Origin of the sequence: Streptomyces sp. NBC_00012, from assembly GCF_045040875.1 — a bacterium.
Lineage (GTDB): Bacteria > Actinomycetota > Actinomycetes > Streptomycetales > Streptomycetaceae > Streptomyces.
This window is the reverse complement of the sequence record NZ_CP108311.1, coordinates 112,511-170,181: the sequence shown is the minus strand read 5'-3', so window position 1 is coordinate 170,181 and position 57,671 is coordinate 112,511. Positions and strand designations below refer to the sequence as shown.

Annotated in this window: 40 protein-coding genes, 5 pseudogenes and 3 CRISPR repeat arrays (2 of these 48 running past the window's edge); of the genes and pseudogenes, 24 read left to right on the top strand and 21 right to left on the bottom strand. The window is 69.2% G+C overall.

What is annotated here, in order from left to right; translation table 11 throughout:
• A protein-coding gene (locus OHA19_RS45195) for a hypothetical protein (protein ID WP_331734624.1) crosses the window boundary here: on the top strand, positions 1-152 show its 3' portion. The gene continues 166 nt to the left of window position 1, outside the view; only the last 152 of its 318 coding nucleotides appear in the window; the start codon falls outside the window, past its left edge; it ends in the stop codon at positions 150-152.
• Positions 153-314: 162 nt separating this feature from the next.
• Here the strand turns inward: OHA19_RS45195 and OHA19_RS45190 are convergent, their stop codons facing one another.
• The 5 genes and pseudogenes from OHA19_RS45190 to OHA19_RS45170 form a co-directional block, all read right to left on the bottom strand.
• Positions 315-1,691, bottom strand: a complete 1,377-nt coding sequence (locus tag OHA19_RS45190) for an IS1380 family transposase (protein WP_331734622.1) — start codon at positions 1,689-1,691, stop codon at positions 315-317.
• Positions 1,692-1,917: 226 nt separating this feature from the next.
• Positions 1,918-6,168 carry a trypsin-like peptidase domain-containing protein gene (locus OHA19_RS45185; RefSeq protein WP_331734621.1) on the bottom strand — a complete coding sequence of 1,417 codons (4,251 nt, stop codon included), beginning with the start codon at positions 6,166-6,168 and terminating at the stop codon, positions 1,918-1,920.
• Between the two features lie 16 nt (positions 6,169-6,184).
• Positions 6,185-6,517: a CU044_2847 family protein gene (locus tag OHA19_RS45180; protein ID WP_405723086.1), complete on the bottom strand. Its 333-nt coding sequence runs from the start codon at positions 6,515-6,517 to the stop codon at positions 6,185-6,187.
• 298 nt (positions 6,518-6,815) lie between these two features.
• Positions 6,816-7,010: pseudogene (locus tag OHA19_RS45175) on the bottom strand (FKBP-type peptidyl-prolyl cis-trans isomerase); the annotation flags it as partial.
• A 1,056-nt stretch (positions 7,011-8,066) separates the two neighbouring features.
• The gene (locus OHA19_RS45170) at positions 8,067-9,419 is read right to left on the bottom strand and encodes an IS1380 family transposase (RefSeq protein WP_331734617.1); all 1,353 of its coding nucleotides are present in this window, start codon (positions 9,417-9,419) and stop codon (positions 8,067-8,069) included.
• 309 nt (positions 9,420-9,728) lie between these two features.
• Between OHA19_RS45170 and OHA19_RS45165 the strand changes: the two genes are divergently transcribed.
• The 16 genes from OHA19_RS45165 (at position 9,729) to OHA19_RS45090 (ending at position 25,593) form a co-directional block, all read left to right on the top strand.
• Entirely contained in the window at positions 9,729-10,064 is a 336-nt protein-coding gene (locus OHA19_RS45165; RefSeq protein ID WP_331734616.1) for a hypothetical protein, read from the top strand.
• Positions 10,061-10,558, top strand: a complete 498-nt coding sequence (locus OHA19_RS45160) for a hypothetical protein (protein WP_405723082.1) — start codon at positions 10,061-10,063, stop codon at positions 10,556-10,558. Before OHA19_RS45165 ends, OHA19_RS45160 begins: the two co-directional genes overlap by 4 nt.
• Positions 10,555-12,840 carry a hypothetical protein gene (locus OHA19_RS45155; protein ID WP_331734613.1) on the top strand — a complete coding sequence of 762 codons (2,286 nt, stop codon included), beginning with the start codon at positions 10,555-10,557 and terminating at the stop codon, positions 12,838-12,840. Before OHA19_RS45160 ends, OHA19_RS45155 begins: the two co-directional genes overlap by 4 nt.
• Complete coding sequence (locus tag OHA19_RS45150) at positions 12,840-13,790, top strand: replication-relaxation family protein (RefSeq protein ID WP_331734611.1); 951 nt, start codon at positions 12,840-12,842, stop codon at positions 13,788-13,790. The genes OHA19_RS45155 and OHA19_RS45150 overlap by 1 nt, the downstream gene beginning before the upstream one ends.
• Positions 13,791-14,158: 368 nt before the next feature.
• Positions 14,159-14,719, top strand: coding sequence for a hypothetical protein (locus OHA19_RS45145; RefSeq protein ID WP_331734610.1), 561 nt, complete (start codon positions 14,159-14,161; stop codon positions 14,717-14,719).
• A 263-nt stretch (positions 14,720-14,982) separates the two neighbouring features.
• On the top strand, positions 14,983-15,579 hold the full coding sequence (locus OHA19_RS45140; RefSeq protein WP_331734856.1) for an ATP/GTP-binding protein: 597 nt from the start codon (positions 14,983-14,985) through the stop codon (positions 15,577-15,579).
• Positions 15,580-15,634: 55 nt separating this feature from the next.
• Positions 15,635-16,327, top strand: coding sequence for an SAF domain-containing protein (locus OHA19_RS45135; RefSeq protein ID WP_331734607.1), 693 nt, complete (start codon positions 15,635-15,637; stop codon positions 16,325-16,327).
• 1 nt (position 16,328) lies between these two features.
• Positions 16,329-17,204, top strand: coding sequence for a hypothetical protein (locus OHA19_RS45130; RefSeq protein WP_331734606.1), 876 nt, complete (start codon positions 16,329-16,331; stop codon positions 17,202-17,204).
• Complete coding sequence (locus OHA19_RS45125) at positions 17,197-18,750, top strand: CpaF/VirB11 family protein (protein WP_331734605.1); 1,554 nt, start codon at positions 17,197-17,199, stop codon at positions 18,748-18,750. Before OHA19_RS45130 ends, OHA19_RS45125 begins: the two co-directional genes overlap by 8 nt.
• The gene (locus tag OHA19_RS45120) at positions 18,747-19,673 is read left to right on the top strand and encodes a type II secretion system F family protein (protein WP_331734603.1); all 927 of its coding nucleotides are present in this window, start codon (positions 18,747-18,749) and stop codon (positions 19,671-19,673) included. The genes OHA19_RS45125 and OHA19_RS45120 overlap by 4 nt, the downstream gene beginning before the upstream one ends.
• Positions 19,670-20,566, top strand: a complete 897-nt coding sequence (locus OHA19_RS45115) for a type II secretion system F family protein (RefSeq protein ID WP_331734602.1) — start codon at positions 19,670-19,672, stop codon at positions 20,564-20,566. The genes OHA19_RS45120 and OHA19_RS45115 overlap by 4 nt, the downstream gene beginning before the upstream one ends.
• Before the next feature lie 13 nt (positions 20,567-20,579).
• On the top strand, positions 20,580-20,768 hold the full coding sequence (locus OHA19_RS45110) for a hypothetical protein (RefSeq protein WP_329831429.1): 189 nt from the start codon (positions 20,580-20,582) through the stop codon (positions 20,766-20,768).
• Positions 20,769-20,957: 189 nt separating this feature from the next.
• Positions 20,958-21,302 carry a TadE family protein gene (locus OHA19_RS45105; protein ID WP_331734600.1) on the top strand — a complete coding sequence of 115 codons (345 nt, stop codon included), beginning with the start codon at positions 20,958-20,960 and terminating at the stop codon, positions 21,300-21,302.
• Complete coding sequence (locus OHA19_RS45100; protein WP_405723067.1) at positions 21,299-21,763, top strand: TadE/TadG family type IV pilus assembly protein; 465 nt, start codon at positions 21,299-21,301, stop codon at positions 21,761-21,763. Before OHA19_RS45105 ends, OHA19_RS45100 begins: the two co-directional genes overlap by 4 nt.
• Positions 21,760-22,218, top strand: a complete 459-nt coding sequence (locus OHA19_RS45095; RefSeq protein WP_331734599.1) for a pilus assembly protein TadG-related protein — start codon at positions 21,760-21,762, stop codon at positions 22,216-22,218. Before OHA19_RS45100 ends, OHA19_RS45095 begins: the two co-directional genes overlap by 4 nt.
• Before the next feature lie 6 nt (positions 22,219-22,224).
• Entirely contained in the window at positions 22,225-25,593 is a 3,369-nt protein-coding gene (locus OHA19_RS45090; protein WP_331734596.1) for a LysM peptidoglycan-binding domain-containing protein, read from the top strand.
• 263 nt (positions 25,594-25,856) lie between these two features.
• Here the strand turns inward: OHA19_RS45090 and OHA19_RS45085 are convergent, their stop codons facing one another.
• Together OHA19_RS45085 and OHA19_RS45080 are read right to left on the bottom strand one after the other, a co-directional pair.
• Positions 25,857-26,123 carry a hypothetical protein gene (locus OHA19_RS45085; protein WP_331734594.1) on the bottom strand — a complete coding sequence of 89 codons (267 nt, stop codon included), beginning with the start codon at positions 26,121-26,123 and terminating at the stop codon, positions 25,857-25,859.
• A 1,989-nt stretch (positions 26,124-28,112) separates the two neighbouring features.
• Positions 28,113-28,850: pseudogene (locus tag OHA19_RS45080) on the bottom strand (DUF2637 domain-containing protein); the annotation flags it as partial.
• Positions 28,851-29,930: 1,080 nt separating this feature from the next.
• On the opposite strand from OHA19_RS45080, the gene OHA19_RS45075 reads away from it, so the two are divergent.
• From OHA19_RS45075 to OHA19_RS45060, 4 genes are all read left to right on the top strand, one after another.
• Positions 29,931-31,223, top strand: coding sequence for an IS256 family transposase (locus OHA19_RS45075; protein ID WP_331734701.1), 1,293 nt, complete (start codon positions 29,931-29,933; stop codon positions 31,221-31,223).
• A gap of 838 nt (positions 31,224-32,061) precedes the next feature.
• Positions 32,062-32,511, top strand: a complete 450-nt coding sequence (locus OHA19_RS45070; protein WP_331734593.1) for a DUF3995 domain-containing protein — start codon at positions 32,062-32,064, stop codon at positions 32,509-32,511.
• Positions 32,495-33,016 (top strand): RNA polymerase sigma factor, encoded by a 522-nt coding sequence (locus OHA19_RS45065; protein ID WP_331734592.1) that lies wholly within the window; start codon positions 32,495-32,497, stop codon positions 33,014-33,016. Before OHA19_RS45070 ends, OHA19_RS45065 begins: the two co-directional genes overlap by 17 nt.
• Complete coding sequence (locus OHA19_RS45060) at positions 33,013-33,465, top strand: hypothetical protein (RefSeq protein ID WP_331734590.1); 453 nt, start codon at positions 33,013-33,015, stop codon at positions 33,463-33,465. The genes OHA19_RS45065 and OHA19_RS45060 overlap by 4 nt, the downstream gene beginning before the upstream one ends.
• Positions 33,466-33,692: 227 nt before the next feature.
• Here OHA19_RS45060 and OHA19_RS45055 read toward each other — a convergent pair whose 3' ends face one another.
• The 3 genes from OHA19_RS45055 to OHA19_RS45045 form a co-directional block, all read right to left on the bottom strand.
• Complete coding sequence (locus OHA19_RS45055; protein WP_331734588.1) at positions 33,693-34,217, bottom strand: hypothetical protein; 525 nt, start codon at positions 34,215-34,217, stop codon at positions 33,693-33,695.
• 373 nt (positions 34,218-34,590) lie between these two features.
• Complete coding sequence (locus tag OHA19_RS45050) at positions 34,591-35,655, bottom strand: ParB/RepB/Spo0J family partition protein (RefSeq protein WP_331734586.1); 1,065 nt, start codon at positions 35,653-35,655, stop codon at positions 34,591-34,593.
• Positions 35,652-36,794, bottom strand: a complete 1,143-nt coding sequence (locus OHA19_RS45045) for a ParA family protein (protein ID WP_331734585.1) — start codon at positions 36,792-36,794, stop codon at positions 35,652-35,654. The genes OHA19_RS45050 and OHA19_RS45045 overlap by 4 nt, the downstream gene beginning before the upstream one ends.
• Positions 36,795-37,459: 665 nt before the next feature.
• Here OHA19_RS45045 and OHA19_RS45040 point away from each other — a divergent pair.
• Positions 37,460-38,009 (top strand): annotated as a pseudogene (locus tag OHA19_RS45040) (GNAT family N-acetyltransferase).
• A 21-nt stretch (positions 38,010-38,030) separates the two neighbouring features.
• Here the strand turns inward: OHA19_RS45040 and OHA19_RS45035 are convergent.
• Positions 38,031-38,252, bottom strand: coding sequence for a hypothetical protein (locus OHA19_RS45035; RefSeq protein ID WP_331734584.1), 222 nt, complete (start codon positions 38,250-38,252; stop codon positions 38,031-38,033).
• Positions 38,253-38,472: 220 nt separating this feature from the next.
• On the opposite strand from OHA19_RS45035, the gene OHA19_RS45030 reads away from it, so the two are divergent.
• Entirely contained in the window at positions 38,473-38,598 is a 126-nt protein-coding gene (locus tag OHA19_RS45030; RefSeq protein ID WP_405723059.1) for a hypothetical protein, read from the top strand.
• Positions 38,599-38,881: 283 nt separating this feature from the next.
• Here OHA19_RS45030 and OHA19_RS45025 read toward each other — a convergent pair.
• The 10 genes and pseudogenes from OHA19_RS45025 to cas3 all read right to left on the bottom strand — a co-directional run.
• Positions 38,882-39,040 (bottom strand): annotated as a pseudogene (locus tag OHA19_RS45025) (DDE-type integrase/transposase/recombinase); the annotation flags it as partial.
• Between the two features lie 52 nt (positions 39,041-39,092).
• A pseudogene (locus tag OHA19_RS45020) lies at positions 39,093-39,960 on the bottom strand (IS3 family transposase); the annotation flags it as partial.
• Positions 39,961-40,553: 593 nt separating this feature from the next.
• Positions 40,554-40,865 (bottom strand): type I-E CRISPR-associated endoribonuclease Cas2e, encoded by a 312-nt coding sequence (cas2e, locus tag OHA19_RS45015; protein WP_331734580.1) that lies wholly within the window; start codon positions 40,863-40,865, stop codon positions 40,554-40,556.
• A 25-nt stretch (positions 40,866-40,890) separates the two neighbouring features.
• Positions 40,891-41,808, bottom strand: a complete 918-nt coding sequence (gene cas1e, locus OHA19_RS45010; protein ID WP_331734698.1) for a type I-E CRISPR-associated endonuclease Cas1e — start codon at positions 41,806-41,808, stop codon at positions 40,891-40,893.
• Positions 41,809-41,879: 71 nt separating this feature from the next.
• Complete coding sequence (gene cas6e / locus OHA19_RS45005) at positions 41,880-42,542, bottom strand: type I-E CRISPR-associated protein Cas6/Cse3/CasE (protein ID WP_266501468.1); 663 nt, start codon at positions 42,540-42,542, stop codon at positions 41,880-41,882.
• Positions 42,539-43,402, bottom strand: coding sequence for a type I-E CRISPR-associated protein Cas5/CasD (cas5e, locus tag OHA19_RS45000; RefSeq protein WP_331734579.1), 864 nt, complete (start codon positions 43,400-43,402; stop codon positions 42,539-42,541). The genes cas6e and cas5e overlap by 4 nt, the downstream gene beginning before the upstream one ends.
• Positions 43,399-44,583, bottom strand: a complete 1,185-nt coding sequence (gene cas7e, locus OHA19_RS44995; RefSeq protein WP_331734577.1) for a type I-E CRISPR-associated protein Cas7/Cse4/CasC — start codon at positions 44,581-44,583, stop codon at positions 43,399-43,401. The genes cas5e and cas7e overlap by 4 nt, the downstream gene beginning before the upstream one ends.
• A 73-nt stretch (positions 44,584-44,656) precedes the next feature.
• Positions 44,657-45,403, bottom strand: coding sequence for a type I-E CRISPR-associated protein Cse2/CasB (casB, locus tag OHA19_RS44990; RefSeq protein WP_266921306.1), 747 nt, complete (start codon positions 45,401-45,403; stop codon positions 44,657-44,659).
• Positions 45,400-47,010, bottom strand: a complete 1,611-nt coding sequence (casA, locus tag OHA19_RS44985; protein WP_331734575.1) for a type I-E CRISPR-associated protein Cse1/CasA — start codon at positions 47,008-47,010, stop codon at positions 45,400-45,402. The genes casB and casA overlap by 4 nt, the downstream gene beginning before the upstream one ends.
• Positions 47,011-47,211: 201 nt before the next feature.
• Positions 47,212-50,079, bottom strand: coding sequence for a CRISPR-associated helicase Cas3' (cas3, locus tag OHA19_RS44980; RefSeq protein ID WP_405723053.1), 2,868 nt, complete (start codon positions 50,077-50,079; stop codon positions 47,212-47,214).
• A 171-nt stretch (positions 50,080-50,250) separates the two neighbouring features.
• Positions 50,251-51,804: a CRISPR direct-repeat array (repeat unit 29 nt; unit sequence GTGCTCTCCGCGCGAGCGGAGGTGAGCCG).
• Between the two features lie 118 nt (positions 51,805-51,922).
• On the opposite strand from cas3, the gene OHA19_RS44975 reads away from it, so the two are divergent.
• A complete protein-coding gene (locus OHA19_RS44975; protein WP_266424814.1) occupies positions 51,923-52,774 on the top strand; it encodes an IS5 family transposase in 852 nt (283 codons plus the stop codon).
• 47 nt (positions 52,775-52,821) lie between these two features.
• Positions 52,822-56,757: a CRISPR direct-repeat array (repeat unit 29 nt; unit sequence GTGCTCTCCGCGCGAGCGGAGGTGAGCCG).
• A 93-nt stretch (positions 56,758-56,850) separates the two neighbouring features.
• A CRISPR array of direct repeats spans positions 56,851-57,671; the repeat unit is 29 nt; unit sequence GTGCTCTCCGCGCGAGCGGAGGTGAGCCG (it continues 1,958 nt past the right edge of the window).

Below are 57,671 nucleotides of genomic sequence, written 5' to 3'. Positions count from 1 at the left end.
TGTGGAAGCCCTGGTGGGGACACCTGCTTGAGTGGCTGATCCTCAAGCCTCTGCTGTGGCTGTCCGTCGCGCTCTCTGTGCTCGTCATAACTGATCTGACCTTCGCGCGAGGCATGATCACGTCGACCCTGACCAGTTGGTTGTATCCGTAGGCCTCGATCTTTCTTGAGGGTCCGCCGCCGGAGTCGGTGGACCCTTTTGCTTTCCGGGGCTGATGCCGGGCAGGTCGGTGGCCCGGCTGTCGCGTCGGGTGGGCGCCGGTTCCACTGCCCGGGGCGGGTGATCCTGTCATCGAGACGGTTGAGAGTTGCTGGTCAGCCGGGGTCGGGCAGGAGCGCGAGCCGTTCAAGGGCGGCGGTGATCTCGCAGGTCCAGGGCCAGTGCCGGGCGAGGCGGAGAATCCTGCGCCGGCCGGTGGTGACGAGCTGGCCGGCTGCGGAGAGCAGGCGGAACCGCAAGCGACGCGGTTCCCAGAGCCTCGCCCGGCCGGTCAGAGCGAGCATGGGCATCCAGGCCAGCAGGTCGAGCGCAATCTGGACGATCTCCAGCCAGACCCGGTTCTGGGCAGTGTCGTGCAGGGGCAGGTTGCGCAGGCCGGTGGCCCGGGCGGCCCGGATCCGGTCCTCGGCCCGTGCCCGGAGCCGGTGACGCAGTTCGAGCCCGGCGATCGGCCGGCCGGTGGTGTTAGTCGCGAAGCACGTGATCCGCATACCGTCCGCGTCCGTGATCCTCAACTGGGCGCCAGGATGAGGCCGTTCCTTGCGGACGATGAGCCGCATGCCCTTGGGCCAGCCCTCCAGGAGCTTGCCGGTGAGCTCGGCGACCCAGGCCCCGTCACGGGCCTCACCGTCAGCCTCGACGGCCGGGGTCCAGGCCGAGGCGGGGACCTTCAGCACGTGTTCGTGGATCGCTTCGGTGACCGTCATGCCGACCGAGTAGGACAGCCATCGGCCCCGCTTCGCGAGCCAGGACACGAAGCCGTGGGTGCCGCCGGCGGAGTCCGTGCGGATCAGCGTCTGCCGCCCGCGCCGGTATCGCTTGGGCAGTTGGGCCAGGGCGAGTTGGGCGGTGGTGATGTGGTCGGCGGCGGTGTTGGAGCCCGCGTTTCCCGGTCTGAGGAGGGTGGCGACGGGCTCTCCGGTTCCGCCCGGTCCGTGGTCGACGAAAGCCGTCAGCGGGTGATGGCCATAGGTCTTCTTCCAGGTCGCGGCCGCGTCCTGCTTGTCCGAGTGGGCGATCACGAGGACGCCGTCGAGGTCGACGGTGACCTGACCGTCGGCGTCCGGGGCGTTCTCGCCGGCCAACAACCAGGCACGATGACGGACTTCGGAGCGTGCCGACCGGACGGCCTGCAGGGCTTTCTCGCCGGATGCGGCGAGGGTGTCGATCAGGCGGGAGACGGTCGGGTCGGAGGCGACCGGGCCGAAGACGGCCGGCTCACACCGCAGCATGGCGACGTCCGCGAGGCAGTCCCCGCCCAGTGCGACCGCCATGGTGACGTCCAGGAGGATCTTGCCGGGATCGTGGACGGCCCGCGGTTTGCGCCACGGAGCGAGAGCTGCGGATATCGCCTGGTCAAGGCCCGTCTTGCGGACCGTCTCCAGCAGCAGGACCGCACCGGCCTGCGAGACCACCTGCCGACCGTCTCCCTGGACACGGACACGTGGGAACGACGAGATAGGCTCTCTCACCTGGGAAGTGCTCTTTTCCTTGCAGCCAACAGGACCGTCAGCAAGTCCTATCGTTGCAGGTCAAGGGCACTTTCCGTGTTTCTGATCAACTCTTGGACAGCCCACCTCGTGAAAGCGCGAGGTTAAACGGCAGGCCGGGCAGGAAGGTCACCTGTCTGATCGGCGGAACCGGTATACGACACCCGGTGGGCCGCACCATGCTCGACATCACCCGAGCCCGGGGGCATCACCCACTGGACCGGCACGCGTCGTTCATTTCGTCGGTGTCGCCGGCCCGTGCTCTTTCGGGCTTGGTCGGCCCCCGCTGGGCGAGTGCGCAGAGCCGCTCGATCGATTTGTCGGCGTCGAGTGGAACTGTGAAGGAGCGGGAGCCCTCGACTGCGGTGATCCGCTCGCCTGTGGAGTCCGGCGAGAGCGTCGCGCCGTAGTGCACCCAGTAGCGATACAGTATTTTCTTGTCTTTGGTGTTCCAGACCACTTGCTCGCCGGCTCGGGTGGTGGTGTGAACGATGTTGCCCTTCTCATCCAGGATGCGGCCCAGCATGTAGACGCCGTCGTCGGTGAGAGTGCCCTCCCAATTCTTGCGCCCGATGTCCCAGAGGCGGACGGTTCCGCTGGCGTAGTGCACGACGAGCCGCTTGCCGTCAGGAGAGACGAGAAGACTGCGGATGGTTTCGTCGTGCTCGTTCCGTTTGATCCACCGGGTGTACTCGCCCGTTTCGAAGTCCCATGTGCCGACGCCCTCGAGGGTCCGCACAACCGCCTTGTGGGAGCCTGGCAGGGCACCGCCCCAGGTACCTGCCGCCGCATTGGCCAGTGCCCGCTCTTCCTGCTCCGACGGCTGGTAGATCAGGCCGTCCTTCTCGCCCGTCTCGAGATTCCAGCGGGATATGTAGGAGAGTCCCGAGATCACGGCGTGCTTGTCGTCGGCGAACGTGGTGTTGATCCAGGACGGAGTGAGCCCGGTCAGCGGGTCGGGCCCCTGGGCGGTGAGACCGGGCGGGGACGGCAGGTCTAACTCGTGTTCTAAGGACAGAGTGTGCGTGGTGCCGGACCCGGATGCGCCTTTGGTCAGCCGCCAGACCAGAATGCTCCGCTGGTCCGCGGTGACGGTGAGGGCGCGGGACCCGTCAGGGCTGAAGGCGGTGTAGAAGCGGGCCAGGGGTTTGGGCGACTTGGCGAATCCCATCAGCTTGCGGGTCTTCAGGTCCCACATCTGCAGAGAATCGCCCTTGGCATCGACCACTGCGAGGCGCTCGTGTTCCCCGTCCGCGGTGCGGAAGCCGCCGAGTAGAACGTTGGAGTCGAAGGAGTCCGGGGGACGGACGCGCACGGTGACAATGCTGCCGCCGACCGCGATGGCGGCCCGCAGGCCGTTCGGAGGACCGGAGAGGGCCACCGCCGGAAAGGCGTTTCCGCCGGTGACGCTGACGTCTTCGAATGCTGTGGAGGGTACGTCGAAGGTGCCCGGCCATCCTTTTTCCAGGTCGACGACGAGAAACCGCATACGGCCGAGGTCGCCGCCCATCCGGCCCACGGGTTTGACGAGATAGCGGCCCGTTGCGTCGAGCCGCGGAACGTAGAGCGGGCAGACCTGCACCGCCGTGGTGTTGTAGGTGCGTGTGCGGCGCGGTTGACGGCCGAGTCGCCACACTTCGAGAGTGCCCTGCGCGGTGCAGGTCACCAGGGTCTGCCCGTCACCGCTCACGGTCGCGGAAGCGGCTGCCCGCTCGCCCCAGGGGCGGTTCGGTTCGCCTGTCGCCCTGTCCCAGGCCAGCAAGCGGCCTGACGCGTCGTCCCGGCGCGCGCCAGCGGGGACGATGCGGGCCACCACCGTGTCGTCCGTCCCGAACCACGCCTCGACCGCGTCCCAGCCCTTCGGCGGGGTGAGCGTCCGGCCGACGCGACTGCCGTCGTCGGTACGCCACACCAGCACTCCCTCCCGGCGAATCGTTGCGAGGACCCGATCCCCGCCGAGGTCGAACCGGAGGTCGCTCGCGGGGCGCGGATTCGTCTCCACGTCGTCTCCCTCTCGCAGCGGGACGTGTCGCACTTTTGCCTTGGGGTCGAACATTCCTTCGGGGGTGCGTATACCCAGGGAGATGACACCCCAGTCGGTCGAGCGCGCCATGACACGGCCGTTCGCTGAGACGGCGAAGCGCGCGTTGTCGTCCGTGCCCGTCCGCTGCCACGGCTGGGGCCGTTCGACGTCGGCCCTGCGCAGGTCGAGCTGGGTGACGTCGCCGTTGTCGAGCAGGGCGTACAACTGCTCACCGGATCCGGTCAAGGAGATGTCCTCGACGTCGGACCGGCCTTCCATCACGACGTTCTCGACGTCCTTCATCCGCAGGTACTGGGCCATCAGCGCTGAGCGGGCCGTCTGCCGGTCCTCGGTGTTGAAGGCCGCGACGGCGAACAGTGACGAGGCCGTGAGGGACACGCTGTCCAGCGCGGTAGCCTGCTGCGCAAGGCGGTCCGAGGTGAGTCGTCGCTGCTCTGCGACCATGGCGAGATACAGGAACGACCCCACGATCAGTGCCAGTGAGGAGACGACGGCGACGATCGCGGTGAGTTGCCGCACCCGACGGGCGCGGGTCGCGTTCCGCTCAGCCTCCTGGCGTCTGCGGTCGTGCAGTTCCGCACTGCACCAGATGAAGGTGTGGTCGTCCGCCGTGAGCTCGTCACCGCGCTCCGCGAGCCGCTTTTCGGCCAGGCCCAGGGCAGGGTCCTCCAGAAGATGGCCATCGGGCCTGCCCTCCTCCTGCCAGCGCTGCCTGTCGAAGCGGAGGGTGCCGAGCCATTCCAGGAAGGCGCGGTCCTCCCTGAGCGCCTGGGCCAGAGGACGCCACTGTTCGATGAGTGCCTCGTGCGCCAGCTCTACTGTCTCGTGCCCCGTCTCGTCCACGCCGAGTACGAGAATGCGCGACTCCGCCAGCGTGCGGGCGATGGCCCACCGCTCCTCGCCCGCATCGCGGCGGAGCAGCCGCGCTCGCAGTGCCGTCTTCGTCCCGGGCGGGATCCGTACCAGCGCACGCAACAGACTCTCCGCGGCCGGTGAGGGAGCTTCTCCCTGTGCGTCATGCCAGGCGGTGTCCGCGCGCTCGCCGAGCGCACGGCCGACGCCGCCCAGGCGTTCGTACGTGTCGAACCCAAGACGTCCGCCATGGCGCTGGTCCCACAGCGACTCCAGAAGGAACCCGAGCAGCGGCAACGCCCCGGGCTGCCCCACCGAGTCCTTGACGATCCGCGCCGCCAGGCCGGCGCTGTATTCGACGCTGGGTACTCCGTCCAGCGGCCGCGCGACCGCGTCGGCGAGTTGTTGCGCTGTCATGGGCCCCAGCTGGTGGGCCGGGGCCCCGCCGACGAGTCGGCCGAGCTCCGGATGGCTGAGCATCGCGTCCTGGAAATCGGAGCGAACCACCGTGAGCACCCTTGTGCCGGGGTGCGCTGCGGCTTCCAGGAGAAGGCAGACCGTCTCGTGCAGTTCATCGTCCGGCAGGGTGAGCAGGCCTTCGGCCTGGTCGACGGCCACGACCACACGCTGCTGCCCGGAGTCAGCCGGTGAGGTCCGGGCGGGGAGCCGTTGCCCGGACGTGGCGCGGAGCAGGACGACCTCGACGCCCTGTTCCTTGAGGCGCGGCATCACACCAGCCATGAGCACGGAGGACTTGCCGGACCCGGAGGGCCCGACCAGAGTGACGCAGCGTGTCGGCCCGCCGTGTGCCCCAAGCAGCTCGAGAACTGCCGCGACATCGGCGTCCCTGCCGAAGAAGTGCCGGCTGTCGTGTTCGGTGAATGCGTGCAGACCGGGGAAGGGGGACCTCGGAGCCAGCAGCCCGGCGAGTGCGGGGATCTGTTCGGTGACGGTGCGTGTGGGGATGCAGAAGCTCTGGCCATGCGCCTTGGCGGCGGTCGCAGTGACGATACCCACCACGCCTCCCGCCACCTTGTCCCACACGGCCGCGCCGCTGAAGCCTGGACGGATCGGATCCGACGCGCCGTCCGGGGACATCTGCAGCCAGCCGATGCCGGTGTGGCCGCGCAGCACGGCAGTGTGCCAGCCTCCTTCCGCCATGTTGTCCGGCAGTCCGAAGACAACGGCCCGGTGAGCGAAGGTCGAGCGCGGATCGGCCATGATGACCGGCCGTGCACGGGCCAGGACACCTGAGAGCTGGAGCACCGCGAGGTCGCCGCGGCCGTCCGGATGCTCGGGCACCCAGTGGCTTATCCGCGCTGTGACGGTCTCCGTGTGCCCAGGGGTGTGCAGCAGGCGGACGGCTAGCGTGGTCTGTGGCCGCTCGGCATGCCCGCGTGCCAGCCCGGCTGCGTCGGTCACGACGTGGGCGCAGGTCAGCACCAGTTGTGGGGCTATGAGTACGCCGACCCCCGCAACGCCGGCCGGACCAGTGATCCGAACCGTGGCCGCCGTGAGCGATTCCTCGGCGATCTCGTCCTGGGAGTGGGACCGTTTGGCCATGGCGCGGTGCTTCCCTTCAGCCGGACCGGCGCGAAGTACCGGACCAGCTCAGGGTTACCGTGAAGTTTGCCTCGGTCCCCGTCGTCGCGATGACGACATCGGCTCCCGCTGTGAGCGAGATGCCGAACTCCAGGCCGATGTCGTCCGGTGGGTTGTCCATCTGGGTGAACCGGGACACGAAGCTCTCCGCCACGGGGCGCACCGCGTCCAGCATCTGGTCGAGGGTGCGCGACGCCTGAACTGCGGCGCGTGCACCCCGTCCGACCCGGGTGACCGCATTTTCCGGCTCCCTGATTCGCACCAGGATCGGCTCCTCGCCCGGGCGCCCCGTCGGGACCTGCACCGTCACCTCGGCCATTGTGTGCCCCCCTGTCCTCGCCGGCCGTTCGTATGACATGAGCTGACAGCAACGGGAACGGGGGGTCAAGGCCAAAGAGCGCCAACTGGCGACTTTGGGTCCCTAGTTGAGAAGAAGGCAGGGGAGTGCTGTCAGGTGGATGGTCGCGGTCCTGTCGTAGCGGCCGGCAGGGCCGTGCCACTGCTCGAGCTCGTCGATGCAGCGCTCGACCGTTCGTCCGGCTCGTCGGGTCGGGGCCCCTTTGACGGTCTGTCGTCCAGCGCGCCGGACATGCTCAGGCCGGAGCTGGTCAAGCCAGGCATCGCTCCGGAGGGCCACCCGCGACCGAGAGCAGGTCCACGACGAAGATGAGCGTCGAGTTCGCCGGAACGGAGGCAGCGGGGGACTGCTTGCCGCAACCGAGGCGCGGAGGGTCAATGATCTGACGTCGGCCGCCGACCCTCATTTCCCTCACTCCACGGCCCAGGGACACGGCAAAGTTGTAAATGCCGGAGCAGTTACGTCGCCGATGCGGGCGGTTCGGTCAGTGAGGCGATGCAGGTAGTGAGCAGGCGCCGCATCTGATCTTGTTCGTTGGCATCCAGATTGGCCAGCATGTCTTGCTCGACGCGGCGAACCGCGGCGCTGGCCATCTCGAGCTGGCAGCGCCCGCGGGCAGTCAGCTCGGTGGGCAGGGCCCTGCCTACGGGTGCCCGCGCTGGGCGGATAACGAGTCCCTGGCGCTGAGTCGGCGGAGGCCGCCACCGCCCGCCGCGACTCCGCCCAGGCGGAGGAGCAGGCCGCCGAAGCGGAGCTCCGCACGGCGCAGTTGCGCGAGGAGGACGGCGCGGACCAAGGTCGAGGCGGCAAGACACGTCGACCAGATGCCCAAGGCGGTGGTGACGACACAGTCCTTGAGCGGCACTCAAGCGCCCGGCCGATGTTCTGCACGATCTCCACCTGGGAGCCGCGGGTGTCGGCGAAGCAGGGAATCCGACCCAGTTACGAAAGCTCGACTTCTGGTCGACCTGGTGCTCCTTGAGCGGAATCGCCGACATTTCCTTACCTCCCCGAGAAATGAATTCCTGTGGTTCTTCAGATGGCCGTGTGCGGAGGGCAGGTCGCCCGAAGTCGTTCCAGATCGACGCGCCGGCCTTGTGCCAGCCACCGGGCTCTCCACCCCTGAAGGGCAACTTGTCGTCCAGGTCGTAGTGACCGGCACCGAGCGTGCAGACCATGACGTCCCCCTCCGCGTGGTGCACAGGTCGCCGGCCTCGCCCAGCGCCTCCAGCACCCGGTGCCGCGCCGTGGTGTGCTGGTGGGTGAATGGAGCACCACCTGCAATAAGGAGAAGCGTCGTCGGGCGGAGTATGGATACGCTGCGCCCGGCCATGCGTCGTCTAGCGGCCTAGCCTCGAAGTTTCATGACGGTCCGCCGACGGAGTCGGTGGACCGTTTTCGTGCCGTGGGCAGGTTGAGGGCCCGAGTGTCGTCTCGGGGCAGCGCCGGGTTCCACTACTCCGGTGTCGGGCTGCTGTCGTAGGGGCGGGTAAGTTGCTGGTCAGCCGGGGTTTGGCAGGAGTGTGAGCTGGTCGAGGGCTGCGGTGATGTGGCTGGTCCAGGGCCAGTGCCGGGCCAGGCGGAGGATTCGCCGGCGGCTGGTGGTGACCAGTTGTCCGGCCGCGCTGAACAGGCGGAGCCGTAGTCGGCGGGGTGCCCAGAGTCTGGCCTTGCCGGTCAGCGCGAGCATGGGCATCCAGGCCAGCAGGTCGAGTGCGAGCTGCACGATCTCCAGCCAGATGCGGTTCTGGGCGGTGCGGTGCAGGGGCAGGTTGCGCAGGCCGGTGGCCCGGGCGGCCCGGATGCGGTCCTCGGCCCTCGCTCGCAGCCGGTGACGGAGCTCAAGCTCGGCGATCGGCCGGCCCGAGGTGTTGGTGGCGAAGCACGTCAACCGCATGCCGTCCGCATCCGTGATCCTCAACTGGGCACCGGGGTGCGGTCGTTCCTTCCTGACAATCAGCCGCATGCCCTTGGGCCAGCCGTCCAGGACATCGCCGGTGAGTTCTGCTACCCAGGCGCCGTCGCGGATCTCGCCGTCCGCCTCGGTGGCCGGCGTCCAGGCCGATGCGGGAACCTGCAGCACATGCTGGTGGATCGCTTCGGTGATCACCATGCCGACCGAGTAGGACAGCCACCGTCCCCGCTGGGCGAGCCAGGCGACGACCGTGCGGATCAGGGTCTGACGTCCGCGCCGGTACTTCTTCGGTAGCTGGGCCAAGGCCAGTTGGGCGGTGGTGATGTGGTCGGTGGCCGTGTTCGAGCCCGCGTTGCCGGGCCTGAGCAGGGCCGCCACCGGCTCTCCGGTGCCGCCCGGTCCGTGGTCGACGAACCCCATCAGTGGGTGGTGGCCGTAGGTCCGCTTCCAGGTCGGGGCCGCGTCCTCCTTGTCGGAGTGTGCGATCACCAGCACCCCGTCGAGATCGACGGTCACCGTCCCGCTCGCATCGGGCGCTTCCCGGTCGGCCAACCGCCAGACTCGTTCGCGTGCTTCGGCCCGCGCAGTCCGGATGGCCTGCAGAACTCGGTCGCCGGAAGAGGCGAGGGTATCGATCAGGCGTGAGACCGTCGGGGCGGAGGCGACCGGCCCGAACACGGCCGGCTCGGCCCGCAGCATGCCGACATCGGCGAGGCAGTCCCCGCCCAGCGCCACCGCCAGCGCGACGTCCAGCAGGATCTTCCCCGGATCATGGACGGCCCGCGGCTTCATCCACGGCGTCAGCGCCGCTGATATCGCGGTGTCCAAGCCTGCCTTGCGAACGGCCTCGATCAACAGCACGCCCCCGGCCTGTGAGACCACCGCCCGGCCGCCGCCCTCGATGCGGACACGCGGGTAGGACCCGATACGCTTCTTCACCTGGAGAGTGCTTCTCTCCGTGCAGCCAACAGGACCCTAGACAAGTCCCATCGTTGCAGGTCAGGAGCGCTCTCCGCTTATTTGATCAAGCCTCGGACACCCCGCCTCGTGAAAGCGCGAGGGTAGAGCCCGTGTCCCGTGCCGTGGCGGCATGCCGGCGCCAAGTGGCCAGTACGTCATGTTCCCCAACAGCCTGAACCGGCACAGGAATCTGAATTTTCCTCCCGTTCCCTGTCACGTTTTCGGCTGGCGGGTTCCTTGCGTAGGTGAGGACGGCATCGGGCCGTCCCTGCGGGAGGTGCGATGCGTATGGCACGGCACACTGCCCAGTTCCGCAGTACAGCGGGACGCAGTCGGCTGGACGCGGATGTTGAGTCGTTGGTCAGCCTGTGCGGGTGGCTGGTCGCGGTGGTGTTCGTGGTCGGGTTCGTGCGCGGGTGGTGGTGGGGCGGGGATCTGCACAACCTCCCCTGGGGGCTGGGAGGCCCGGCTGCGGAAGTAGCGCGGGAGCGGCGGGGATGGCCGCTGGTTCCGGTCCTGGCGGCGGCCTTGGGCGCGGTGTGCGCGCGCTGGGTGTGGCTGGCGCTGGCCGATCTGGTTCGTGGGATTGATCCCCGTGTCCGGCGGCGGGGGTGGCGGCTGTGACGGGGTTGCCCCCGGCCTTCGGCCGGCTCGATGCGAGTTGGTTGATCGGCGCGTTCTGGGATGCCCGGTGGTGGCTGATGAGCTCCGCCGTTGCTGCGATGTGTGTCTGGCTGTGGGCACGGCGGTGGTGGCTTCGGCGTGCTCGGACCGTGTTGCGGTACCGGGCGGTGGTGGCTCTGGTGCCGGCTGCGGGCTTTGACCCGTCGCTGGAGGAGATCGACCGGCACGCGGCGCGGCTCGCGCGGGTGCCGGCGGTCGTGGGGTGGGCACCGAAGCGGGCGGTGGGGGTGCGGATCCGGCTGTCCAGTGATGAGAGCCGGCTGTCGTACCGGCTGGAGGGTCCGGCTCGGGCGGCGGCGCTGCTGAGGCTGCGGTCCTTTCCCGATGTGGACGTCGTGGACCCCAGGGCCGGCAATGACGAGGTGCCCCGGATCCGGTTCGACGGCGTGCCCCCGCTCGAACCGGACGACCACGATGGAGATGAGGACGCGTGACGGTTCAGCTGGAGAAGGCGCTGTTCGACGAGACCGCCGGCGTGGACGTCCGTACGGACGGGGGCCGGTCGTATGTGGCGCGGGCTGAGTTGGTGCTGGCCCGGCCCGATCACCGTCAGCTGACGGCTGCCGGTCTGGATCCGGATCCGTTGCAGCTGATGGCCGCGGCGTGCGCGCACGCGGACAGCGAGCGCGGTGAGCGGGTGGAGCTGGTGGTGGACCTGGTGCCGGTGGCCGGGCGGCGGGTGGCTCGGTGGCGGCGCCGGCTGGTGCGGCGTGCGCAGCAGCGGGGCCCGTCCGCGTTCGGTGAGCAGCTGGGCGGCGAAGGGCGTGCGGGGGTGGGCGGGTCGCTGTGGTCTCAGGTTCTCGCGGGTCTGGACGGCGGCAGTTCCCGCGGTTCTGGCGGTCGTCGGGGGCAGGGGGCGGGGCGGGTTCCCCGGGCGTCGGATCTGGCTGAAGGGGTGGGCAAGTTTCTGCCGGGTGTGGATGCGCAGGTGTTCGCGGTGCAGGTGATGGTGCGGACGGTTGCCGGCCACCCGGTGAAGGCGCAGGCGTTGCTGCATCAGGTGATGGCGGTGATGGATGCCTGGTCGGGGGAGAACTGGTGGCGTCCGGTCGGGCCGCGGACGGGTATGTGGCGGCCGTACAGCAGCGTGTGGTGGCGGCGCCGGAACTTCGAGCGGCGTTTCGAGACGGGTGAGTTCGCGCCTTCGAAGCGGCAGTGGGTGACCTCGCGGGAGATCGCCGCGCTGCTCAAGCCGCCGTCGGTGCACTGCACGCCGACGAACGTGGTGCGGACGGGGGGTGTGGTGCCGGCGGCGCCGTCGCGGCTGCCGGAGTGGACCGGGCAGCAGGGTGTGGTGCCGCTGGGCATGGTGACCGGTGCGGACGGGCGTGCACGGCTGGGAGCTGTCCCGCAGCAGGACGTGCTGTTCGGGGCGAGCCTGGGGCGGTCGGGCTTCGGGAAGTCGGAGCTGGCCCTGCTCCAGGCGCTGACGCTGGGGTATGGCGGGTTCGGGGTGTGGTTCCTGGATCCGCACGGTGCGGCGGTCCAGCGGGCTCTGCCGTACCTGACGCATCCGGCGGTCGTCGACCGGGTGCAGCTGATCGATCTGAGCGTGAAGGATCCGGGGGCGCGGATCGCGTCGTGGAACCCGTTGTCGATGGAGGGGCGGGACCGGGCGCAGGTCCAGGACGTGGTGGGTGCTGTCGTCGGTGGTCTCGCCTCGGCGCAGGGGTGGGGCGACCGGGCGCCGCGGGCGCGGGCCATCCTGTCCCACGCGGTGCAGGTCCTGGCCCATCTGGCGTTGCTGATGTGTGAGCGGGGTCGTCCCGACCTGCAGCCGACGCTGTTCTCGATCACGCGGCTGCTGACGGATGAACGGTGGCGGATGCAGGTGCTGGAGCAGCTGCCGCGGCGGCTGTCCCGGTTCTGGCAGACGACGTTCCCGAAGTACGAGGGCAGCGCGGTGCCGGTCGTGACGCAGATGCTGGAGCAGCTGGAGACGTCGGATTCGCTGCGGGCGTTCCTCGGCCAGCCCCGCTCCAGCTACAACCTCCGGGAGGCGATGGACGGGAACAAGATCGTGCTGCTGCGGTGCTCGGGCACCGGGGGCGGTGACCAGATCATCACGTCGTTGCTGCTGTTCGATCTGTTCCTGGCCGGGCTGTCGCGCGAGGGCGTGCCTCCCGAGGACCTGGAAACGATGTTCGCGTTCGCGGACGAACTGACCGCGATCGACGGCGCTTCGCGCGGGTACGTGGCGGCGATCCTGGAGCAGCTGCGGAAGTACGAGGTGCGGCTGATGGGGCTCACGCAGATGGTGATGCGACTGTCCGAGGAGACCCGGCAAGCCCTGATGCAGAACCAGTCCCTTCTCTCCGCAGCCGGGGCGGACAGCGACGAGGCCGCGTTCATCTCCAGGCGCCTGGCCGGCGTCGCGTCCACGGTGCTGGAGCAACTCGCGAAGTACCAGTACGTCATGTCGACGATGCTGCACGGAGAGCGCAGCACCCCCTTCCGGGTACGGGGTGTCGCGGTGCACCAGGTGCTGGCCGACTACCACCGCCCCGACCTCCTGCCCGGCCTGGTCGACGCGATCGACCACAACCTCGGACGGCGGCCGGTCGGCGAAATCCTCAAAGCACTCGACGGGGACGACGAGCGGCTCCCGGGCCTGGACGACATGCTGCTCACCCATCTCACCGGCCACGCCCCGGCCACCGGGCCCACCGAGACAGCCGGGCCCGCCGAGGCAGCCGGCCGAAGCGAGGTGGGCTGATGTCCCTCACCGCTGCCGGGCCCCGGACTGCCCACCTGTCCCGCCTCGGGCAGAAGCTGCTGCCGATCCTGTACCAGCACCGCCTCGTCGCCACCAGCCAGCTTCACCGGATCCTGACCCCGCACACGAAGCGCCCGGTGTATCTGCTGCGCCACCTCGGGCACCTGCGCACCATGGGCCTCGCGGAGTCCACCGACCGGCTCACCGACCGGATGGGCCGCTGCGAACAGCTCTGGTACCTCACCGCGCTGGGCTGCGAGATCGTCGAAGCCGCCGGCGAGGTGACGACGCGTGCGTACCGCATGAGCCCGAAGGCCGCCGCCTCCCAGCTCCAGGAACACACCCTCGCCGTCGTCGACACCGGTACCGCGTTCACGCAATGGGCCGGCCGTCTCGGCGACGAGTGCGGGCCGCTGGACTGGGAGCCGGAACTCGCCCACCGTGTCCGTGAGGGCGACAGCCGGCTCGGCGACGACGCGTTCCTCGTCCCGGACGCGGTGCTGCGCTACACCCGCACGACCGGGAAGCGGCGTCAGCTCCTGACGCTCTTCCTGGAGATCGACCGCTCCACAATGCAGGTGGCCCGGCTGGGCCGGAAGCTCGACACGTACGCCCGCTACGCCTCCTACATCCCGCAGCCGCCGGGCCGCCGCCGGCAGGTGAGTACCCGGGAGGCATGGCGTGAGCGGTATCCCGTGTTCCCGCGACTTCTGATCGTCCTTTCGGGGGCATCTGAACGCGTGCTGCGGCGCCGTACCGAGGATCTGCGGGCGCTGGCCTCCGCCAACCCCCGCATCACGGAGGGAAACCGGCTCCGTGTGGGCGTCACCACGGCTGAACTCCTGGACAGGCATGGCCCTTTCGCTCCTATCGTGATGCCGGTACTCGGCGACGCAGAACGCACCGACGTGCTGCTGACGGCGCATTCCGAGCCCGGAACGATCACGTGAAACGGAATGCCGCACCAATGCCGATGAGTCGACAAAACCGGTTCCCGCATTCACGCCGTCCTGCGGCGCTGCCGCAATTCCATACGGACCCGGAACGCGCAATCCCGTACACCGGGATCCCGCTACGCGGGATTGTGCCGATTTATGGCGGATGCCATAGATCCGAACTGCAAGAACAGGCTGGGCTGTTGGTAAAAGTTTGCGTAGTGTATGAGAACAGACCGCACGGTCGGCTTTCAGGCCACGTCGCGCGCATGCTGCCTGTCGCAGCCCGCGCCGCAGGTCGGGGCGCCGTGGCATATGCATGGGGAGGCACAGTGACGCAGTCAGTGCGATCGGGGTACTCAGACGTTCGCAAACGAAATCGTGTGTGCTCGGCAACCCTGCTCGCCGCCGCTTGCGCAATCGCAACCGCCACCGGGTGCAGTTCCGGTAAAGCAGACGACCCGAAAGGGACCCCCACGCCGTCCGCTTCGGCGAAGCAAACGCCGAGCAAGCCCGCAGACCCGAACGAGACCGCCAAGAACGAGGCCATCGCCACGTACACCTCGTACTGGCAAGAGATGGAGCGCAGTTACGCGAAGGGCAGTTCCAAGGGGACTTCCCTTAAGGACTACGCGGCTGGTTCAGCTCTCGCCAGTGCGAACACCGGCATGGCGAACATGCTCAAGGCCGGACAAGCCACGGTCGGGCACGTCGTGGTCAGGACGCCCACCGCAACCCAGGCCGACATCCACCGCAAGATCCCCAACGTGAAACTCTCCAGCTGCCTGGACGTTTCCCAATGGAAGGTCATCAACCGGGATACCCGAAATCCGGTCGTACTGCCCAGTGACCGCCTGACGAGGTATGTAGTCGTGTCGGTCGTTGAGAAGTGGCCCGCCGGCTGGAGGGTCATCAGAGACGAGCCCCAGGAGAAGTCGTGCTGACTCGGCGCCTGGCCATTACTGCAGGCAGCCTTGCGTCACTGCTGTTCACCGGCGCTGCCCACGCAGCAGACGGCCCCAAGGCCGGAGCTGGCAACTGCGCCGACGTGTGGTTCTGCGTCATCGCCGAAGACCCAGGGAAGACCGGAGGCACCAAGCCCACTGGTCGTACTGGATCAGGCCAGAGCGGACGCCACAGCAAAGGCCCTGTCAGCGGGATGCCGTGCACGTACAAGCTGGCAGACCCACAGCCCCCGGCCGGAAGCATGGAATGGGGCGGACGCGAACCGGGCGACGGCGCGATCTATGAGAAGACCTGTGCCCCTGGGAAGACCGATGCCGCTATTACTCAGTTGGTGTGGGCGGCCGATCCCCCTGCGGCGCAGGTTGATCCGGCCGTCGTGGCGCAGCAGGCCGTGGACAAGATGCTGCTGAGGGGTCCGCGGATCGGTATCACGCCGAAGCCGGGCGGCAAGGGTGTGGTCGGTATGCCGGTCTACATGTGGACTGCGAAGGGTGCGGAGACGTACGGGCCGAATGTGGCTTCGGCGACGGCCGGTTCGGTGACGGTCACGGCGACCGCGAAGGTCAGCAGGATCGTGTGGACGATGGGGGACGGCTCGACCGTCACTTGCACGACCGCGGGCACGCCGTACCGGGCGGAGTACGGCAAGAAGCCGTCCCCGGACTGTGGCCACCGCTACACCCAGCCCTCTTCCACCCAGGAGTCCGGCAAGTACCACGTGACCGCGACGTCGACCTGGACGATCGACTGGGCGGGCGGCGGGGAGACCGGCCAGCTCACCGAGACCCGCGCCAGCGCCGCCGATATCACCGTGGCAGAGGTCCAGGTCCTCAACTGACACCGTTCTTCTCTTCTTTCTCTTCTTTGCAGAATTTCCCGAGAGGCAGCACCGCATGGAGTCCCCCGTTGCCGTGCCGCCGGCGCCCCGCGCCGCCGGCCCGGCCCGCCCCGACATCCCCATCACCACGACGGCCCCGGTCAAGCGGGAGCGCCGCTGGTCGGTGGCCGCGCTCTGCGTCGTCCTGGCGGCCGTCGCCGGGCTCGGTGCGGCTGCGGCGGTCACGTCTGCCGGCGACCGCACCCGGGTCCTCGCCGTTGCCCGTGACGTTCCGGCAGGGCAGGCACTGACGGATGGCGATCTCGTCGTGGCGGAGGTGTCGGCCGACGCGCACCTGAGCCCGGTCCCCGCTTCGGACCGGGCCGGCATGGTCGGGAAGCGTCCTGCCGTCGACCTGCGCAAGGGCGGGCTGCTGACGGCGTCGCAGCTGTCCGCGGGCACCGGGCTGGGCGACGACAAGCAGCAGGTGGGTGTGCAGGTCAAGCGGGGCCAGGCCCCCGCCGGGGCCCTGGCCCCCGGTGACAAGGTGCTCGCCGTCACCACCCCGGCCCAGGGGGAGCAGACCGACGCCAAGGGTGCCGAGGCGCCGCCGTCGTCGGTCAACGGTGTCGTGGTCTCCGTGTCCCGCCCGGACGCCTCGGGCACGGTCGTGGTCAACCTCGCGGTGTCCCCCACGGACGGGCCGCTGCTGGCGACCCGGGCTTCGACGGGGCGGATCGCCCTGGTCCGCGAACCGCGGAGCAACTGACATGCCCGTGACCGCTCTTGTCTCCGCCAAGTCCTGCGGGGTGACCGCCTCGGCGCTCGCCCTGACTCTGGCCTCGAAGCGCCCGTCGCTGCTCGCCGAGTGCGACCCGGCGGGCGGCACGATCCGTGCCGGGCTCTTGGACGGGCGTGCTACCGCGGGGTTCGGCCTCTACCACCTCGCCGCCGCGGAACGGACGGGCCCGGATGCGCTCGCGAACGCGTTCGCCAATCACCTGTGGCCGCTGGACGAGGGCGGGCACCGAAAGCTGCTGCCCGGCCTGACCGATCCCGCCCAGGCTGCGGCGCTGGGCCGGACGTGGCCGGCCCTGTCGGACGTGCTGCACGTCCTGGCCGGTGAGGCCGGGTACGACGTGTTCGTAGATGCCGGGCGTCTCGCGCTGGAGTCCGGGCACCTCCACCCCGTTTTGACTCCGGCTCCGCTGCTTCACCGGGCCGACCTGGTCCTGCTCGTGGTCCGCGGCACCGAGCAGTCCCTCACCCTGGCCCGGCACGTCATCGACCCGTTGCGCACCGAGCTGCAGGAACGGGGATCGGGGGCCGACGCCCTGGGTCTGCTGCTCATCGAGGGCGGTACCTACCGGGCCCATCAGGTCAGCGACGCGCTCAAGGGGGTGCCGGTGCTCGGTGCCCTGCCCTGGGACACGGACACCGCCCAGTACCTCACCACCGGGGGCCGGCCTCCCCGCGGCTACGCCCGCAGTCCCCTGCTCCGGCACGCGCGTACGGCGACCGAGCAGTTCGAGGCGGCCACCTCGCGCCGGCGGATCCAGCAGGAGTACCCGGCCCGGCCCGCGAACCCGCAGATGGCCGGTGTGCTGCAGCGCCTGGCCGAGCAGCGCGGAGGAGCCCGTGGCTGACATCCACCAGCGCCCCGGTGCCAACGGGCATCCGGAGCCGATGGGCCGTCAGGAGCTCGCATCGTTGCTGTCCGGGCATCTCGGTCAGCGCCGCCCGCCGGCGCCCGCCCACCTGTCGCAGGAACCTGCCGCTCCCCCGGTGACGAGTACGGGGCCGGCCGCTGTGCCGCGTCTGGCCGGGCTGCCCGGCGAGCTCCCGGTGGGCTGGGAGGTGATCGAGGCATTGCAGGGCGAGGTGTCCAAGGCGCTCAGTGAGCAGGACCCCGACAAGCACCTGGAGGAACCGGACCGGCGGGCTCTCGCGCGGGCCCTGGTGACCACCGCGGTCGCGGACTGGTCGACCAAGCACGCCCACGGCAACACGCCGCTGACCGCCGAGCAGGAGAGCGCGATCGGCACCGCGGTCTTCGATTCCATGTACCGCGGTGGCAGGCTGCAGTCCCTCCTCGATGAGGAGGGCGTCGAGGATGTGATGGTCGACGGGCTGCGCGCCCATGTCGAGTATTACGACCGGCCGCGCCGCACGATCGAGAAGGTCGCCGACAGTCACGAAGAGCTGATCGCCTGGGTCAACCGCATGGCCCGTCTGTCCGGGCACGGCGAGCGGTCACTGACCCAGGCCAACCCCATGGTCGGCTTCCGGATGCCCGAGGGCTCCCGTGTGACCGCCTCGGTGCTCACCACCCGCCCGTCGGTCGTCATCCGGCGCCACCGCATCCGGCAGCACGGCATCGCCGAACTCGTTCAGTGGGGCTCGATCAACCCGATCCTGGAACGGTTCCTGACCGCGTGCGTCCACGCCAAGATGAACATCCTGGTCGTCGGCGACATGGGCGCGGGCAAGACGTCGCTGCTGCGCGCGCTCGGCCGTGAAATCCCGGCCGCCGAGCGGCTGGTCACCCTGGAATCCGACCGCGAGCTCTACCTGGACGAGCCCGGCCCGAAACCGGGACCGGTGACGTTCGCATTCGAGGCCAGGCAGTCCAACGGCGAGATCCGCGGCGGCGACCGGGCCGGCGAGGTCACCATCTCCGACATGTTCACCACCGCGCTGCGCTACAACGCGACCCGGGTCATCGTCGGCGAGGTCCGCTCCACGGAAATCGTGCCGATGCTGAACGCCATGTCCTCCGGCGGCTCCGGCTCCATGTGCACGCTCCACGTCCGCCGGCCGCACGCCATCATCAGCCGCCTGGTCCAGCTGTGCACCGAAGCCGGCATGCAGACCGAGGCCGCCCACCACCTCATCGCCGCCTCGATCGACGTCGTCGTCTACCTCACCTACCTGGACGAGACAGCGATCGGCGGCAAGAAGCACCGGTTCGTGAGCAGCATCTACGAGGTCCACGACGTCGTCGGCGAGGGCGGCCGGCCCGTCACCACCGAGCTCTTCGCGCCTCAGGGCGGCGAGCCCCGCGCCGTGTACAGGCACACGCCGACCTTCATCGGCGACCTGGAGCGCACCGGCCTGTTCAATCGGCAGTGGCTGACCGAGAACCCGTACGGTGCGTGGCTCGGGCCGCTGCAGACGGTGGGGGCGCGATGAGCACCTCTCAGCTCGCACTCGTCGCGGCCTGCTGCGCCGTGCTCACCCTGCTCGCCGTCTTCGCGGCCGTCCGTGAGGTCCGGGGCCGCGTCCCCGACGCGGCCAAGCCCACCTCCCGTATGACCGGCCGCATCCAGCGTGCAAGGGCCGAGCTGCCGGAGAAGTGGCAACGGCGCTGGCGCCACCTGCTCACCACGGCGGGCATCGTCGCGCTGGTCGTGTGGGCCTGGACCGGCTGGCCCGTCCACGGCCTCCTCGCCGGCGCGGCCGTCCTCGGCCTGCCCTACGTCCTCAACCCGGGCACCGCGGCGACTCAGCGGATCGAGCGCCTGGAGGCGCTCGGCCAGTGGCTCAACCATCTCGCCGGTGTCCACCAGGCCGGCATCAGCCTCCCCCAGACGATCCGGGCGTCCGCGAAGGCCGCACCCGCACCGATCGCCCCGAACGTGCGGGCCCTGGCCGAACGGCTGCGCACCGGAATGGAGGCGCACGACGCCTTCGCGCTGTTCGCCGACGAGCTCGCCGACGGCGTGTCCGACCACGTCGTCCTGCTCTTCCAGTCCCACGCCGTCTACAAGGGCCCCGGACTGTCCGACGCACTGGAAGCCCTGGCGGTCACGATCCATCAGCAGGCCGCCGACGCCCGCGACATCGAGGCCGACCGGGCGAAGGTCCGCAAGAGCTCGCGCATGGTCTCCGTCGTCATCTGCATCGTCGTGGTCGGCTGCATGCTCAACGACGCCTGGTCCGGCTGGTATCAGTCCCCGGTCGGGCAGATCGTCCTCGCCGCCCTCGGCGGCCTCTTCGCCTACACCCTGCGGTGGCTGCGGAAGATCGCACGGACCCAACCCGATCCCCGGCTGATCGCCCCTCTCCCGGCCACCACCGCACAGCTCACCACCACCGCGGGAGGCGCCCGATGATCCCCATGGAAGCCGTACTTCCCGCAGCAGCTGCCGGTGCCCTGATCGGCCTGGCCGTCCGCGCCGCCATGCCCGCCCGCCGCGACCTCGCCTCCGTGCTGGACCGTCTGGACGTCTCCAAGACCAGCAGCCCCCTCCTGCCGACCACGGCGCCCACATCCACGAACACACTGCCCGAACGCGTCGGCACCAGGCTGCTCGACGAGTTCGGCGGGCGCATCACGCTGCCCGTCAAGGACCTGAACCTGCTGAGGATCAGTCCGGCCGAGCACCTCGGCAAGAGGTTCCTGTTCGCCCTGTACGGCCTGGTGCTTCCACAGCTCCTCCAAGCTCTCCTCGCCGCAGCCGGCGCGGCCTTCCCGTTCGCGGTCCCCGCAGCCGTCTCCCTCGCCCTGGCCGCCCTGTTCTGGTTCTGGCCCGGCAAGGAAGTCGCCCGCGACGCGGCAGCCGCCCGCCTCATCGTCCGCCACGCCGCCGCCTCCTACCTGGAGCGCGTCGCGCTGGCCCGCATCGCCAACTCCGGCGCGGCCCAGGCCCTGACCCAGACCGCGGAGGTCGGCGACGGCTTCATCTTCGTGCGCATGCGGCAGGTCTTCCACCAGGCCGACCTCGCCGGCGTCACCGTCTGGGACGCCCTCAAGCAGCTCGGCGACGAACTCGACATCCCCGAACTGACCCGCCCCGCCGACACCCTCGCCCTTGCCGGTGACGGCGCGGCCGTCTACACCACCCTGCAGGCCCAGGCCCGACAGCTGCGCATCGCGCTGCTGTCGGACGCGAAAGCGCAGGCCAACGCGGCAAGCGCAGCGATGATCCTGCCGGTCACCTTCGGCGTCATCCTCATGCTCACCTTCGTGATGATCCCCGTCACGATCACCATCCTCGGAAGCTGAAAGAAGAACGCTCATGGACATCCAGACCCTGACCGTATGGATCCGCGGCCGGTACGAAGCGCTGAGAGCCGGCAAGGAAGCCGGACAGACCAGCACCGAACTGGCACTGATCGCCGGTGCGCTGCTGGTCGGCGCCGGCCTGCTGGTGCTGGCGATCCGCACCAAGCTCGCGGAGAAGATCGGCATCATCAACGGCGGCTGACCAAGCCCCCCACATCCCTGCCATCACGTCGAAGAGGAAGAAGCCGTCAGTGACCCGAGTCCCGCGATCCCCTTCGGCCGTCCCAGTCGCATGTGCGGCGGCCCCGGCGGCGGAGCGATAGTGACCCCGAGAATGCGTGCAGTGGCGCGCTTTCGCCGACGGCTGCGGGGCGATCGCGGTTTCGGAAGCGTGGAGTTCGCGGTTCTGGCCATCGTCGTGCTCGCTCTGGTCTTCACCGGTCTCCAGGTCGGCTTGTACTTCCACGCACGCAAGGTCGCCCAGTCCGCCGCCCGCCAGGGCGTGGAGGCCGGGCGGCAGTTCGGCGCCGGCGAAGGCGACGGCGTCGCCCAGGCACAGGTCTTCCTGGGCCGTTTCGGCGGAAGCGTCCGGGGTGCGAGCGTGTCATCGGCCGGCAGCAGCGCGCAGGAGATCCGGATCACCGTGCGCGGCAGCGTCGCCACGCTGGTTCCTGGCCTGACGCTGGACGTCGTCCAGCACGCCGCTGCGCCGGTCGAGCGCTGGACCACCCCGTGAAGGCCCGCACCAGCACCTATATGCAGCGGCTGGCGCGGGGGCTGCGCCGTGACCGGGGCTCCTACGCGGTGGAGACCGCGGTCCTGGCACCCGTGATGATCGCCCTGCTCCTGCTCATGATCGCGTTCGGGCGGGTGACGGACGCCGACGGCGCCGTCGACTCCGCGGCCCGCGCCGCCGCCCGCGCCGCGTCACTGGAACGCGACGCCGGGAGCGCCCAGTCCCAGGCCCAGGCCGCAGCAGCCCGCAGCCTCCAGGGCGAGGGCATCACGTGCCGGGCCTCCAGCGTCGTGGTCGACACCGCCGGCTACGCCCTAGACATCGGGGTAGAAGCGAATGTGACGGCCACGGTCGCCTGCACGGCCAATCTCTCCGACATCGGGCTGCCGGGCCTGCCCGGCGCCAAGACGCTGACCGCGTCGTGGACCAGCCCCATCGACACCTACCGGGGACGCCAATGAACGCCAAACTCCGCCGCTTCGTGGACCGGCGGCGCGCGGCACCGGCTGCCCGCGACCGGGGATCGATGTCCCTGTTCTTCGCCCTGGCCTCGCTCGCCATCCTGATGGTGATGGGGCTGCTCGTCGACGGAGGCGGCGCACTGAACGCCGGCAACCGCGCGACCTCGCTCGCCCAGGAAGCCGCCCGCACCGCCGGCCAGCAACTCGACCCCGCACAGGCCATCGAGGGCACCGCCATCACGATCGACCCCGACGCCGCCATCGGGGCTGTCCAGGACTACCTCACCGCCGCCGGCATCCAGGGCGACGTGCAGGTCACCGACGGCGGACAGAGCCTCACCGTCACCGTCCACGACACCTACGACACCTACTTCGCACAGTTCGTCGGCGTAGGAACGATCAACGTGACCGGCACCGCGAAAGCCCACCTGCAGACCCAAGCCTCCGGAGGCTGAGCCGACATGGCCCACCGCATCCCCGCCCCGCTGCGCGCCGTCGCCGCCCTGTTGCGGGCGCTGCTCGGCCTGGCCCTACTGGTGGCCCTGGTCGGCGGCGTGCCGTACCTGCTGCTCAGGGTGGGCCACCAGCCGACCGAACTCTCCGGCGGCCTGGACCTGCTGACCCAGCAGGACGACGGGTCACTGTTCCTCGTCGTCCTGACCTGCATCGGCTGGGTCGCATGGGCGGCGTTCGCATTCTCCGTCCTGGTGGAGCTCGTGGCCGTGCTGCGCCGCCGCTCCGCCCCCCGCATCCGGGGCCTGGGCGGGATGCAGTCCCTCGCCAGTTTCCTGATCGGCGGCATCGTGCTGCTCGCCCCGACCGCCGCTTCCGCGGCCACGGTCACTCCTGCGGTCGCCGCGACCGCGACCCACACCGTCGGGCAGGACACCGGCAACCCATCGGCGAAGCACGACACCACGCGGACCGACCAGGCCGGGCTGCGGCACACCGTCACCTCCACCACGGAGTCACCGTGGGAGCTCGCCGAGACGTATCTGGGCAGCGGGCCCCGGTGGAAGGACATCGCAGCTCTCAACCCCGGCATCCCCGAACTCGCCGCCGGCGACCAGTACCTGCCCAAAGGCGCGGTCATCACGCTGCCCACCGATGCCCGGCCTCCCGCCACGGCCGAGACCGGCCCCGGCTCCCGCACCGCCACCAAGGCGGCGAAGGCCTCGCCCGACGCACGGAACGAGGCCGTGGACTCCCAGAAGTCGTACACCGTCCGGCCGGGCGACTACCTGTCAAAGATCGCCGACGAGCAGCTCGGTGACGGGGACCGGTGGCCCGACCTGTACGAGGCAAACAAGGGCAAGGAGCAGCCGAACGGGCGGGTCTTCGACGATCCCGACCGGATCTATCCGGGTCAGGAGATCGCTCTGCCCGGCCGCGGCTCCGATTCTGCAGACAAGCCGCCCGCACGGGAGGAGCACGAATCATCGAAGCCGGCCGAGAAGGACCCTGCACCGCCGACGCAACCGGCCCCGGATGCCGAGCCGTCGGCGCCCGCCACCCCTTCCCCCAGCCAGAGCCGGACGGCGGACCCGTCTGCCACGGTGACGCCCTCCCCCGCCGCGAAGACGTCGGCGCCCGGCAAACCGGCGCCGGAAGCCACCGCCGCCGAGGACGGACAGACGACGACCGGGATGCGGGCGGGCATGGTCGGCCTGGGAGCCACCGGAGTTCTGGCCGCTGGACTCGTGGGCACCCTGGCCACCCGGCGAATCCTGCAACAGCGCCGCCGACGCCGCGGCCACCGCATCCCGATGCCCTCCGGCCAGACCGCCCTCACGGAAATCGCGCTGCGCAGCGCGGACGCCGGCGAGGAGCTGACCGTGCTGGACCGGGCGCTGCGTACGGCGGCGGCAACCCTTGCCGAGGAGGGCCGACAGCTTCCCGCCCTGGCCGCGGTGCAGCTCGGCACCGAGGGGGTCCGGCTGCACCTGGACGCGCCCGCCCCGGCGGTCGCCCCGTTCACCACCGATCCGTCGCAGAGCGCGGTGTGGTGGTGCCCGGCGGACTCCGGTGAACTGCTGCCCCCGCAGGAAAGCCGGGAAGTCGACCCGCCCTATCCGGGGCTGATCGCGCTGGGCGAGGACGACCAGGGCGCGATCGTGCTCGTCGACCTGGAGCACACCGGCGCGCTCCACCTCACCGGCCGGCTGCGCGGCGAGGTCCTGCGGACCCTCGCGCTGACGCTCGCGCTCTCACCGCTCGCCGAGCAGCTCGACATCGCGGTCGCTGGAGAGGACACCGCTCCCGGACTGGCGATGCTGGACAGCGACCGGGTCACTCCGTATCCGGACCTGGCCGACGCGGTACAGGTCCTGCAGGCCCATCACGCGGAGCAGCAGCAGGCCCTGGACGGGCTCGGTGACGGGGCCGGCGGGGCGCCGGATCTTTCGGTGGCGGAGATGGGCGGGCTGTGGCCGCTGGTCGTCGTCGCGGACCTGGATTCCTGCCCGGCACCCGAGGGAACCCGGGATGTGCTGTGGGAAGTGCTGGGGCAGCAGCCTCGGTCGGCGGTGGCCGTGGTCACGAGCAGCACCGCCGTACCGGAAGCAGCGGGCGGAGCGTGGTCGGTGGACACCGATCTGCCCTATGTCACCGTTCCGGGCACCGCGGTCAGCGTCGCGTTGTCGGTGTGTTCCGATGCCGAGTACGCCAGCATCCTGGATGTCGCGCTCACCGCGGACGCACCCGGCGACGTCCCCGCCCCTGTACAGGAGCCAGCCACGGCCGCGGAGTCCGTGGAGAGTCAGCAGCCCTCCCCCGTTGCCATTGCGGAGACAGGGGCACCTTCCGCACGTGAGGCTGCCGAGCCGGTGAGCAAGCCGGGGCTGATGGCCGCGTTCGCCGATCTGGAGGACGAGGGCACCGACGACGAGGAAGACCGTGCCGCCCCGCCGGCCGGCCCGGAGCCGCTGCCCACCGCATCGCCGTCCCCCGGAACTCCCGTCCTGCCGTCGCTGTCCAGCCCCGCCCCCCGGGTCAGCTCCCGGATCCCCGCACCCGCCGGCCCGGAAGAGGCCACACCCGCCCACGACGCGGCCGTCCCTCTTCCCGAGCAGCCCACCGGAGCCGGTGCCGCCAGCATCAGCCCGGACCGCCCGCTGGTGCAGGTCCTCGGGACAGTCGATCTCCTCGGCGCCCACGGCACCATCAAGTCCAACCGGCGCACCCTCGCGCTGGAAATGACGGCCTGGCTGGCCCTTCACCCCGGGGCGAACCACCACCAGCTCGACGAGGTCCTCGCACCCGGCGGAATCGTCACCCGCGACACACGCAACACCCGCCTCGGAGACGTCCGCAGATGGCTGGGCGCCGACACACAGGGCAACAAGCACCTCCCCCACGTGAGCACCCAGCCCGACAAGCTCTACCGGCTGGCCGGTGTCGACTGCGACTGGGACCGCTTCCAGCAGCTGGCCCACTCCGGCCGAACCACCGACGGCCCGGCCGGCGAGCAACTGCTGCGCCAGGCGCTGGAACTCGTCCACGGCCGGCCGTTCTCCGGCATCCCGTCCCGCCGGTACGCGTGGGCGGAATCCCTGGCCCAGGAAATGATCTCCTCAATCGTGGACACGGCCGACGACCTCGCGGAGCGGTACCTCGCCCGCGGGGACGCACGCAACGCCCTCTGGGCAGCGACCCGCGGCCTTGACGTCGCGCGGGAAATGGAATGCCTGTGGCGCCACAAGTTCCGGGCGCTGTCACTGCTCGGTGAAGAAGCCGCGCTCGAATCGTCGGTCCGCCAGCTCGACGAACTCCTCCTGGAGCTGGGCTCCTCCATGGACGAGGAGACCGAGCAGATCCTCCGCCTGCTGTAGCCGGCCGCAGGCCGGACCGTCGGCTACCCCTGCGCGGGGACGGCCGAGGGATGCCTCACCCGAGGCTGCTCGGGTGCCGGTGAACGCCGAAGGCTCTGCACCTCCGAGCGAAGTGCAGAGCCTTCGGCGCATCGGCCAGATACAGGGAAAACGCGCTGACCCAAATGCTGACCCAGTTGGAAAACAGCAGGTCAGCGCATGCCAGCATATGACTGTGCGCAGCAAGGGCCGTAGGGTCCGGCCGGGGCTGCGCTTATGTCACGTCACGCCGTTTCCTTGCGCTTGGACTTGGCTGCCTGGCGTTCCTCGGACGCTTTGGCGAGCCATCCGGGGTCGACCTTGTCGATGAGGTCACGAAGGTGCTGAACGTTGATGCCTGACTCCCGGGCAACGGCAGAGACGTGGCCGTACACAGTCGATTTCATGGCTTCAGTGACGGCAGCTTCGTACAGCTCGGTCCTGTAGCCGTCGGCAACCTTCTCCGCCTTCTCGACTCGCTTCCGCAGTGCGGCAAAATCCGGTTCGCTCATGGGGCGAGGGTGACACACCCACAACCACACTTCAAGTTTCACTGAAAGTTTGGCCGTCGTGGAGAGGAGACCGCCCGCCACCCTGACGCGGCACCCGCTGCCACTGAATGGCCCAGAACCGCCTCGGCCACATCCGGGAGACCAGCCTCCTGCCGGGCGGCCACCTCTGCCGGCGCCCGCCCTGAGCGGCCCGCCACGCCCGCCACGCCCGCAGCGCCAGCCACGCCCGCAGCGCCGGCCACGCCTGCAGCGCCGGCCACGAGTGCCCGGCACAATGACAGACCGTCACACAGCACAACCGGAGACGCGGCTACGTTCCACCCCTCGCCGCCCGGATCCCCGACCGCCGAAGGCTCCCGCAGCAGGGTGGAAAACCCGCTCACCAACCCAGCCACCGCGCCGACCGCAAGGCCACGAGGAACGTGGAAGATTCCACCCCCCGACCGCGCCCGTCGCAGCGACGCCGTGCCCGTTTTCCACCTGGCCGCTCCCACACAGAACGACCTGTCCCCCACTCCTGGCCGCAGCCTGCCGACAGCACCGCCCGCCCTCTCGACGAGCAGCGACAGCAGCGCGAAGGACGCGAGCGGGGTATGACCCAAATGCTGACCCACACTGGAAAATCGCAGGTCACAGCGTTCCACCCCCTGAGTCGACGCCGGGCCTCACTCCAGCGCTTCCCGGCCGCACACCCGCTGCTCCAATGCCGGAAAGCAGTGGCCTCGGATGCGCCTGCGGGGCCGGGACAGCAGACGGGGGTGGGGGTGGAATCCGTGGATTCCACCCCCACCCCCGTGCAGCGCTCCGGGCAGCTCGCCCGCATTCCACAGCGGTGGAACGTCACACACCGGCGGCCCGCTTGATCGGCCCGAGGTACTTCCGCACCGTGCCCTCTTGGTAGCCGCAGCGCTCCGCCAGGACTGGAGCAAGAGCCTTCGCCGAAAGCTGCTGCTCCTCCGGTGACAACTGTCGGTAGTGGAATTCCACCCGTGCCGGGCCCGTCAGGTGAGAGCCGTCCTGCTGCTCGGCCTCCTGCTCGACCTCGCTCTCACGGATGTCCGGGGCCGACTCCTCGGCGTCGGGCTCGCCCTCATCACGGGGCTTCGGGACTCGCACCTGGACGACGCTGCGGCCGCTACTCCCCCGCCCGGACGCGTGTACGGCTCGCTGTTCCGTCGGCCGCGTTTGATCCTGCTGGCCAGCGGCGAACCGTGGCGGTGCACCGAGCTGCTCCTCCGGGTCGTCATCGGGTCCGCTCGGGAGAGAGCCCTGATCGTCGCTCTCCTCACCCTCGTGATCGGGGGCCGTCTCGACGGTCTGGTCCGCTGCCGCCCGTGCCGGATCGGCCTCCGAGTCGACGTCGCCGTTGTACTGAGCCTGGCGTTGCGGAGCAGACTCACTCCCGCCGTCGTCCTGGTCCTGCGCCTGGAACCAGGCGACGTAGTCACGCAATGCGTCTGCGGTGATGGGCTGCCCGGTGGCTCCCAGAATGCCGTCGCGCTGGTATACGTACTCAGCGAGGGCGTCGGCATCGGGGTACGAGCCTCGTTCCGCCGCGTACGTGAGCCAGGCGTTGTAGAAGTAGTCGGTCCATGTCTCTTCTTCGGATGCGTCCTGGGAAGCACCGGGGCCGGACCCGCTATCGTGTGCAGGCGCGCCGCGCTGCTTGAGCACCTGCAGCAGCGGCCAGAGCTGCTCGTCGGACAGCGGGTCACCGGCTGCTGTGGCGATGCCGTACCTGTCCTGGAGCCAGAGTGCGAACTGCGCACTCGTCGGCTCGGAACCGTAGGCGCCGATCCAGGCCCGGTAGGCGTCCGCGAGACGTCCGCCGGCCCTGGCATCGTCCGGTGTTGGCTCGTGCGGCCGTACAGCGGCTACTGAAGGCACCTGGGATGACGGTTTCGGTTCTCCGGCACGCAGCTGTGCGAATTCCAGCTCTTGTGTGGCAGGGGCCTCAAGGGCGGGACTCTGCCCCTGTTTCGGGACCTGAGCGGCCTGGGCCGGGGCGGGGGCCGGGGGGAGCAGGGCGGGTTCGATGCCCGCGGCGGCGAGGCCGGCCGGGGCGGTCTCGGCGAGCGGGACGCCGTACTTCGCCAGGCGCAGCGGCATCAGGGACTCGACGGGGGCTTTGCGGCGCCAGTTGCGGCCGAAGCGGGCCTGGAGGCGGGCCTGGTAGATCAGCCGGTCCTGTTCGAGCTTGATGACCTGCTCGTAACTGCGGAGCTCCCAGAGCTTCATGCGGCGCCACAGCTTGAACGTGGGGACGGGGGAGAGCAGCCAGCGGGTGAGGCGGACGCCCTCCATGTGCTTGTCGGCCGTGATGTCGGCGATCCGGCCCACCGCGTGGCGGGCGGCCTCGACGGAGACCACGAACAGCACCGGGATGACGGCGTGCATGCCGACGCCGAGCGGGTCGGGCCAGGCCGCGGCGCCGTTGAAGGCGATCGTCGCGGCGGTCAGAAGCCAGGCGGTCTGGCGCAGCAGCGGGAACGGGATGCGCAGCCAGGTCAGCAGCAGGTCCAGGGCGAGCAGGACACAGATGCCCGCGTCGATGCCGATCGGGAAGACCAGTGAGAAGTCCCCGAAGCCCTTCTGGAGGGCGAGTTCGCGCACCGCCGCGTACGAACCCGCGAACCCGATCGCGGCGATGAGCACCGCTCCGGCGACCACGAGACCGATGAGTATCCGGTGGGTGCGTGTCAGCTGAAGCGGTGCGCTCCTATGCATGACCGTCCTCCCCCTCCTGCATCTGCAGCATCAGGCCACACTCTCACGAAGGGTGACCCGAGCCGTGTGCTCTGCGGTGTACGTCGGGGGATCGTCAGCGAATAGTGATCGCGAAGCGCGGCGGACCGGAACGAGCCTGCCTTCTACCAGCTACCGGAATCCGCTCGTGAGGCCCTGGCCTCGGCGTTCGCGGGCGATGGAGCTGAACTCGTGGGCAAGGTCACGGACAGACCTCTCTCCGCCGCCCCGGGGGATCTGGTGCCGCATCAGCTGTACCCAGCACTGCACTCGTCTGCCGTCCCGCGGCTCGCGGCCTCCCCTCGCCTGCTGCCGATCGGCGCCCCGCAGCCTCCACCGTACGTAGGCTGTACCTCGGCCCGCCGCGCCTTCTCTCGCCTCCGTCATCGCCTCGTCGCCGTACCCGGCGTCGAGCAGCAGCTCGGCCCGCGTTCGACAGTGTTCCGCTTCTTGTACCGCTCCTTGTCGAAGCCGGATGGCCGTCCGCCGTGTGAGCCCGCAAAGCGGGTGTCTACGCTCGCGAGGGCTGTGTCAGGTATCTCTCAGAATGCCAATGACGCTGGATGCCGACCGACTGCATTTCAAGGCCCAACCTTAGGATCGCTCCTGACGAAGTTCCGGAGCTGCCCTCCGATTTGATCCGCCAAGGAACAAGCCGCTCATCGGCCACATCGACAAGAACAACGCTCTGCCAAAGATCGCCGGAAGCGACCAAACTGGAACAGACACTCGTCGACAGGATGGCGGACACAGTTCCGGAGGTCCGACTGCGACAAAGATGTACCTGCCCGACAGAGGGCCCGATAGAGCGGAACGAGACCGCCTTGCCCCATGAGTACCGCACACGGCTGCTCGCTCATCCCCTGCGCCACGTAGCACTTGCCCCCATCAGGGTCTCTCGAGACACGCTGGCTGCATACGATGCACGGGCCACCGAGTGAGGGGATCTGAGGTCGACCCATCACATCAAATCGACCTGCACGGTGGTGACTCCTCTCAACGGTCATCGAGTGCGGGACTGTAAATCGTTCGGTGTAACTCCCGATCATGGAGGATGCATCGATGACCAGTGAGAACGTGGCCGAGGCCCAGATAAGCGAGGCGGTAGAGCCGCAGCCGGCGAGGGTGGTGGATGACCGGCTGATCGACGAGCTGGTCTCCCGAGCTCAGGCCGAGGGACTGCAGCTGACCGGCGAGGGCGGACTGCTCCAGCAGCTGACGAAGCGGCTGCTGGAGTCCGCCCTGGAGGGCGAGATCACCGACCATCTCGGCTATGACAAGCACGATCCGGCCGGGAAGAACGGCGGGAACTCCCGCAACGGCACCCGGACGAAGACCGTGCTGACGGACGTCGGTCCGGTGGAGATATCCGTCCCTCGCGACCGGGACGGGGCGTTCGAGCCGAAGATCGTCAAGAAGCGGCAGAAGCGCCTGTCCGGGGTGGACGAGATGGTCATCTCCCTGTCGGCGAAGGGCCTGACCACGGGCGAGGTCCAGGCCCACCTCGCGGAGGTCCATGGCGCCGACGTCTCCCGCCAGACGATCTCCACGATCACCGACAAGGTCCTCGAGGGCATGGCCGAATGGCAGAACCGCCCGCTCGACCCGGTCTGTCCGGTCGTGTTCATCGACGCCATCCACGTGAAGATCCGCGACGGCGCCGTCGCCAACAGGCCGATCTACGTGGCCCTGGCCGTCACCGTCGAGGGCCGGCGCGAGATCCTCGGCTTGTGGGCCGGGGACGGCGGCGAGGGCGCCAAGCACTGGATGCACATCCTCACCGAGATCAAGAACCGCGGCGTCAACGACGTCCTCATGCTCGTCTGCGACGGGCTGAAGGGCCTGCCCGACGCGGTCGAGACCGTCTGGCCGAGGACGATCGTGCAGACCTGCGTGGTCCACCTGCTGCGGAACTCCTTCCGATATGCCGCCCGCCAGGACTGGGACAAGATCGCCAGGGCTCTCAAGCCGGTCTGTACGGCGCCGACCGAGGAGGCCGCGCTCGAACGATTCGCCGAGCTCGCCGACACGTGGGGCAGGAAGTATCCGGCGATCGTCAGACTCTGGGAGAACGCCTGGGAGGAGTTCACCCCGTTCCTCCGATTCGACACCGAGATCCGCCGCATCGTCTGCACGACCAACGCGATCGAATCGGTGAATGCCCGGATCCGGCGGGCGGTCAAGGCCCGCGGCCACTTCCCCAACGAGCAGGCCGCCCTGAAATGCGTCTACATGGCGATCATGTCCCTCGACCCCACCGGCAAGGGGCAAACCCGCTGGACCCTGCGCTGGAAGACCGCGCTGAACGCCTTCGACATCACCTTCGACCGCCGCCTCTCCGCACCCCGTCAGTAACCCCAAACACCCCTGATACACCGTTCGATTGACAGACCCGGAACTCGCCATCGACCGCATTCGTGACCACTTCAACGCCCAGTTCGCCGCCGATGGCGAACCACCACTTCCCCGCGGACCTGACACAGCTCTTGGCCGACGATCTGAAGACGGGCAGCACGGCAATGAGCACAGATCGTCTCCGGGCAACCAGCGAGGACTACTTCATGCCGGTCGAGGAGCAGCCATAACCCCCAGCCCATCGGTGCCGGCCTCGCTCGCCATTCTGTCCGCTGGGGACCATCATCGACCGGTGGTCTGAGCTCTGCGCGCAGTACGACGGCCTCATTGATCCCGCCCGCTAACTACCGAGGCCGGCCTACACGAACCTGTTTCGTGAGCCCATACTCGAGCCCGCCGAAGCAGCTCAGAGCATCGACGAGTGGCCGCGCGGCGAAGACGAGGCTCACTGAGTTTTACGGCCGTAAAACAGCTCCCCCGCTGTCGCGCCTCAACGAAGTCAGTCGTCAATACGCCGCCTGCCTGCGTGGACTGGATTGGGTGAACCAGGTGGGCTCAGTTCATCGAGAAGGACAGCGGCACGCCGTGCCAGCAGCCCGCAGGACAGGCGTCGTCGTCCCACCGATTCGTCCAACGCCGGGCAGCCAAGGGAGCGAAACGGTGACGGCAGCCTCAGCCTTGTTGACGCCTGATCGCCAGGCACAGGAAGCCTGCTCGACAGCCGGGACCCCGGATGCGCCTTACATGCCCTCGAAGAATTCGCGTACTCCGAGGGAACGTTTCGCGCGGACAGCTCCTCAACAGGGCGACGGATTCCTTTGCCGACGCAGGAGGCACCATGCCGTACCAGCCCGCCAACCCCGCACCGACCCGTGCCGCCGCACTCGTCGCCTCGGTGCTCACCGTGGACGCCGTGCTCCACCTGTACTGGACGACGGGAGCCACATGGCCCGCGGCCGACGACAGGAGCCTGTCCCACGCGGTTCTCGGGACGGACGTGCCGTTCACACCACCGGTCCTGCTTCCTCTTGTCGCCCTGCTCCTCACCGCAGCCGCCTTCGTTCTCGCCCGCGCGCACCGGCCCCGCCCGCTGTTGTTCCGCGTCGGCACGCCGGCCGTGGCCGTCGGCCTCTCGCTGCGCGCGGTGGCGGGGATCTACTGGCTGTTCGCCGAGGAGACCGGCACCGCCTTCTACTGGCTCAACCTCATTCTCTACACCCCGCTGTGCGCCGTCCTGGCCGTCGCCACTCTGCGCGTGGCGCGGTGGAAGGATGCGGCCCGTGCCTGATGAACGATCCGATGACCGAACGGTCCGGCTCGTACGAGCCGCCCAGCGTGGTGACACCCTCGCCATGGCCGAACTCCTGGACGTGCTCGCCCCGTACGTGGTCCGCGTCTGCACGTCCATAGCCCTGGGCCAGGGCGCGGACGCTGCGCAGGAGTCCCTGGTGGCGGTCTTCAAGTCGCTGCGCACGTTGAAGGACCCAGCCGCACTGCACGGCTGGGTCCGTGCCATCGCGGTACGGGAGTCGATCCGCACCGCGCACCGCGCCGCCCGCACCGTACCGGCCGATCTCAGCGCGCTTCCCGCCCGCGGCGACCCTCAACTCTCCGCCGACATCAGGGACGTACTGGACCGGCTCTCCCCCGAGCACCGCGCGGTGCTGATGCTGCGTGACGTCGAGGGGCTGGACGAGCGCACCGCCGCCGCCCTGCTCGGCGTGCGCACGGGCACTGTCAAGTCGCGGCTGCACCGGGCCCGCGACACCTTCCGGAAGGCGTGGACGTCATGAACGAGCCCTGGCCCATCACTGACCTCGACCCCGTGCGGCGCCTGCACGTCTTGGCCGGCGGCATTCGCGGCGCCCACGTGAGCGAGGCACACATGGACGCCCCCTTCGAACGGGTCTGGGCCCTGCTGGGCGACCTGGAGGGCGCCTTCGGACAGGTCGTGCCCGACATGGAACGGCTGCGCGTCGTCCGTCGGCAGGGCGAGCGCATAGAGGCGCTGGCACGCAGCAGGTACGGGATGCGGGCACGGCTGCGCGGCGTGCAGCGGCCCGGCTGGTGCTGGCTGCAGAGCCGGTTCCTGCTGCTTGGCGTGGCGGCGGCGCCGGAAGGCACAGGCACTCGGGTGGCATTCACCGGTGGCGTGCGCCTTCCGGCCCACGCCGCCCTGATCCCCCTGGGCGTACGGCGTGAGGGCAGCCGCAGCGTTCAGCGCCTGACGGCCCTGCTCTGACGGGAAGGCACCGGATCCGAATGCCGCGTACTTGATCTCCTCCTCTGCCCAGTTGCGTCTCCTCGGCAGGCAGCCCGTCAAGGGACCAGATCAATGACAAGGCCGGCAGCGAAGCCGTCCGCCTGATCCGGCCTCTGTCCGTTGGCCGGACCAGCGCCCTCTCTCTAGCTGGCCGGTTGTCGCTCCGCGACTGGTCGCGGCGGCGCTGGTGAATACCGGGACACTGCCTACGTCATTTCGGCTAGGGCCGCTCTGGCACGGACCACGAAGGCATCACAGGCATGCTCTGCAACCTCGCCTCGGGCGAGCATGTCGGCCTTGGTCTCAGCAAAGATGATCTCTCGTGTCTTCGCCTGGATATCAGTGACGCGCTCAGCCAGGTCCTGCGCCTGCGGACCATGGGCGACGAGGCGGAGCCGGAAGGCACTACTGCGAACTTCGACGTAGAGGCGATACGACTCAGCCCGGGTAGCGAGAACCGCCTCGGATTCCACTGCATGCTGGCTTGTCCACCGGTCGTACTGGGCCCGCCGATAGTCCTCTGCCAAGGCAATGAAATCGGCACATGCATCGAGGAGATGCTGGTGACTCCGCTCGCGTTTGGCGCGAAGAGCGGACAGAGCTGCGGTCTTCTCCTGGTAGCGGTGTGCAACGACTGCCCCGAGCAGTGTTCCGATAACGGCAATAGCGGCCGCGATGATCCCCGACACAACGCCCAGCCCATCACCTGACAGCGGGCGTCGATAGAGCACGAATCGGCCATCACGGCTCGCGCCGGATCGACCGGGCAACGCGCCATGCCTACTGGGCGCGATGGATCTACAAGAGGTCGGAAGACCGGCGAACGACGGCCGTCGCCGGGAAGTGGTCCTCGCGGAACGGGCGAGCCCCCGGTGCCGCGGCAGACGCCCTGTGAGGAACGTCGCGGCCATCCCAGTGGGTCAAAGCTGGCCAAGGAAACCGTGCTCTGTACACAGTTCAAGGGATCTAGCCAGAAGACCTGTCACCGTCTCGACCGAGAATCGGCCTACGGATTCCGACCAGCCCGTGCACTGTGCGGGTGGTAACAGCAGATGGGCGTGGCCGAATGTTCAGCCACGCCCATCTGCGACTCACGCACTACGGCTACGCCCCAGACACCGTGCGCGCTGCGATCAGTCTCTGCAGGAGGACTTCTCGCTGCTCCTCCCCCATTTTCTCGATCACGATGTCGGCAACCTTCTCCCCGTCCAGCCACGGCATCTTCACTATGGCCTTGCGAGGTGCGGGAAGGTCGACGTCGGTGGTCGTCGACCTCGCTTCGTTGGACTGCTCGGTTTTGTCCGTTGCTGGGGGAGTACCGGTATCCGGCTCCCTGGGAGCTGGGGTGCTAACGCCGTTAGCACCTGGCTCTGCGGCTGTATTTGTGGTCGGGGTGCTAACGGCGTTAGCACCCCGACCACGTCGTCGCTGCTGGCGTTCAGCTCGGGCGGTCAGGGCTTCGTCGGCTGCGCGTTGTTGCTGTTGCGGCGGTAGTTGTCCGACGTTGCGGGCGACCTCGACTGGCAGGCTCTTGTCCTCGACGGCTTGCTGAAGGTCTGGGGTGAGCTTCAGGAGAGCGAGTCGCTGGGTCACCCAGGGACTGGACTTTCCAAGGGCACGGGCGACCGCACGCTGCGAGCCATGTACTTCCACGAGGCGTTCCAGCGCTTTGGCCTCGTCCAGCGGATCAAGGCTCTCGTGCTGGACGGCTGCTGTGAGGGCCGTCTCCAGAAGGGTGTCGGCGCTTTCCGCGAGCGAGTTGTCGATGTGGACGGGCACGTCATCCAGGCCTGCCAGGTTTGCGCCCGCCAGGCGACGGTTTCCGTCGACGACGACGTGCGTGGCAGATCCGAGTTCGGTGTCGTGTCCGGGGTGTGCGCTGAGGAATGCCGCACGGGTCACGACGGTGAGGGGCTGGATGACGCCTCGCGCGGTGAGGCTGTCTGCCATGTCCTCAACGGCTCTGAGCTCTTCCCTGGGATTGAACGGGTTATGAGCTAGCTGCGTGACGGCTAGTCGCGGTGAGGCGGTCTGGACTTCGGTGCCGGGGGCCGGGGCAGGGTCGTCGCCTTGTCCGGCGTATCGGGCGAAGGATGCGGCGCGGCTGCTGATGGGCTGGCTGACGGCATCAAAGGTGGCGGATGCTCCGAGAGCGTCTGATTTCTTCATGCCAGCCCTCGGACGATCTGCCGCATGCTGTGGGACTGGTCGGACTCGGGGGCGTAGTCGAGGAGCGGCCGTTGCATGCGAACGGCTTCGCGCTGCTCCTTGACGTCCGGGATGACCGACAGTACGGGCGGGGTGCCGAGCGCCTTCCACTTGTCGAGTGAGGAGGTGGCGATGAAACCGCGTCGGGAGTCGTACTTGTTCACGACGAGTCCGAGTTGGTCCACGGTGATGTCGTAGTCCCGTGTCAGCGATCCGACCTGGTTGATGAGCATGCCGTAAGCCTGGGCGGAGGTGTCTTCGGCTTCGACGGGGATGAGGAGTCCTGAGGCTCCGGGCTTCTCGCCGTCACGCTGTCGGCCGTACACGAGGCCGGCGTCCATGGCCAGACCGAGGCTGGGAGGCGAGTCGACGACGATGACGTCGAAGTGCTCCTCAATGGGAGCCAGGGCTCGCTCCAGAGCGGCATGGCGGGGGCCACGGAAGACGGTGAGTCCGGAGTCCAGAAGGAACGCATCGAAGGCTGCCGGCAGGACACGAAGCCGGTCGCCGAACTTGGCGCCTTCTATGACGACGGTGAGGTCGATCAGGGACTGCTTGGTTTCGTCACGGTTGAGCATGTGAGTGACGAGGCTCTCCTGACCGGCTGGGATGGCCTTGAGGCCGAGCTGGTGCGAGAGGTGGCCTTGCGGGTCGTAGTCAACGAGAAGGACGCGGCTGCCGCGTTCGGCGAATGCCTGGGCGGTACCAGCGGACACTGCGGTCTTGCCGACACCTCCCTTCTGGTTGCACACCACGATCCGGCGCACGGAGGCTGTCTCCTCGTCGGCTGGGTTCCGCTCCAGCCAGAGAGCCACTACCTGGGCGAGACCCTGGATGTAGGAGACGCCTCGCTGGCGGCAGTCGCCTTTGAAGGAGTCGTAGAGCCCTTCGGGAAGCCAGGTGCCGAAGGATTCCGCGCCTGCGGTCTCAACGTGGGGGAGTGGAGCACTCTGGGACTGCCAGAGTTGCACGCCAGCGGTGACGGCGTCCTGGACGTCGACGGAAAGCTGGGCCGCGCGGATCTTTAGAGCCTGTCGGAGGGATGCGGGCAGCTTGGAGACCAGCTTCTCCCGCTCACCTCCTGCGTTGGGAGATGACATGGCGGCAGCTTACTGCCGCGAAGGAGCCTTGAGTGACAACGAAACGCACGATTTCAACTAATCCCGCGTTAGCTGTTGGAGGTGCTAACGGCGTTAGCACCTCCGCAAGGCCTGATTCCAGGACGCGGCCGGAACTTGCGTCCGGAAAGCAGACGCATCACGAAGCAGCCCACTCACGTATCGGCCGCCCGTACCTGCGACTCAAGCCCACACCACAGCGGAACGCATGGCCTCCATCAGCTCCTCTCGTGCCGCACGAAAAGCACAGCGCGCGTTCGCACACTTGGGATCGCCCCTCCACGCACCATCCACCACCACATCCAATACACGGCGAGCTTGTAGCCAGCACCTCTGGCCTCCAAGACGACATGTGCCAGCGCCAGCAGCTCAAGCTGCCGGACAGCGAGGCCCTCCTGCGCAAGCAGCTCGTCAAACCTCCGGGCCAACGCCGAAGAGCTCGCCCAACTACACGCCGACGTCCAAGGGCTGGTTCAGGCACTCACGACGTTGAACCAGCGGCTGCACGAAGAACAAGCCGGGCCCGGACCCCGTGTCCGCGTCCTTCCGATCAGACCTCCAGCCCCAGGCGAATGACCCCGAGACCAGCCCGCCGCCAGGCCTTCTCTCTCGGATCACTCTCACGGGCGTGCGCTAGGTTGCCCGCCATGACTGAACTCGGACCCGTCGCCTGGCCACCTGCTCCGATCAGAACCGAACGGCTCATACTCCGCGAGCCCGAGGCCCGAGACCGTGCGGCGTTCATCGGGCTGCTCGCCTCACCGGAGGTACATACCTACCTTGGTAGCTCTCGACCGCGTGATGAACTCAAGCGCGCGGTGCCCGAGATACCCGAACGGCGGCCTGGCCTTTTCGCGATCGATCTCGACGGAGCGATGATCGGCATGGTCAAGCTCGATCGGCACGACGCGGAGAGTCCGGGGCACGTCCGACCAGATGTCGGGGAGGCCGAGCTCGGCTACCTGTTCCTGCCAGAGGCATGGGGACGCGGGTACGCCGTCGAGGCATGCACAGCAGTGCTCAACTGGTTCACCGACGCGCTTCCCGGCACGTCGGTGGTGCTTGCGCACCCAGACCGCCAACGAGCGCTCAATGCGCCTCGCAGCGAAGCTGGGGTTCACCGAGGTGGAGCGGTTCGAGGACTACGGCGCCGAGCAGTGGTTCGGCGTCTGGTCTTCGTTCACGCCGTCCGGTTGAGCTAGGCGAAACCGCCCTCGCTCAGACACGGCACTGCTCAACACGCTGCCCTCGACAGGGAAGCTCCAGCACGAGGTCGTACATCACGGGGGCCGGGGCGGCCTTCAGGGCGTCGACGACGGTGAGCCGGGCCGGGGCATCGGGGTCGTCGGGCTGGATGACGATGGCGATGACGCGCAGCAGGTCACCCAGCTGGTCCTCGCGCAACAGCACGTCGGCGACGCGGGGAGGCCAGGCGTACATGGTGTCGGGGCATCGGGCGCGACGACGTTCGTGGCGGGGGAGTGGATCAGGTCGAAGCAGACGGTGTCCCAGCCGGTGGCGGGGCCGGGGTCGTGTCGACGTAGCCGTCTATGGCGAGGTGCGTCTGCGGTTCATCAGCTGGCCTCAGCCCGGGGGCTGGGCAGTGCGAGGGGAGCAGAAGCAGGCCCTGGCCAACTGGGAAAGGTGGTTTGATCGGCTGGTGGAGGAGTCCGAGCTGGACCGGCACATGCTGACGAAGGAGCTCCAGCGCGTGATGCTGGGACATCACCGGCATGAGCAGGAGTCCAACGCCTTCCTCTCGCGGGGCGTTGAAGCTTCCCCGTGATCTTGGACACTCGATGCCTATGCTGCGAGGTCGTGTTGGTGCCGTTGCCGGGTCTCGGCCGGGGTGAGGTAGCCGAAGACCTTGTGTTTGCGCAGGCGGCGGCGGTTATAGAAGGTCTCGATGACGTCGAAGACCTCAGCGCGGGCGGTGGCCCGGGCCAGATGCGAGTGCCGATCTCTTCTTTGAGTAGGGCCCAGAAACTCTCCGCGGCGGCGTTGCCGAAGCAGGATCCGGTGCGTCCGCAGCTTTGCCGGAGCCCCAACTCGCCTATCTCAAACCAAAATTGAATACTCGTGTATTCGCTGCCGCGATCCGAATGCGCTATGCAGCCGGGCCGGAGCCGGCCCCGGCCCGCGGCCATCTTCAGCGCATCGACGACAAGGTCGACGCGGTGGTGGTCGGCCATCGAGTAGCCGACGACCTCGCGGGTGGCCAGGTCCAGCCAGCAGGCGAGGTAGAGCCAGCCCTCGGATGTGGGCAGAGCGGTGATGTCGCCTGAACTGCGAGCCGCGGTCGGAGTGGACTACGCAGCCGGTGCGACTGCGTAGTCCAGAGCGTTCACCGGGAGCCGCGCCTGCATCCGGCTCCCGATCGAGTAACTGACGATCCGGCCGGAGAAGGCGTCCTTGACCGCGCACAGGTACACCTTGCCCTCTGCGGTCGCATGTTCGGTGATGTCGGTCAGCCACAGCTCGTTCACCGCGTTCGCGGTGAAGTCACGCCGGACAAGGTCGTCGTGCACCGGCGGCCCGGGCCGCTTGCCGTTCTTCGACCGTTTCTTCCCGAACGCTGACCACCAGGCGTTGTCCCGGCAGATCCGCCACGCGGTCCGTTCACTCATCCGCTCGCCGGCCGTTTCGGCTTCGTCCGTGAGGAACCGGTAGCCGAACTCGGGGTCGTCGCAGTGGGCGTCGAACAGTGTGTTCGCGCGGTATGCCTCGGTGATCTCGGTCTCGGTCACCGGCCGGCGAAGCCACCGGTGGTAGTGCTGGCAGGCAAGCCCGAGTACCCGGCACGCGACCGCGACAGGGATTGTGTCGGCGGCGAGCTCTCTCACGAGCGGGTAGAGCCTTTTCCTGGCCGGTTCGCCTGCGACAGGTAGGCCGCCGCGCGGCGCAGGACCTCGTTCTCCTGCTCCAGCAGCCGGATCCGCTTCTTCAGCTCCCTGTTCTCCGCCGACTCGGACCTGGTGACACCGGGCTTCTTGCCGTCCTCCACGGCTGCCTGGCGCAGCCACTTCGACAGCGTCATCTCATGGACGCCGAAATCCTTCGCGATCTGCGCAAGCGTGATGCCCTTCTCGCGGTTGCGGGCCACGCGCACGACGTCATCACGGAACTCTTCGGGATAGGGAACAGGCACAGCAACATCCTTCCAGGCCGCCCACGGGCGAGCTCATATCGGTCGGCCGGGTCGGCTCACCTCCGCTCGCGCGGAGAGCACAACATGGCGAGCGCGGAATCGGGTTCAGTCTGCGGCTCACCTCCGCTCGCGCGGAGAGCACTTCCTCCTGTACGGCGAGGAGAGTGACGGCAGCGGCTCACCTCCGCTCGCGCGGAGAGCACGCCAGGGTCAGCAACGCCACGACCGCCCCCTACGGCTCACCTCCGCTCGCGGCTCGCGCGGAGAGCACGCCCCGACGCCCTCGTAGGAACGCTGGCGGGACCTCCGCTCGCGGTTCGCGCGGAGAGCACTGGGTGCGGACCACCGTGAGAGTGTGCGGAGTCGGCTCACCTCCGCTCGCGCGGAGAGCACCACTCCACGGCCCAGGTGGCAGTCGCCGATCCCGGCTCACCTCCGCTCGCGCGGAGAGCACGGCCCCGGTCCAGCAGGCGAGTTCCTCGCCGGCGGCTCACCTCCGCTCGCGCGGAGAGCACCGCTTCTCGGTCTCGTCGGCGAGCTCCTGGGCCGGCTCACCTCCGCTCGCGCGGAGAGCACCTTTCTGACCTGGAACGTCAGATGGGGTTTGCCATTTCTTGACTTTCTCGCTGGAAGGCGATCAGGGTGAGGCAGTCGAAGTCGAGGGGTTCGCGGCGGCGGGTGCCTGCTGTTCGTAGTTGGAAGCCCTGCTCGTTGTCGGCCGGGTGGGCAAGAACCGCCATGCCGTCGTCGGTGCAGGCGGCGACGGCTGACCAGAGTTCGTCGCGGACCTTGGCCGAGACAGTGCCGACATACAGCTCGGGTGTGACTTCGAGGAGCCAGCGGGTGAGAGCGCCGCGTAGGTGGTCGGGGACGGCGGTGGCCGAGATGACGATCATTGCGGACATGTGCCGTGCCTTTTCAACGGGCGGGTCACAGGGGTTTCCCGTGGTTGACGCCGGCGGGTACGGAGCCGGTGACCGGATCCCACAGGTCGACCAGTTGTTCTTCGGGGTCGGGGCATTCGTAGGTGTGGTCCGGGTCGAGGAGCTGCTGGATGTCGGTGACGATGCGGGGGAGCAGCTGGAAGAGGCGGAGTTCGTGGCGGAATGAGCGGCGTGCTTCGCCTTCGGGGTCGGGTGACGCGTGGAGGGAGAAGGCGAGGGGGATGGTGAGTTCGGCTTTGTAAAGGTCCGCGATGTCGTACACGAAGGCTTGCTGGTTGCCGCTGTGGACGAAGCCGAGGGCTGGTGAGCAGCCGAGTGCGGTGATTGCGGCGTGCACGATGCCGTAGAGGCAGGTGTTGGCCGAGGAGAGAGCGAGGTTGACGGGGTCTTGGCTGTCCCAGGATGCAGGGTCGTAAGAGCGGCGGAAGCGGCCGATCTTGTATTGGCGGGCGAGGAGTTGGTAGTGGGCTTTGACGCGTTGGCCTTCCATGCCGCGGAGTTTGTCGAGGTTGGTTCCGTCGGTTGCGGTGCCGTCTCCGAATCGGAGTTCGTACATGGTCTGCGCGATGGTGAGGCGGTGGGAGTCGTTGGCCCAGGCGCGGGTCTGGTGTTCGAGCCAGAGGGTGGTGAGGGATTCGGGTACGGCTGCGGAGTAGCAGCGGACGCCTCCGGACCCGGTTGTGACGACGGTGGTGCCGTTTCTGGCGAAGGTGGCGAGGGCGCGTGCGGTGATGGAGGTGCCGGGGCCCAGGAGGACACAGCCAAGCGCTGCGGTTGGGAGGTATACGGTCTCTGTTCCTCGTTGTTCGCTGGTGACTTCGGCGCAGACTCCGGTGTCGTCCTGGTGGATGCGGACGATGTCGAGGTAGAGGAAGGAGAGGCAGTCGGCGATGCGGGGGAGCATGGCGACGGTGGGTGCGGCGAGTTTACGTCGGGCGTTGCTGGTGGTGAGGGGTTTGGGTGAGGGGCGTGGGGTCACTGGGGCTGCCTCGCGGGGGCGATGCTGAGCAGGCCGCAGCCGTAGGCCTTGCCGCGTCCGATGCCGTTGAGGATTTTCGTCCGGAGCAGGTCGGTGTCGATGATGGCTGCGGTGCCGTCGAATTGGGTGCGGGCGTGGCGGATGCGTTGGGGTGGGGCGCCGTCGGGGTGGCGTTCTCCTTGTATGGCGTCCAGGGGGTGGGAGTGGTGGGTGAGGGGTTTGAGACCGCTGAGGTCGGCTTGGCGGAGCCACCATTCGTCGGCTGCTGGGCCGGTGAGGGGGACGACGGGTGGGAGGTTGTAGAGGGCGCGGGTGGTGGCGCCGGGTTTGCGGACGGGGCTGGCGACGCAGCGGTATCGGATGGTGAGGCCGGGGCGGATGGCGTCGATGAGGGCGTCGAGGGGGCGGGTGAGGGCGGTTCCGTAGCCGTCGGGGAGGCGGTTGGTGTCGGGTTCGTGGGTGGATTGGATGAGCAGGTGCGGGCCGGTGGGGGTGTCTTCGGTGCGGAAGAGGATTCCGAAGTGTGCGCGGGGGTCGGGGCCGGCGTCGGACGGGAAGAGGCTCATGATGCGGCGGTGCATGCCGATGGGGCCGCTGAGGTCGCGGCGGGCGTCGCGGGAGCGGGTGTCGGGGACGATGCGGGTGAGCCAGAGGGTCATTGCCGGCTCCCTTCGGTGGTGTTCAGCCGGGTGTCGAGGTAGTGGCCCAGTGCGGTGAGCTGCTCTCTTCCGAGTCCGGCGAACTGGGAGGGTGGGAGGAGCAGGGTGCGCCGGTACAGCGGCCGGGCGCGGTAGGCGCGTTGGCGGGGGTGGTAGCTGACGGGTTGGTCGTTGAGTTCGCCGGAGGGGTGGGAACCGACTTCGTTCGTGTCGCTGATCGTGTGGGGCGGGGCGGGGAGGTGGTTCAGCGGGCGGTCGGCCAGGAATTCCACCGGCCTGCCTCCCGGCCCGGAGCCGGTGACCGGGCGGGCGGCGAGGGGCAGGTGGACGAGGTGGTGCAGTGCGTCGTCGCTCTGTCCGAGCAGGACGGGACCTTCGGGCGGGCAGGAGCGGCGCCCGAGGTGCAGGGGCCAGTGGGGGCTGCGCAGGGCGTCGGCGCAGCGGTCGAGGAGTGCGCGGTCCTCGGCGTTGGGCCGGGGGGTGGTGAGGGCGAGGGTGAAGGCGGCGTCGGCGAGGTAGTAGCGGTGGGTGAGAAGGGTTCCGGTGTCGCTGGTGCGTTTTTTGCCTTCGGCTGTGGTCACGGTGGCTTTGGCGTGGAGTCCGCCGCCGACGGTGTGCAGGTCGCGCAGCAGCACGCCGGGCCGGTCGGTGCGCACGGTCATGTGCAGCGCTGTGAGGTCGTTGATGGGCTGGTCGCGGCGTCGTCCGAGGGCTGAGGCGAGGAGGCCGATGACGCCGGAGCGGGTGGGGAAGGCGGCGGTGTCGCGTTCGTTGAAGTGGCTGTGCAGGCCCCAGGACTGGAGGGGTCCGGCCAGGCGCAGGAGCAGTCCCGGTTCGGGATCGGGGAGAAGGGCGTTCATGCGGCGTGTCCGGTGGGGTGTGCGGTCAGGGCGCGGTCGAGGGCGGCGTCGATGAGGGTGTCGAAGCTGGTGTGGTGGGTGCCGAGTCCGTCGAGGTCCTTGGCGTCCACTCCGGCCCAGCCGGAGTGGAGGATGCTGCTGGTGCCGAGGAGGCGGTTGGCAGTTGCGGCGTACTCGGAGAGGGTGGTGCGGGAGGCGCCTGCGAAGCCCCCCTGCCCGGATGCGGTGACAGGGCTTTCGAAGGCTGCGGCGTAGGAGAGGGGCCGGTCGGCGCGTACGGAGATGTGGGCGAGGTCGGGGATGGTGTGGGGGGCTGTGGAGTTCTTCTTCGCCTGGGGCAGGGACAGGATGAATGCGCTGAGGAAGGCGGCAGCGAGTTCGCGGAGCTCGGCGGGGTTCTCGCCGATGTTGGCGGCGAGATCGCGGAGGTCGATGGTGGCGTACCGGTAGAAGGTGCCGGCGCTGAATTCGGTGTGGCCCATGTGCCCGCTGCCGGACTGGTCGCCCCAGTTGGCGGTGACGTCGTCCACGGCGGAGAAGTAGTCGAGTTCGACGTCGGTCTCGTGGGTGGTAAGGGCGTGGGCGACCTGGACGGCGCCGTCGACACCGGCGTTGTCGACCTCGGCGAGCATGCGGCCGAAGAGGTTGATGACGCCGTTGCGGGAGCGGAGGACCGCCTCGACCCGGTCGGCGGGCAGGATGCTCTTGTCCGCGGGCTTCTTGATGTCCTTCGCCCCTTGCAGTGCCTCGCGGTATTCCTCGGCCAGATCGGCGAGTTCGGCGGCGGCGCTCTCGGGGACGTAGACCATCGCGTTGGTGAGGACCTTGTTGGGGACGCTCTGCTTGGGGTCTGCCGGGTTTTTCGCGAGTTCGAACTTGATGCTGCTGGCCGCAGCCGTGTGCGCTCCCGCCTTTTCGGCGAGATCGAGCGGCCACTCCCGGTCCTCGGTAAGGAGGCGGGTGACGCGCTCGCCGATGCGGCGGGTACGCAGAGCCGCCTGGCCGATGCGGTCCTCGAACACGCCGCGGACGGCCCGCTTCCAGGACTGGCTGCTGACCCGAGTACGCAGCACATTGCCGTACTGGACCGTTTTGACGGAGTTCGTGTCGTCCCGGTTCAGATTGGCGAACGGAACGCTCTGGATGATGTGGATGTCGATGAAACGGGCGGCCATGAGCATGCTGGTGTGACTCCTTCGTACGGATGGGCGTGACGGGTGTGCTGCGTGGTTCACGGGGCCGGTGAGGGCGCGGTCAGGGGGAAGTGGGGGCCGGAGCCGGATCCGCTGAGAGTTCCTGCTCGTCGGCGTCGTCGGCCTGTTGCGCGGCGGCCTTGTCCCGCAGCCGGTAGAAGTCCTGGAGCCAGGTTCGTGAGATCCGGCCGGAGCGATGGCGCCAGAGACTGATGTCGTCGAGCAGCTGTGCCCAGTCGACGTCCACGCCCAGCGAGCGCAGGTATCCGACGGAGGCCGGAAGGTGGCGGTGCAGGCCGTTGACGCTCTGACGGGTGAGGAGGTTGAGGCGGCTTTCTGCGGTGCCTGCCCGCATTTCTTTTTCCCTGCCCGGCCCCTCGGTGACGGCGGTGGCAAATGCCGTGCCGAGACTGGTGCGCTGCCACCGCGTGCTGGGGGAGGGCTCCTGCTCGTCGGGCTGTACCGGGTCGGTGGCCGTGTGGTCCGGTGCCGCCAATGTGCTGCGGGGCTGGGCGGCGATCATTGCGGCGACGGTGTAGTAGGCCCGCTCCACGTCCGCGGGGCAGGAATCGGGCAGCCACGGGGCGACCAGGCGGTGCATGCGCTGCACCGAGTCCAGATCCTTCCGGAGCCCGCTGCGCAACGCACTGCGGGCTCCGGCATCTTCGCGGCAGATCCGCTCGACCCAGTTGGTGTACGTGCGCGAGCGGCCAGCCCGAGGCGTGCTGTTCTGCTGCGGGATTTTCCCGGCCGCCGTATCCGGTGGGCTGGTGATGTCGCCGGCGGTTGGTGGGGGAGTGGTCGTCATCCGGTGGGCTCCTTGGTCGTCGTGCGGGGGCCTGGTGTGGTCTGCCGGTTTTTCGGTGTTCCGCCGTAGAGGTCGATGCGGGCCTGTGAGATGGCCTTCGCCCCGCGCAGGGTGCGGGTGACAGGTGCGGTCACTGTGTCGTACGCCTCCTCGGCCAGGCGCAGAAACGCCCGGCGGGTGGCTGCCGGGTCGAAACCGCCATCGGCGACATCGCCGCTGCGGTCGAGGAGGCGGAACCGTGCCCAGAACTCGGCCTCGGCACGAGGCCAGTACCGGGCGCCGGCTTCTACGGCCCAGGCCGCGCCATCCGCTTTGGCGTCCCTGACGTAGGCGGCCCAGGCGCGTTTGACCGCCCGGTCCAGGCGGCGCCCGTACAGTTCCCCGAACTGCCGCAGTCGACCCACCGCGGGGACAGTACGGGCGTCGTTGCGCTCGGCGAATCCGAGGACAGCCGGGGTGCTGGCGTCGATGAACTGCGTGTCCTTGGCCTGCCCCTCCTGGTCGAAGCCGAGCGCCCGCACCCGCAGGTCCTCGGACACCTCGACCGCGCTGTGGAGTACCCGGGGCTGCTGCGGGTGTGCACTGCCGGCGGGCGGATGCTGCAGCAGCAGGGCGTCCAGGTCACGCCACAGCGCCCGGCCTGCGTCGGCAGGGCGCGGATAGAGGTTGCCCTGCTGACTGACCTGCCAGATCAGGTAGTCGTCCTCCCGCGGCATCCGTTCCCCCCGGTAGGCCCAGGTGATGAACGCGTCGTGCACATGGGTGCTGTCCTGGTCCGGAACCAGGAGCAGCGCGTGCTGGGAGCGGCCGGTGTGCCGGGAACGCGGCCCGCGGGATGTTCTCGGCGGACTGTCAGGGTCGGGCAGTTCATCCTGCTCCCACGGGCATAGATCCTCATCCTCGCGCACGCCGGTCTCCGGCGGCACCAGGCCGGCGAGCAGTGTCTCGAAGAGGGATGTGCCTTCGGGGTGGTAGGACAAAGCGGTCCGCAGTGGACCGGCGGTGGCGCTTGCGCTCTTCACTCCGTTCACTTCGCGGGAGGAACAGCGACCGGACGGGCCGTAGTAGTGCCACACCAGGAGGCTGAGGAAGGCTTCGGAGGCGGTGGGCGGCTCGGCTGCGGTGTCCGAGTCGTGCCGGAACCAGGAGTGGTTGTTGCCCGAAGGCCGGGTGACGATGAGTTTGTTGACACCGGCGGTCTTCGTGACGTCGCACTGGTCCGCCAGCCGGGGATCCTGCATCCACGGGCGACCGCCGGGGGCGAACAGGAAGAACCGGTCCTCGAACCTCCTGAAATACGCGTCGACCCCCCCGGGTGGAAGCTGCCCCGTGTCGAGAATGTCCAGTCGGCGTTCGTCCCAGTCGCCCTCAGGGCCCTGCTCGGTCAGGCCGGCCACCCGGGCAGTGAGTGCGTAAAGGATCCGAAGCAGGGCCGAGTGCGCGGGCGCGTCGGCGACGGCGAGGCACTCGATGTCGTGGCTGCGCAGAAGGAGTTCGCGCAGCCCCACCCGGTCCGGGAGCCCGCCTGCGGCAGAGGGAACACTGCCGGGTTTCCAGCGCACGGGGACACACGGCTGGTCGATCAGGTTGTATGTGCCGGTTGGCATGGACGTGTCCTGTCGTCATTCAGAAGATGCTGGGCCTGGTCGGAAGCCGATGGTCCCCGTCGCGCACTGTCGGCGTCCTCGCCTCAGGCACCGGGAGGAGTACAGGGCAGGGCGGCGGAGGGCGGCGTCAACTCGACTGCGGGAGGCCGTACTTGGAACGTAGTGGAAACATATGGGTCGAGTGGGGAAAACATGAATAATTCACTCGGCTTCGAGGCCGACCTCGGACATGGAGATTGTGTAGCGCCCGTGGCAGCACCTCCAGGTGCCGTCCCCCACGGAGCTCATGGTCAGCAGAACGAGGTCGCGGAGCGAGGGGTGCGTCCCCCACCTCTGAGGAACGGCACCGGCAGGCTCGCCGCCGCGCAGCCATCGCCCTGGCACCGGTGCCACCCGCCGCGCAACATCGGCCAGCTCCGCCGCTCTGAGCCCGTGCCTGCACCCGGCCGGAACCGGAGCCTTGCCCTCGGGGTCGAGCGTCACCACCCCGTCTGCCTGTTCGTACAGGCAGAGCACCCGCCCGGTGTCAGCACCGAGACGGGTCGTCAGCAACTCCTCGGTCACCCCCACTTCCCGCCGGGAGAGCTTGCTGAGATCGCCCTGCACATCCGCCGGCGCGCAGATACCGGTCCACGCCGCGAGATGACGCTCGGCCGCCTCCACCGCTGCTCGCTCCTCATCCAGCCGGGCCAGCTCCTCACGGGCCGCGCCCTCCAGCCGGTCGACGAAGTCCTCCTCGTACACCTCGTCCACCAACTGCTGCACACCAGCGGGAACCGCGATGCCCTCCCCGGCGCACTTCAACAGAATCTGGGAAGTGCGCCTGAGCAGCCCCGCGTCGTAGACCTTCCCCCACGAACGCGGGACGGAGCCGTCGGGCACGGCCAGCGGATCGAGTACGACCAGCTCCGGTTCGTCCTCCGCCGCCGCCCACCGCGGACGGCCGAGAGGACCGCGCTTATGCCGCCGCCCGCGTCCGGCACGCTGCAACAGCTGCGCCAGCGGGGCAAGGTCGCTCACCACCAAGTCGAAATCGAAGTCCAGGGACTGCTCCACGACCTGCGTCGCCACCAGCACCGACGCTGCACGTGCCGTAACCGCTTCCCCGGAGAGGGGTTTGCTGTACATGCTTTCGCAGCGGGCCGTGATGGAGGCCCGCATATCTGCCGGAAACCGGGAGTGCAGCAACCGCAACCCATCCGGACGGGCCATGAGACCAGGGAATGCCGCCCGCACATCCCGGTACGTCTGCTGGGCCTCTGCGACAGTCGTGCAGCACACCAGGGCTGTTCCGCCTTCCGCGACGACGGGAGCCAGCACCTCCCGCAGCGCCGCCCGCCGACCGTCCTCCCGGACCGGCGCACCAGCCGGCTCCGCGGCGTCCCACACCACCGGCCGCCGTGACACCTTCAGCGTCCGGGCACGGTTGCTCGCGGTACTCCGCGCAGCCGACACCTCCCCCGAGACCCCGCTCGCGAACAGCCAGCCCGGATACCGCGGAACCACACGGGACGGCTCGCGGAACCCGGCACCACGCCGATACGCGTCGACCAGTGAGCCGGCCGAACGGCCCGTCAGTGTGGCCGACAGCAGAACGACCGGGGCGCCCATCGCGCCCAGCCACTCCAGAAGCCGTACGAGGAGCTGATGCATCCACGGACCGTAGGCATGCGCCTCATCGACCACGAGCACCTTGTCCGACAACCCGAACAGCCGCAGCGCGTTGTACCGCAGAGGCAGCACAGCACTCAGGGCCTGGTCGATCGTGCCCACACCCAAGGGGGCGAGCAGCCCACGCTTCGGGCCCCGCAGCCACCCGTCCGCCTCGACGACCGTCCCCCTCCCGGCACTCATCAGGCCTTCGCCGACCGGGGCTTCGAAAGCGGCTGCTTTACCCCCAGCGTCTGCGGAACTCAGCCACGCCATCGAATGCAGCAGCATCAACGCACGCTCACCGGACAGGGACCGAGAGGCGAACGCCTCTACCCGCGGCAGCATCGCGTCCGCCGTACCCATAGTCGGCAATGCGAAGTACAAACCCCGGGCCCCCGCTGCCCGCCCCAGCAACGAAGACGCGAACAACGCTGCCTCTGTCTTCCCGTCACCGGTGGGGGCCGTCACCAGCACCAGCCCAGCCCCGTGCTCACCGACCAACCCGGGAAGATGCTCCGCCAGATCCCGCTGCAGGCTGTTGGGGGCGAAGGGGAACATCGCACCGAACTCCTCGGCCGAGAACCGGGCCCGGCCCAACCGCGCAGCCTGCACCAGCCCCGGCGCGGCCTTCACCGCTGCCTGCCAGTGCGCATCTACCTCCTCTGCCGTGCCCGACCAGCCAGGACCAGCAATACGCGGCTCGATCGCGGACGTCTGGCTCGCCAACCAGTCCGCCACCACGACCAAACCAGCCACCACCACAGCCAGCCCGGCGGGCAGCCCACCCACAGGAACCGCGAACGCTCCCATGGCACGTCGAAGCTCCTCGAAGTGCACTCGCCGCTGGCCGGCCCAACCCTGTGCCCCCAGACCAGGGTTGTAACTGCTGGCCTGCGCCGCCTCCTTCGCCTTCAACACCGCCCCGAAAAGGCCGTGATGCCCACCTAACAACTGAGCGACCTGATGACCTACAGACTTCCGGGGCAGACGCCTGTCGCCGGGATAGCCTGCCGCCGCGAACAGCTCGGAAAGGGCCCAGTGAGATGCGATCTCATGGCGGAAGCTCTTCTCGGTCTCGGCACCCGGCGCACTGACGTAGGCGGGATCGCTCCGAACCGGGCTGTAACAGGCGGGAACCTGGGCCTGGAACGGGGGCGTGATCTTGCCGAGGTCATGCAACCCGGCCCAGAACGAGACCACTGTGCGCGCCTCCACCACGTTCAGACCGAGTGCATCCGCTATGGCAGCCTGGGTCTTGTCGCTCAGAACGACGTCCCAAAGCTCCTGAAACACCGCCCCGGTGTCCAGGAAGTGACACATCACCGGATACGGCCGCGACAGCCCGTGCTCCTTCCCCCACATACGAGTATCCAGAAAGCAGTTCTCTGAGGAGCAAGCCCCCTCGTGCTTCGCCATGCGCTCAGAGATAGCACCCCGCACTGACAACAGCCCCAAATAGCCCGATGTGCTTGCGATATGAGGACCGGGCCTTACACTCGCTGCGCGACTACGGCGAATCGAGATTTATGCACCATGAGACTTGGCAAAGAAGTTGCAAAGGGTCTGGGTAAGTGCAGGTCGCGAAGGGTGCTCTCCGCGCGAGCGGAGGTGAGCCGCCGACCGCCTGACCACTCCCGCCAAGACCCGAGTGCTCTCCGCGCGAGCGGAGGTGAGCCGACGCCGTGGTCCCGGAGGGGCTGGGCGAGGGCGTGCTCTCCGCGCGAGCGGAGGTGAGCCGGGACCACCAGACGCGTTCACCGACGGCGCGCCGTGCTCTCCGCGCGAGCGGAGGTGAGCCGCTGCCGCCCATCGCGCCGACGAATCCGCCGGCGTGCTCTCCGCGCGAGCGGAGGTGAGCCGGTCGGGACGCCCAACCCCATGAGGGCGACGGCGTGCTCTCCGCGCGAGCGGAGGTGAGCCGGCGGTAGGCGACTTGGCCGACTACGCCCGCGGGTGCTCTCCGCGCGAGCGGAGGTGAGCCGTATGTGTCGGAGAAGCGGGCCCAGTTCGGCGAGTGCTCTCCGCGCGAGCGGAGGTGAGCCGACCCCCGAGAACGCGCCTGGCGGGGATCAGGGGTGCTCTCCGCGCGAGCGGAGGTGAGCCGACCCAGCTGCAGAAAGCGGGGCTGGACGTGCCGTGCTCTCCGCGCGAGCGGAGGTGAGCCGCAAATTCCATTAATGCGAAAGGCCCCGCCGTAGTGCTCTCCGCGCGAGCGGAGGTGAGCCGCAGTACGCGATCGTCTTTGCTGCCTCGGCCGTGTGCTCTCCGCGCGAGCGGAGGTGAGCCGACGCACGGCTCCGCCTCGGGCAGCGGCCCCGCGTGCTCTCCGCGCGAGCGGAGGTGAGCCGGCCGCGGAAGCCAGGATCAAGGCCAAGCGGCGGTGCTCTCCGCGCGAGCGGAGGTGAGCCGTCTTTCCTTCGGCCGTCTATTTGAGCGTGGGCGTGCTCTCCGCGCGAGCGGAGGTGAGCCGTCCTCCTCGATGGGGTGCATCTGATGGTCTCAGTGCTCTCCGCGCGAGCGGAGGTGAGCCGTCCCCGTCGACGTTCGGACCGACGTCCGCGTCGTGCTCTCCGCGCGAGCGGAGGTGAGCCGTTCGTTGCGCAGATGGGGTTCGGCACCGCGCCGTGCTCTCCGCGCGAGCGGAGGTGAGCCGGTCGACTTCGACGTGCCGGGGCAGTCGGCGGGGTGCTCTCCGCGCGAGCGGAGGTGAGCCAGGTCACCGTGGACGTGAAGGAAGCATGGAACAGTGCTCTCCGCGCGAGCGGAGGTGAGCCGAAGCGCCACCCCATGTTCGTTCACGAGCTCACGTGCTCTCCGCGCGAGCGGAGGTGAGCCGTTCGAGGGGCAGACGGAAGACCTGGCGACCAGGTGCTCTCCGCGCGAGCGGAGGTGAGCCGCGCTGCGGATGCCTGAAGGATCGCCGGGATTTGTGCTCTCCGCGCGAGCGGAGGTGAGCCGGCGAAGGCGACGGCGTCGCCCAGGCACAGGTCGTGCTCTCCGCGCGAGCGGAGGTGAGCCGTTCTCGCCCCACGCGACGGCGTCGTACTCGATGTGCTCTCCGCGCGAGCGGAGGTGAGCCGCCGGTTGGCCACCCCTGCAACGAGGACCGGTGGTGCTCTCCGCGCGAGCGGAGGTGAGCCGTTTAAGACCGACCGGCAGTAGGTGGTGGAGCACGGTCGCGATGAGGGGTGGCAGCAGAACGGGCACAGGCCCGCGTGATCATGGAGTTCTCTACGCTCTGTGACCGCGAAGGACGACTGTGCCCGCGCTGCCATCATGCCTGCTTGAACCCGCCTGGGACCAGTTCAGGGCCCTGCTGCCCGATCGGGCCGAGTTTGACCCCGACCATCCGCTCGGCTGCCATCGGCGGCGTATACCGGACCGCGTCGTGTTCGACCACGTCGTCCAAGCGCTGGTCCACGGCTCCGGATACGAGCGCATCTCCTCGCCCGGATGCTCCGACCGCACGATCCGACGCCGCGTCAAGCTGTGGGCTCAGATGGGGATCTCACAAGCGCTGCACCGGATCGCCCTGGAGGCGTACGACCGCATGATCGGCCTTGACCTCGATGAAATCTCGGTCGACGGCTGCATCACCAAGGCGCCGTGCGGCGGAGAGAAAGCGGGGCGCTCGCCTGTCGACCGGGGCAAGCAAGGACTGAAGCGCTCGGTCGCCTCCGACGCGTGCGGGGTTCCACTCGGGATCGTATCCGCCGGGGCGAACCGGCACGACTCGCCGCTGCTCGGCCCCACCCTGGCAGCGGCCAAAGAGCAGGCTGGTGCGATGCCGGAGGCTGTCAACGTCAACCTCGACCGCGGGTACGACAGCACCAAGTCACGTGTGTTGATCGGCGAGTTGGGATTCTCGGCCGAGATCGCCCGCAAAGGCGTGCCCGCCCCGATCCAGGCCGGCAAGCGCTGGGTGGTGGAGCGCACACACTCGTGGATGAACGACTACGGCAAGCTGCGGCGCTGCACCGAGAGGAGCGGCGATGTCGTGGACTTCTACCTCTACCTCGCCGCCGCACTCGTCACGCTCCGCATGCTCATTCGACGCTCGACGAGCCGCTACCGCTGGGACGGCCGCCCCACCACCCGACGCCTCAAATGATCCATTTGCCGGTGGGTCTAAATTTAAATCTTTCGCGCAGGCTTCGGGGTGCTCTCCGCGCGAGCGGAGGTGAGCCGTCCGCGCTTGACGCGGAGCGCAAGCGGCGCCGGTGCTCTCCGCGCGAGCGGAGGTGAGCCGCCCGTCCCTGGCACCCCGAGGGGTGGCCGGTCGTGCTCTCCGCGCGAGCGGAGGTGAGCCGACCGAGATGGACGACGCGTACCGGCCGCTCACGTGCTCTCCGCGCGCGAGCGGAGGTGAGCCGCCCGCTGGGAGCTTCCGGTGTGGGGCCCGTCCGTGCTCTCCGCGCGAGCGGAGGTGAGCCGGTGTCGTCCATGCCGGCCGAGGCGTCCATCAGGTGCTCTCCGCGCGAGCGGAGGTGAGCCGCCGCCTAGGGTCACTGCATGATCGGGTGGCGGGTGCTCTCCGCGCGAGCGGAGGTGAGCCGATAGCCTCCGGGCCACCGGACCCGACTCCGAGGTGCTCTCCGCGCGAGCGGAGGTGAGCCGGTCTCTCCGCCGTCCTCCTGGGCCAGCAGGGCGTGCTCTCCGCGCGAGCGGAGGTGAGCCGCCTCGAAGCGGCACGGCAAGCCCCGGCCGCAGGTGCTCTCCGCGCGAGCGGAGGTGAGCCGGCTACTTCTGCTTCGTGCGCCCACTGACCGGCGTGCTCTCCGCGCGAGCGGAGGTGAGCCGGAGCTGGAGGCGCGGCGGCGGCCGGTCCGGGCGTGCTCTCCGCGCGAGCGGAGGTGAGCCGGCTGTGACGCGAGCGTTTCGTGCGACCCCGAAGTGCTCTCCGCGCGAGCGGAGGTGAGCCGTTCCAGCGAGGTCTCCGGCCAGCCGGGACAGTGTGCTCTCCGCGCGAGCGGAGGTGAGCCGCCCGTGTCTGGGAAGCGGTGCGGCGGCTCCCGGTGCTCTCCGCGCGAGCGGAGGTGAGCCGCCGTCTCCCGGAACGAGTACTGCATCTGGAACGTGCTCTCCGCGCGAGCGGAGGTGAGCCGCCGAGCGCCGCGGCAACTGCCCGTGCGGCACCGTGCTCTCCCCCCGAGCGGAGGTGAGCCGGGGCCGACCCGCTTGTCAAAGGCGGGGTATTGGTGCTCTCCGCGCGAGCGGAGGTGAGCCGGAGCCCGACCCGGGAGCGCAGAACGGCCACGCGTGCTCTCCGCGCGAGCGGAGGTGAGCCGGCTTGAGGCGTCAGCTGCTCCGTCAGCGCGGTGTGCTCTCCGCGCGAGCGGAGGTGAGCCGCCAGGCCCAGGCCGAGTCTCTGGGCGTGGAGGGTGCTCTCCGCGCGAGCGGAGGTGAGCCGGGCCGCCCGCGCGGCCGGGAGGGGGTCCGGCTGTGCTCTCCGCGCGAGCGGAGGTGAGCCGGAGCAGTACGGGTGGCGGTGGCGGAGCAAGGCGTGCTCTCCGCGCGAGCGGAGGTGAGCCGGTGGTCCACCCACTCCCCGACCATCGGGCCCAGTGCTCTCCGCGCGAGCGGAGGTGAGCCGTCCCTACCCCCTCCCCCTCGGTGTCCGTTTTGGTGCTCTCCGCGCGAGCGGAGGTGAGCCGCCCGCGCCGGCACCTTCACCATGGCCGCCCGCGTGCTCTCCGCGCGAGCGGAGGTGAGCCGGCGACTTCATCGCCGGCGGATGCCTGATCGACGTGCTCTCCGCGCGAGCGGAGGTGAGCCGACTGCGTTCCGCTGCTCCCGGAACCCGTCGCGGTGCTCTCCGCGCGAGCGGAGGTGAGCCGGATTTGGGCCGCGACGTCCTGGCCGTTGGGCCGTGCTCTCCGCGCGAGCGGAGGTGAGCCGAAGCTTCAAGACCTCAGACGCGGCGACCGGCTGTGCTCTCCGCGCGAGCGGAGGTGAGCCGGCCGAGGGGATCCACATCTGGGACATGCACACGTGCTCTCCGCGCGAGCGGAGGTGAGCCGCTCATCCACCTCTCCGGTCGGACCCAGCTGGAGTGCTCTCCGCGCGAGCGGAGGTGAGCCGAAGTGCCGGCGCCCCGCACCGAGGAAGCCGCGGTGCTCTCCGCGCGAGCGGAGGTGAGCCGTGGCGGGGCGTCCACCACCGAGTATCCCAGGAGTGCTCTCCGCGCGAGCGGAGGTGAGCCGGAGAACCAGCGTGAACCACGACCGTGAACGCGGTGCTCTCCGCGCGAGCGGAGGTGAGCCGACCCGTTCCCGACCCCCAGGGGCCGTGAACGGGTGCTCTCCGCGCGAGCGGAGGTGAGCCGGAGCACAAGGGCCACGGCATGGCCATGGCCACGTGCTCTCCGCGCGAGCGGAGGTGAGCCGTAGCCGACCGCCGCACGCCCGTTCGCTGACAGGTGCTCTCCGCGCGAGCGGAGGTGAGCCGGTCCTGACGATCCAGTGGGCCAGCTACCGGGCGTGCTCTCCGCGCGAGCGGAGGTGAGCCGGCACTGGGTGGCCCGGCCGGTGTCAGCCCCGTGTGCTCTCCGCGCGAGCGGAGGTGAGCCGACCTAGCCGGTCTGGCCCACCAGGAGTCGTTAGTGCTCTCCGCGCGAGCGGAGGTGAGCCGACACCGGCAGAAATGAGGGCGGACGCCGAAGCGTGCTCTCCGCGCGAGCGGAGGTGAGCCGGCACTCGACATGCCCGCTCCCCAGACCGTCACGTGCTCTCCGCGCGAGCGGAGGTGAGCCGCTGCACCGGTTGGCGGGGTCGGTCATCGTGCTGTGCTCTCCGCGCGAGCGGAGGTGAGCCGGACGTCCTCGACCCGCCGCCGGTCCTCGGTCCGTGCTCTCCGCGCGAGCGGAGGTGAGCCGGTGTGGGGATTCGTGGGTCGTGCAAATGCTGCGTTCTCTCCGCGCGAGCGGAGGTGAGCCGGCGACGAAGAACCCGCTGCGGGCGGACCGCCGGTGCTCTCCGCGCGAGCGGAGGTGAGCCGGCTGATGCCGCCGCCGGTGAGCGGGGGCTGACGTGCTCTCCGCGCGAGCGGAGGTGAGCCTGCGCTTCGCCTTCTGGGCCGCCGGCAAGGCGCGTGCTCTCCGCGCGAGCGGAGGTGAGCCGAGGCGCGGGAGCAGGCGGCCCAGAACCGCAGGGTGCTCTCCGCGCGAGCGGAGGTGAGCCGCCCGCCGACCCCAAGAAGCGCCGCAGCCTGGTGTGCTCTCCGCGCGAGCGGAGGTGAGCCGTACTGCCCGAGTCTGATCGTCACCGAGACGCCGTGCTCTCCGCGCGAGCGGAGGTGAGCCGATCGAGCCGCGGTAGATGGCGGGGGTGCGTTCGTGCTCTCCGCGCGAGCGGAGGTGAGCCGTCGATCGCTAGTGACTTGAGGGCGGCGCCGGCGTGCTCTCCGCGCGAGCGGAGGTGAGCCGTCCTGGTCCTGGCGGCGGAACTGATCCTGCTCGTGCTCTCCGCGCGAGCGGAGGTGAGCCGACCGGCCGCCAGGGCAACATGTCGCCGTTCGAGTGCTCTCCGCGCGAGCGGAGGTGAGCCGGCGTACGGCAAGGCCGATGCCAAAGGAACTCAGTGCTCTCCGCGCGAGCGGAGGTGAGCCGCAGAAGGCGTACGAGTCCCGACGGATGGGCCGGTGCTCTCCGCGCGAGCGGAGGTGAGCCGACTCCGTAGTGGACGGCATCAGCAGGATGCGGGTGCTCTCCGCGCGAGCGGAGGTGAGCCGTCCTGCCGCGCCACCCCGGCGGGGTCCTCGGCGTGCTCTCCGCGCGAGCGGAGGTGAGCCGGCGGTTCCCTCGCCATGGAGATGACCCGCGCCGTGCTCTCCGCGCGAGCGGAGGTGAGCCGGAGGCAATCGACCTCATCAGCCGCGGCTACAAGTGCTCTCCGCGCGAGCGGAGGTGAGCCGCTGACGCCGTACGTCACGCAGCGGCCCGCTCCGTGCTCTCCGCGCGAGCGGAGGTGAGCCGACGAGAGCAGCGGACACAACGGCTCCGGCTACGTGCTCTCCGCGCGAGCGGAGGTGAGCCGGTCAAGGCGGTGCTGGTCCAGATCGAGCCGGAGTGCTCTCCGCGCGAGCGGAGGTGAGCCGTGACAGCGCTCGACACGGAGTCCACCCCGCTCGTGCTCTCCGCGCGAGCGGAGGGTGAGCCGTCCCTCATGCGTGCCGGCGACGCCTCCTTCCAGTGCTCTCCGCGCGAGCGGAGGTGAGCCGCCGCCAAGACCGCCCCCGTCCACCTCTCGATCGTGCTCTCCGCGCGAGCGGAGGTGAGCCGGCGAAGGCCGCCGGGCAGGAAGTGCCGGCGGAGTGCTCTCCGCGCGAGCGGAGGTGAGCCGGGCTGGGAGGAGCGGATGCTCGCCCTGTCCGGGTGCTCTCCGCGCGAGCGGAGGTGAGCCGCTGCTGAGACGCTGGACAGGATCCGCAACGAGGTGCTCTCCGCGCGAGCGGAGGTGAGCCGCGCGCCACCAAAGCCGCGCAGGATGCCGAGAAGTGCTCTCCGCGCGAGCGGAGGTGAGCCGACGGGGTGGACGTTCCACTTCGACATCGACGCGTGCTCTCCGCGCGAGCGGAGGTGAGCCGGCGACCCAGAACCCGTTCCGTGCGGACCGCCGGTGCTCTCCGCGCGAGCGGAGGTGAGCCGCCCTCGGCGTCTTCCGCCGGTCTCAGGCGGATGTGCTCTCCGCGCGAGCGGAGGTGAGCCGCCGCTGCGTGAGTGGCTCGACGCTCAGGAGGGGTGCTCTCCGCGCGAGCGGAGGTGAGCCGCTCGCGGAAGCCACCGCCGAGGTCCAGGCCGAGTGCTCTCCGCGCGAGCGGAGGTGAGCCGCTGATCATCCCCGCGTTCCTCGGTACCGGTGCGTGCTCTCCGCGCGAGCGGAGGTGAGCCGGCCCTGTCGGTCCTGGCTCTCCGCAAGATGCAGTGCTCTCCGCGCGAGCGGAGGTGAGCCGGCATTCGCGGTGCGGTCCCTCGCCCACCCAGTGTGCTCTCCGCGCGAGCGGAGGTGAGC

Coding starts and splice junctions, on each gene's coding strand:
- casB (WP_266921306.1), bottom strand. CDS start 45,403: ATGACGACCACTCCCCCACCAACCGCCGGCGACATCACCAGCCCACCG.
- cas2e (WP_331734580.1), bottom strand. CDS start 40,865: ATGTCCGCAATGATCGTCATCTCGGCCACCGCCGTCCCCGACCACCTA.
- OHA19_RS45140 (WP_331734856.1), top strand. CDS start 14,983: ATGGAATGGGGCGGACGCGAACCGGGCGACGGCGCGATCTATGAGAAG.
- OHA19_RS45165 (WP_331734616.1), top strand. CDS start 9,729: ATGGCACGGCACACTGCCCAGTTCCGCAGTACAGCGGGACGCAGTCGG.
- OHA19_RS45075 (WP_331734701.1), top strand. CDS start 29,931: ATGACCAGTGAGAACGTGGCCGAGGCCCAGATAAGCGAGGCGGTAGAG.
- OHA19_RS45120 (WP_331734603.1), top strand. CDS start 18,747: ATGAGCACCTCTCAGCTCGCACTCGTCGCGGCCTGCTGCGCCGTGCTC.
- cas7e (WP_331734577.1), bottom strand. CDS start 44,583: ATGCTCATGGCCGCCCGTTTCATCGACATCCACATCATCCAGAGCGTT.
- cas1e (WP_331734698.1), bottom strand. CDS start 41,808: ATGCTCCCCCGCATCGCCGACTGCCTCTCCTTCCTCTACCTCGACATC.
- OHA19_RS45095 (WP_331734599.1), top strand. CDS start 21,760: ATGAACGCCAAACTCCGCCGCTTCGTGGACCGGCGGCGCGCGGCACCG.
- cas5e (WP_331734579.1), bottom strand. CDS start 43,402: ATGAACGCCCTTCTCCCCGATCCCGAACCGGGACTGCTCCTGCGCCTG.
- OHA19_RS45045 (WP_331734585.1), bottom strand. CDS start 36,794: ATGTCATCTCCCAACGCAGGAGGTGAGCGGGAGAAGCTGGTCTCCAAG.
- OHA19_RS45130 (WP_331734606.1), top strand. CDS start 16,329: ATGCCCGTGACCGCTCTTGTCTCCGCCAAGTCCTGCGGGGTGACCGCC.
- OHA19_RS45070 (WP_331734593.1), top strand. CDS start 32,062: ATGCCGTACCAGCCCGCCAACCCCGCACCGACCCGTGCCGCCGCACTC.
- OHA19_RS45135 (WP_331734607.1), top strand. CDS start 15,635: ATGGAGTCCCCCGTTGCCGTGCCGCCGGCGCCCCGCGCCGCCGGCCCG.
- OHA19_RS45065 (WP_331734592.1), top strand. CDS start 32,495: ATGCGGCCCGTGCCTGATGAACGATCCGATGACCGAACGGTCCGGCTC.
- cas6e (WP_266501468.1), bottom strand. CDS start 42,542: ATGACCCTCTGGCTCACCCGCATCGTCCCCGACACCCGCTCCCGCGAC.
- OHA19_RS45050 (WP_331734586.1), bottom strand. CDS start 35,655: ATGAAGAAATCAGACGCTCTCGGAGCATCCGCCACCTTTGATGCCGTC.
- OHA19_RS45060 (WP_331734590.1), top strand. CDS start 33,013: ATGAACGAGCCCTGGCCCATCACTGACCTCGACCCCGTGCGGCGCCTG.
- OHA19_RS45090 (WP_331734596.1), top strand. CDS start 22,225: ATGGCCCACCGCATCCCCGCCCCGCTGCGCGCCGTCGCCGCCCTGTTG.
- OHA19_RS45085 (WP_331734594.1), bottom strand. CDS start 26,123: ATGAGCGAACCGGATTTTGCCGCACTGCGGAAGCGAGTCGAGAAGGCG.
- casA (WP_331734575.1), bottom strand. CDS start 47,010: ATGCCAACCGGCACATACAACCTGATCGACCAGCCGTGTGTCCCCGTG.
- cas3 (WP_405723053.1), bottom strand. CDS start 50,079: ATGGCGAAGCACGAGGGGGCTTGCTCCTCAGAGAACTGCTTTCTGGAT.
- OHA19_RS45110 (WP_329831429.1), top strand. CDS start 20,580: ATGGACATCCAGACCCTGACCGTATGGATCCGCGGCCGGTACGAAGCG.
- OHA19_RS45150 (WP_331734611.1), top strand. CDS start 12,840: ATGTCCCTCACCGCTGCCGGGCCCCGGACTGCCCACCTGTCCCGCCTC.
- OHA19_RS45035 (WP_331734584.1), bottom strand. CDS start 38,252: ATGTACGCCTGGCCTCCCCGCGTCGCCGACGTGCTGTTGCGCGAGGAC.
- OHA19_RS45115 (WP_331734602.1), top strand. CDS start 19,670: ATGATCCCCATGGAAGCCGTACTTCCCGCAGCAGCTGCCGGTGCCCTG.
- OHA19_RS45185 (WP_331734621.1), bottom strand. CDS start 6,168: ATGGCCAAACGGTCCCACTCCCAGGACGAGATCGCCGAGGAATCGCTC.